Source organism: Magnetococcales bacterium, assembly GCA_015231175.1.
Classification (GTDB): domain Bacteria; phylum Pseudomonadota; class Magnetococcia; order Magnetococcales; family DC0425bin3; genus HA3dbin3.
In genome coordinates, this window is record JADGBZ010000025.1 from 1 (window position 1) to 41,746 (window position 41,746).

The window sequence follows — 41,746 nt, forward strand, 5'->3', positions numbered from 1 at the left end:
CGATTCGAGTTTGGTAGGGCTGTGTGACCGCGATCAACCAAGAAGGGACACTACCCCTTTTTCCCGCGTCGGTTGGTTCATCAACAATGACCCGGATCGTTTTCTGCTGGCCGGCATACCGGCGGGAGAGCCCCGTGATGTGGTACGCATGGCCTTGCAAAGGCTTCTCCCGATAGCTGCCTGAAGATAACCCTGCCCCCTGGCCCCCGATGCAGTGAACTCCTTTGCCCATGGGTGCTGAATGGTTACCACGCCTGCATCCTTTCCGATTTGGAATGCCTTCTGCATGGATAGGCACCCTACCCGGGACCGATCCCGGCCCCAGACCCGTTGGCATGGGTGGACATCACCGACCGATTGCAGAGGTTTTGGCACGTCATGAACACAACGTCGGATCCGTTTGGCCATTTTTTGATCAACCGCTTCGGGGAGCATTATCTCCCTTCGGTCAACCAGGAAATCTTTTCCCTGGTGGGGTCAGAAAATTTTTACCGCAAACACTATGAAGAGATATTATGGAATGAAGATAAATTTTATGTGATCACCGGCACCGACTCGGGATTGCTGGTCAAGTATATCGTCAAGAAGGGGGCGCCCGGCGGTACCCGCTATTTGTTCGTGGATTTTCCGGAAGTTTTGGAACGTCTCGCCAAAAATAATATTTTGCCTGAGTTGCCATCTTCGGTCCGGCTGACCACAGTGGACGACATGTTGACGACGGCGGCAGAGATGTCGCTGGCCGATTACCTCTATCTGGATGCCCTGGAGCACGTCAAATCGCTGGCTGCCACGGACGCCGCCTATTCGCCCTATCTGGATCTGTTGGATGTGGTCAACAACCACCTGACCCAAAAGCGGTTGCAGGTGACGATGGAGACCGGATCCCGTATTTTCAACATGCGGATCGTGGAGAATCTGCCGGAAAATCGTTGCCCGGCCACACTGTTGAAAGGGTGTTTTGCCGGCAAGACAGCCGTGTTGATGTCCGGCGGTCCCTCCTTGCTGGAAAATTTGCCCTGGGTGGTGGCCAACCGGGAGCGCCTGGTCGTTCTGGCAGTGTCGCGCCTGGCCGGTCTGATGCACCGCGAGGGCATTGTCCCGGATGTCATTTTTTCCATCGACCCGCATGACATCCACTTCCACGCCAGCAAGGAGATGCTTCAGCATTTCGGTCCCCAGACCGTTTTTGTCCACATGAATCACGCGCACCCGGGTCTTGTCGGGCAGTGGCGTGGCCGCAACGCCTTCATGTGGACCCTGTTTCCCTGGAAAACGGATCTCAACGTCACCAACTATCTGTTTCCGGGCATCACCGTTTCGCATCAGGCCCTGGGCATGGCCATCGAGATGGGGTTCAAGGATGTCATTTTGCTGGGTTTCGACCTCTGTTTCGACAAGGAGGGTTACACCCACACCAAAGGAAGCCTCGAAGCGGCCATGGGGCCGTTCGTCGAATTGACCCAGTACATGGTAGAGACCAACGGGGGTTGGCAGGCCGAGACGCGGCGGGATTTTTACGCTTCCATTCCCAGCCTGGGTTTGCTGGCCGAAAAGGGGATGGAGCTGGGGTGCCGCATCGTCAATCCATCAGCGGCCTCGGCCAAAATTCCCTTTGTGGAACACCTCCCCCTGGAGGAGATCACCCCGGTCCCCCTGGAGAGCCCACCCCATGCAACCCTGGTGGCCTGTCTGCCGGAGGAAAATCGGGAAAATCGGGAAAAACATTACCGCCTGCTGCTGACCGAGCTGGACCGGGTCCGACACATCATCAATCAGATCAAAAAGTTATCCATCGAAGCCTTGGAGTGCAACAAACGCCTGTTCGGTCGCAAGGGCAAACCGGGAGATTACAAATACAAACTGCGCATGGATGCCATCGAGAAGACCCTCGACACAGAACTCTCCGAGGTCTCCATGATGGTGCGCCGCTGGCAACTGCCGGAATTTTTAAAGCTGATTCGACCCGACAAAGAAAAAGAGTGGAGCGATGAGGAGATCGAAACCGTCGGGCGCCGGTACTATGAAATCTATCGGGATGGCGCCGTGGGGGTCATGAAATGGATGGATGCCACCCGGCAACGTATTCGCTCCCGCATGGATGAGGAGTTGGCCACTCCCGATTTCAGAAACATGTTGCGGCAGTGGGAACAGGACAGGCAATACGGGCGGCTCATGCTTTGTCTGGAGCGGCATGGCCTGGCCCTGGATCGTCCGCCGCAGGCCAAACTTCTCCCCAAATTCCAAAAGATGGCCGAGGCGTTCCAGGAGCAGTTCAAGCAGGAGAGAAACTCCTACACCCTGTTTGCCCATAACCTGATCAACCCTTTTTCCGTCCGTTCCAAGGTTCAGTCGCTGTTTCGGGCGCAAAATGTGGAAAAGTTGCGTACATTCCGCGATGCCCTGGCCCTGAGCGAAATGGTGTTCAAGGATGAATTCGTCCTCCTGATCGATGGATACATGGGAGAGTTGGAGGAACAGGCCGAGGCCAGCATCGCCGCCTATGAAAAAATCAAGCTCGAATTCCTGTTGGAAGAGGCCATGTCCCGGATCGTTGCCTGGCGCCTGCGGCAGCAGGATCACACGGCAGCCCGGGATGCCCTGCAACGTCTCGCGGAGTATTTCCCGCCCCGCCGGCCCCAGTACGCCCAGATATTGGCCCTGCTGGGCGACCTGTCTCAGGCCGCCAGCCAGTACGAAGAGCACCTTCGACATACGCAGCAGGATTTTATCACCATGCTCAAACTCGCCCAGGTCTACCTCAAGATGGGCCAGCTTGCGGCTGCCAAAGACCAGGTTGACAAAGTATTGGCCGAAGATCCGGACAACCAGGGCGCCATCCACTTTCTCCACACCCTGCAAGAGACTGCATCATCCACAAACGAAAGGGTATCACCATGAAATCCATCCTGGTCACCGGCGGAGCCGGCTATGTGGGTTCCATCCTGGTCAGGCGTCTCCTGCAACAGGGTTATCGCGTGGTGTGCCTCGACTCCCTGCGCTTCGGCGGCGAGGCCCTGTTGGATATTTGGGGCACCCCCGGACTGACTTTCCACAAGGTGGATATCACCGACTTTGCCGCGGTCGATCAGGTGATGCAGCAGGAGCAGGGTCTCCATGCCGTCGTCCATCTTGCCGCGATCGTCGGCGACCCGGCCTGCCGCCTGGAACCGGAGCTGACCCAACGCACCAACTGGGAAGCCGCCGTCCATCTGTTGGAGCGGGCCAAGGCGCAACACATACCCCGGTTTATCTTTGCATCGACTTGCAGCAACTACGGCAAGATGGACTCCGCCGAAACCCACGTCAGGGAAACGTCCCCTCTGGCGCCGGTTTCGCTCTATGCCGAACTGAAAGTCAAATTTGAAAACCATCTCCTGCACGGAGAGCGGTTGCCCGGTTTTGCCCCCACCTCTCTGCGCTTTGCCACTGTTTATGGCATCTCCCACCGCATGCGCTTCGACCTGACCGTCAATGAATTTACCAAGGAGCTGGCCCTGGGCAAACCCCTGGTGGTCTTTGGCGAACAATTCTGGCGTCCGTATTGCCATGTGGCCGATTTTTCCCGGGCCATGCTGACCGTTCTGGAGGCCCCCATGGACCGGGTCGCCTACGACGTTTTCAACGTGGGCGATACGAGCGAAAATTATACCAAGGGGATGCTGCTGGACCTCCTCCTGAAGGTCTTTCCACAGGCCCAGATCAAGCGTGTCGAGACCAAGGAGGATCCACGCGACTATCGCGTCGACTTCACCAAAATCACCCAATCCCTCGGCTTTCGCATCTCCCGCACCGTGCCCCAGGGGATTCAGGAGATCAAGGACGTGGTCGAGCTGGGGGTCATTCCCGATCCGGAACATCCGAAGTATTACAATACACCACAAAAAAAATAAGGATGTCGGCGCATGAACATCCTGTTGCTGGGCAAGCCCTATTTCCTCCTGCCCTTTCGGCAGTTAGGCCATACCGTCAAGTTGGCATGCCGCGTAGGCTTTGGTCTGCAACCGGAAGAGATCGACCTGCCGCTGTACAAACTGCCGGTGAGTATCCACGCTATTTTGCAACAATTGCAACCCTGGCAACCCGATGTGATCTTTCTGGGTGATGAGAGCACCTATCCCCTGTACATCGGGCTGGAGTTTTTGGATCTGCCCTTGCTCTGGTATGCCGTGGACAGCCACATCCATCACCCCTGGCACCGGGCATACAGCGTCGTTTTCGATCTGATCTTTGTGGCGCAAAAACCCTTCCTCGCCACCTACATGCAGGATCCGGCCCGGCAACAGGTGGTGTGGCTGCCCCTCTTCAGCAAACCGGAGGAGGACCAGTGGCGCCGTCTGCCTCCCAGCCATGATCTCTCCTTTGTCGGCACGCTGAATCCGCAACTCAATCCGGAACGATTTCAATTCGTGCAACAAATTCGGGAACGGATCCCCATCCACCTGGCCACCGGGGCGTATGCGGAGGTGTACAACCGTTCCCGCATGGTGCTCAACCAATGCGTCAATGGTGACCTGAATTTTCGCACCTTCGAGGTCATGGCGTGTGGTTCCCTCCTGTTCATGGAGGATATCGGACCAGAGGCGTTGGGGGGGTTGTTTCAGCCGGGGCACCACATGGTCACCTACCGCAAGGGGGATGTTGACCAGGTCGTTGAACTCTACCACTATTATCTGGCCCACGAAGAAGAGCGCCGCACCATCGCCCAACGCGGCTGGCAGGCGGTCCATGACGGCCATACCAGCCTGCATCGGGCGCAGCAAATCCTGACCTCCCTGGCCTCGGATTCCCTCCAGGAGGGTATCAGGCGGCGCAGCATGGCCATCATGGAGATCGAACGTTGCCAGGCCGATGTCTTTGCCGAAGCCGGCACACTTTACCACCACTCGGCCACGGTTCAGACCCATCCCGCCCAGTCCGAGCTTTTTCGATCTATGGGTGATCAGTATACGTTGCTGGCCAACTCGCTGCGGCAACGGTTTGGAATAAAGGCCTGACTGCCGGGATCCAGGAAAAATGGCTCCCCAAACTCCGATGCTCTACCGGATGCCGAACAGTTGCGGTAACTATTTACCACCCGGCAACAAATCGGGGTCCAGGGGGCTGGCTCCCTGGCAGGGCCTAAGACGGAGTCCAGGTGGGGTTCGCGAAGCCCTGACATAGGCTTTCATGTCCAAGCTTTTCTTACAAGGGTGGTGAATAGTGACGCAATTGGAAGGATGATCATGATCCCATGCACCCTTGGCGTCATCGTCTGTCCTTTGGGGCAAAAGGTCCGCTACGATGGCAAACGGAAGAATGACCATGCTCCCATACACTCTTGGCGTCAGCGCCTGTCTTTTGGGGCAAAAGGTTCGCTACGATGGCCGGCATAAATTTGACCCGACTCTGGAACAGTTGCTGGGTCGGCAATGTGTTTTTATGCCGATCTGTCCCGAAGTGGAGGTCGGGTTGGGCACGCCGCGTGAACCCATGCGTCTGGAGGGGGATCCGGCCAATCCCAGAGCGATCACCCTGCACTCGCGCCGAGACCTGACCGATCTTCTGGCCGCTCACGCCCGGAAACGTCTGGACGCCTTGCTCTGCATGCCTGTGCAAGGCTTCATCCTGACGTGTCGTTCGCCCTCCTGTGGCTTGAGGTCGGTACCGGTGTATGGGGAAGGGGACCGGACAGCCATCGGAAGCGGTATTTTTGCCCGGGCCTGTGCGGACCGTCTGCCCCAGTTGCCCATGGTGGAGGCTATCCAGTTGCAGCAACCGGAGGTGCGGCATCTGTTTTTGGCAAGCCTGTCAGGAGGTCACTCTTCGCCCTAGTGGCTCAACCGTGTTGATTTGATGTGCAGGCAAGCCATGAATCGTGGTCCAGGGGGCTGGCTCCCTGGCTTAGTCCAGGGCAGCGCCCTGGTGGGGTTCGGGGCGAAGCCCTGACAAAGGCTTTCATTTCCAAGCTTTTCTTGAAAGAGTGCGGAATAGTCACGAAAAGTGAACACTTCAAATCATGTCGGTTGGTCCACTAGTTACATGCCTCTTTCGTACCACCCCTTGGAACTGTTCACCACCTTGACCACCCCAAGCATCACAGGCACCTCGATGAGCACGCCGACGACCGTAGCCAGCGCCGCGCCGGAGGAAAAACCGAACAGGCTGATGGCTGTGGCGACAGCCAACTCAAAAAAATTGGAGGCGCCGATGAGGGCGGATGGACCGGCAACGTTGTGGGTTTCGCCGACCACCCGGTTGAGCCCATAGGCCAGGGCCGAATTGAAAAAAACCTGGATCAGGATGGGCACCGCCAACAAACCGATCACCAGGGGATGGTGCAGGATGGCGTCGCCCTGAAAGGCGAAAAGAAGCACCAGAGTGACCAGCAGGGCGGACGTTGACCAGGGGCCTATTCTGGTCATCATGCTCTCCCAGGCCTCAGCCCCCTTGGCCAGGAGATGTCGTCGCCAGACCTGGGCAAGAATGACTGGAATGACGATGTAGAGGCCGACGGAGACGACCAGTGTATCCCATGGCACGGTGATGGCGGAGAGACCGAGGAGCAGACTGACGAGGGGTGCAAAAGCGAAGATCATGATGGTGTCGTTGAGCGCCACCTGGGAAAGGGTGAACAAAGGATCGCCGTTCGACAGCCGGCTCCAGACGAAAACCATGGCCGTGCAGGGGGCCGCCGCCAGCAGGATGAGCCCGGCAATATAGCTGTCGAGTTGGTCGGCAGGCAGCCACGCGGCGAAAAGATGACGCACGAACAACCAGCCGAGAAAGGCCATGGAAAAGGGCTTGACCAGCCAGTTCACGAAGAGCGTGACACCGATGCCCCGAATATGCCGCCTGACCTCGTGCAAGGTGCCGAAATCGATCTTGATCAGCATGGGAATAATCATGACCCAGATCAAAACGCCGACAGGCAGATTCACCCGGGCCACCTCGATGCCGCCGATGAAACGGAAGACACCCGGGGCGAGTTGCCCCAGGGCAATGCCCGTCCCGATGCAGAGCGTGACCCAGAGTGTCAGGTAACGGGCAAAGAGATCCAACGGCGGTTCGGCCTGCTTTGGGTCGCTGCATTCGCCTGGCGTTTTCATGGAGTGTCCCTCAGCCCGAATGCTGCCCGGACGGCAGGGACCAGACGGGCGCGAATTTCGTTGCGGACGCGGATGAAACTTTCCAGCGGTTCGCCATGGGGGTCGTGAAAGGGGAGATGGATGCGGGGCACGGGACGGGGAAAGAGGGGGCAGCTCTCCCGGGCGTTGTCGCAGACGGTGATGACGAGATCGACAGGTTCATCCATGACGGCCTGAACATCCTTGGGGTGAAGACCTTCCGTAGGCAGCCCGGCCAACTTGAGGGCCTCGATGGCGCCGTCGGCCACTTTTGGTTGGGGTTTCGTTCCCGCCGAGAGGGCGCGAACTTCGCCCGCCAATTCATGGTTGACGAGAACCTCGGCCATCTGGGAACGACAGGAGTTGCCGGTGCAAAGGATTAAAACCGTTTTATTGGCCATCACATTTCCTTCCTTGCGAAAGTTCGTTGTCTGAGCCCTGCCACGGTATTGGGTCACGCCGCCTGATGCGGTGATCACGGGCAGGCAGGCCTTGCCCTGGCAGCAGTTGTGCGTGAGAAAGGCGAGAAGATCATCCATCACGCCATAGTCGGCTGAATAGAAGATGAAGCGGCTCTCCTGCCTCCCCTTAATCAAACCCACCCGGCTCAGGTGGGCCAGGTGAAAAGAGAGGGTCGCCGGAGTCAGGGCCACTTGACCGGCGATGGCGCCGGCATTCATACCCACCGGCCCAGCCTCGACAAGCAGCCGGAAGACCGAAAGACGGGTTTCATGCCCAAGAGCGGCGAGGAGTTCAGCGGCGTTTAACATTTCCATATTTAATTAATTATCAAAATATCGGAGGAAGTCAAGGGGTGACTGTTCATCACCCGGTAACGAATCGGGGTCCAGAGGGCTGGCTCCCTGGCAGGGCCTAAGACAGCGTCCTGGTGGGGTTCGGGGCGAAGCCCTGACAAAGGCTTTCATGTCTAAGCTTTTCCTGAGGGTGCTGGATGGTTACGTCGGGGGGAGCCAGGGGTCTGAGCTGGACAGTGATCAAAAACGCTTGCAAATCGTCACGAATCGGGCAAGATGGTGCCCCGTCAAGAGGGGGGTGATCGACGTGGCTGGGATGGTTGGCATGGATGCACGGAAGAGGCGGGTTGAGGGACGACAAGGAGAGGAGACACTCTCAGGTAGCTGGAAACAGTTTCTGCTGCTGTTTCTGCTGGCAGCCCTGGCCTGGTTCGCTCTTCTTGGCTACCGGGATCTGCGTGACCCGGATGAGGGGCGCTATGCGGAAATTCCCCGGGAGATGGTCGCGACCGGCGACTGGGTGACACCCCGCCTGAATGGGTTTAAATATTTTGAAAAACCGCCCCTGGATTATTGGGGTACAGCGGTTTTTTATACGCTTTTCGGCACGGGCCAGGGTGTTTCCCGCCTCTGGTGCGCCACGACGGGGTTTTTGGGCATTCTCTGGACCTTTTGGTTGGGCCGGCGTCTTTTTGGCCCCCGGGAAGGGTTCTACGCGGCGCTCTTTCTGTCAAGTTCCCTGCTCTACTTTGCTATGGGGCATATGCACACTGTGGATATGGGAACCGCCGTCTTCATGACTTTTGGTCTCGGATCCCTCCTTCTGGCTCAATCGCGCCGGGAGGATCCGGGTTTTGTGCGCACCTGGATGTTGCTCGCCTGGGCCGGTCTGGCGGCGGGCACCCTCAGCAAAGGCCCAATGGCTTTGATCCTCCCCGGCGCGGCGGTGGTCTTGTACACCCTGTGGCAACGGGATTTTGCCCTGTGGCGGCACATGCACCTTGGCAAAGGGTTGCTGCTCTATCTGCTGCTGACGGCTCCCTGGTTTGTGCTGGTCTCGCTGCGCAATCCGGAATTTCCTGAGTTTTTTTTCATCCGTGAGCATCTGCTGCGTTACACCACCACCATGCACAGCCGCAACGCGACATCCCTCTATTTTATTCCGGTATTTTTGGCTGGTTCTCTGCCTTTCATGGCGCGGGCCGCAGCTGTTCTGGTCAAGCCGGCCTTTGCCTGGCGCAGCACCGATGCGGGCGCATTTTCGCCGTTGCGGCTGCTGTGGGTCTATTGTGCGTTCATCTTTCTCTTTTTTTCTCTCTCCCACTCCAAATTGATTCCCTACATTCTGCCGATTTTTCCGGCCCTGGCGCTGCTGGTTGGGCACCACCTGGTCAGGAGGGATCCGGAAAATGTCCGCGCCGATGCCCGGATTTTGATGGGTGTTCTGGTCCTGTTGGGGGTGGTGGTCCTGATTCCGGGCTATGTCATGGCCAATTCACGCCTCTCCCCGGAGATTGTCGCCCGGTTTCGCTGGTGGCTCCTGGCCGGAGGGGTCGTCCTGGGAGTGGGTGTGGCCCTGGTGGCCTACTGGCGTTATCAGGGCAGCCGGTGCGTGGTCGCATTGGCCGTGGCGGCCCTGGTGGCCTTCCAGGTGATTCACGCCGGGTATCAGACCACGAGTCAGGTCTACTCCGCCCGCATGATGGCCGCCGCCATGACTCCGTTTGTGCGGCCCGGCGTTCCGGTGTACAGCATTGAATGTTTTCACCACTCGCTCCCCTATTACCTGGGACGCCCCGTTGACCTGGTTGGCTACCGGGGGGAGTTGGAGTTTGGCATCGATCAGGAGCCGCAGCGTTGGATCGCCGACAAGGAGACCTTTTTTCAACGTTGGCGCGAAACACCGGGCGCTTTGGCTGTGTTCCATCGCCATGATTTTCCCTACCAGCAGGCGCGCCGGGACTTACCCATGCGCGTCCTTTATGAAGATCCCTACCGCGTTGCCGTGGTACGCCCATGAGTGCATCCGCCGCTGCGCCGGACATTTCCGTCGTGATCCCCGTTTACAACGAAGAGTTGGTGTTGCCACGGCTGTTCGAGCGCCTTTACCCGGCTCTTGAGGCCCTGCGGCGCTCCTACGAGGTGGTGTTCATCGATGATGGCAGCCGGGATGCTTCGGTTGCCTTGTTGCACCGGCAGTTTTTGCATCGCCCGGAGGTGACGCGGGTGGTGGTGCTGAAGAGCAATTTTGGTCAGCACGCCGCCATCCTGGCCGGATTTGCCCACACCCGAGGCCATTTCGTCATCACCCTGGATGCAGATCTGCAAAATCCCCCCGAAGAGATCCACAAGCTGGTGGCCAAGCTGGACGAAGGGTACGATTATGTGGGGAGCATCCGGCGGCAGCGGCGGGATCGCCTTTGGCGGCATGTCCTGTCACGGCTCATGAACCGGTTGCGGGAGAAGATCACCCGCATCCACATGACCGATCAGGGGTGCATGTTGCGGGGGTATGACCGGGCTATCATTGACGTTTTGCGAGCCTCGCAGGAGGTCACCACCTACATTCCCGCACTGGCCTTCCTCTACGCTGGCAGGCCGACCGAGGTGATGGTGGAGCACGAAGAGCGGGAGTTGGGTCAATCCAAATACTCCCTGTTTCGGCTGATCCAACTCAATTTTGACCTCATGACCGGTTTTTCCACCGCTCCGCTGCGCATTTTTTCCCTGGGGGGCATCGTCATCTCCTGTGGATCCCTCTTCTTTGTCCTTTATCTGGCCATCCGGCGGCTGATGATTGGACCCGAAGCGGAGGGGGTTTTCACCTTGTTTGCCATCGCCTATTTTTTGATCGGCATCACATTGTTTGGCATTGGCTTGATGGGGGAGTATATGGGGCGGATCTACCACCAGACCCTGGCGCGCCCCCGCTACCTGGTGCGCACGGTTTTGGAACACCCTTCGGCAGCCACGGGCCTCACCCCTGCTGGCGTGAATCCTGACCGGGAGCCAGCGCCTCGATGACGGTACTTACTGCCAAAGCCGTTGTTTTTGCCTATCACAATGTGGGGGTACGCGGCCTGGCGACCTTGCTGGCGCATGGGTTCACCGTTCCCCTCGTGGTGACGCATCGGGACGATCCGGGGGAGAATCTTTGGTTTGACAGCGTGGCGGCATGGGCCGCACGGGAGGGAATCCCGACGATTGCCCCCGACTCGCCCAACACGTGCGAGGTGCTCGCTCAGTGCATCGCCTGCGCACCAGATTTTTTCTTCTCCTTCTATTATCGTCATCTGCTGGGCGCCGAGCTGTTGTCGATCCCGACCCGGGGCGCGTACAACCTGCACGGATCCTTGTTGCCCCACTATCGTGGGCGGGTTCCGATCAACTGGGCCGTGTTGCACGGGGAGCGGGAGACCGGAGCATCGTTGCATCGGATGGTGCTCAAGGCCGACGCCGGCGATCTGGTCGATCAGGAGCCGGTCGCCATCCTCGACAACGACACGGCGCACATGGTTTTTCAAAAGGTGGTGTGTGCCGGGGAGCGGGTTTTGCATCGTGCATTGCCACGCCTGCTGGCAGGCAACGCCATGCACACTCCGCTTGATCTTTCCCGGGGGAGTTGCTTCGGGCGCCGGCGTCCCGAGAATGGCCGGATCGATTGGCGTTGTTCCGCCTGGACGATACACAATCTGATTCGTGCCGTGGCGCCGCCTTATCCCGGAGCCTTTTTCGACCATGGCCAGGTGCGGATCCAGGTCTTGGGGAGTCATTACCGGCGGGAGCCCGCCCGCAGACCGGCGACGACCTTGCCATGCCTGTACTGGGAGCATGGCCGTTGTTACGTGGATTGCGTGGATGGGGTGCGGTTGCTGCTGACGCAGATGATGGTGGGGGATGCGTTGCTGGATGAGACGGGTTTTTGCACCTTGTTCGGGGAGGCTGACAGCGTGCTGAAAAACGGTTAAAAAAACCGGGATGGTCCAGGAAAGGCCATGCCCTTCCTGGCGAGGTTCTGGGCGAAATCCTGACAAAGGCTTTCATGTCCGGACATTTCTGGCGAGGGTACCGAATCGTTACAAATTTTCCTGCTCATGGGGAGTTTTCCACGCGAGGTCATCCCCATGTCGCCTCACCGACCGCCTGTCTTCACCTTCCGGTTTGGGTACGCCGTGTTTCTCCTGTTGGTAGATCGTCACTCCCACCCGTCGGATATGTTCCAGCAAGGGTGGATAACGGATGCCGTCGTAAGCTTTGACATCGAATGTATAGGGCATGGGAAGCTGATCCAGCGCCCCGGCCACAGCCTCGGCCTTGAGTTCATTCGCCACGCCTACCAAGGCCAAATCCACATCCGATTGGGGCCTGAAGTTGCCCTTGGCCCGGGAACCGAACACGATCACTGCGCGAATCTCCGGCACCCGCCGAAAAACGGCGTGCAGCAAGGCTATTTCCTGTTGGCTCAAGCCTGTGTCATTCATTTTTTACCAAGCGGATCAGGAAAAACTCGTGCAGCCGATCAAAAGCTGCAAAATACTGAGTGGTTATCTTTTTCAGTGCCTCGTCGAAGGTTCTGAAGTCGTATCGGTGAGACAGCAGATTCCTGTGATCCAACATGTCTATCCAAAGCTGTGCATCATTTAAAATGCCTGCGGAGAAGGCCGCCTTGATCACCTTGCGGGGCGTTGCCTCCCTGATGACCACTCCCTGTTCTTCCAGGTAATCTTTGAGGGTTTTCCATGCCAACTCAAAGGCAAACTCGAATCGTTGGACGGCGCCCTCCTTTTCCAGTTGCGAGAGTTGGGCCAGACCCTGTTCTTGTACTTCCCGCAACAGGATGAAAGTTCGGTCGAAGTTGTCAAAACGTTGTTTCCAACGGATATCGTCCTTCATCGCCGCTCCTCTGGTATCACCGAATTCCCCAGATTTTCCCGAATCGCCCTTTCCCGCGGTAACTGTTCACCACCCGGCCACGAATCGGGGTCCAGGGGGCTGGCTCCCTGGCTTAGTCCAGGGCAGAGCCCTGGTGGGGTTCGGGGCGAAGCCCTGACAAAGGCTTTCATGTCCAGGCTTTTCTTGCAAGGGTGGTGAATAGTTACTTCCCGCGAAAGCGTTCTTTGCGAGCCACTGCGAATCGCCCATGGTTCAACGGTTTTCCCGGAAACTGACACTCTACATGGCGCGGATCTTCCTTTCGAGGGGAAACCCCACCCTCCCCAGGGCCAGTGCATGTGTCATGGGCATACCCAAGGCCATGTTCGCTTTCCGGCATCGGGATCCAGGGGGCTGGTTTGTGGAACGCCGCTTCCCAATCAGATGATTCAGGGTTACCGTACAAAGGTTGCGTGACCATTGGGCGCCCGGCAACGAATGGGGGGCTGGGTGGGTGTACTGACAGCTTTTTCCGAGAGATCGGCATGGCAGCTACAATACCTGTTTTTTCCAACCAACAGAACCGGTCCCGATTCTGGTTGGTGTTGCTGCCCATGTTGTCCGGTTATTGCGGACTCGGTTACGAGGTGTTGTTTGGCCGCGTCCTGGGCAACCACGCAGGAGATCAATTTGTCGTCAGCGCCGCCATCCTGATCACCTTTTTATGCGGTATCGGCATTGGAGCGGCCTACGCGCATCGTCTTTGGCGTTGGCTTTGGGCGATCGAGTTGGCGATTGGTTTGAGCGGGGTCGCCTTTGCGTTGGGCGGCGGCTGGATCCATGCTGCTCTCTACGCCCCCCCCCTGGTGCTGGGAAAGTCGCTCGAAGGGTCAATCCTGTTTCTGATCGCCCTGCTTTCCGGGCCTGCCCTGCTGATCGGGTGTACGCTCCCCCTGATGGCGGGCTATCTGGAACATCGCCTGGTTGGTCGCCACCCATTTGCCCAGACGTATACGCTCTACAATCTTGGATCCACGATCACGATTTTTTTTGTGGAGTTTTTTCTGGTGACGCAGTTCGGACTGCGGGCCGCCCTGCTGTTCCTGGCCTGTGTCAATGTCCTTACGGCCACACTGTTATGGTTTTTCTTCGCCTGGGAGCGGTGCAATCCCCCTGTCACCCAGACGCGGTTGCCTGTGCCTCGTTACCTGGCGGGCAGTCTGATCCTGGCCAGCATGGCGTCGGCCATTTTTCAACTGGTCGTGGTGAAACTGACCGAGTTTGTTTTCGGTCCCTTCCGTGAAAGCTTCGCTCTCGTCTTGATCGTCGTTTTGCTGGGGCTGACGTTGGGCTCCTGGGGGGTGCAACGCCTGCGCTGGAGTTATGGCGTTGCCCTGTTCGTGGCCATTGTCGGCGTTGCCTGGGTGCTGTTTTCCTTCTCCGAGATAGCCGCTCTTTACGCCGATCACCACGCCCTGTTCGCCGCGTGGGGCCAACCGGGCGCGGTTTTCTGGAAGTTTGTGGTTCTCATGTTGCTTGCCGGGGCCGGAGCGACGGGGTTCGGCGCCCTGATTCCCGCCATGGTGACCACCCATCGCCATCTGGCGCGCGAAGCCGGGGAGTGGCTTTTCATCTCCTCCCTGGCCAATACGGCTGGTTTTCTCCTCATGGTGTTTGTCCTGCACGCCCATTTGCGCTACGGGGAGATGTTGGTCGTCGTCGGTCTGCTGACCATCATCGCCTGGGGGGTGGATCGCACCACTCCGCCGGATGGAAGATCCCTGTTGCTTCCCCTTTCCAGCGTCCTTGTCCTGAGTGCTGTGCTGACGGGCGCTCTTCAATTTTTTTGGCAGGAAAACAACCTTTTTGTCGGGCATCGTCACTATAACAGCCTTAAAAAACTGGTTCATGCCCGAAAAAATCTTCGTCACGTGGAGAGCTATACCCATGGCCGGGATCTTTTGGCCATCATTTGGCTGGAGTGGAAACCTTATTTTTTGATCAATGGTTATATCAGTATCCCACTGGATCTGGCCACCGAAACCCTGGTCGGGGCCTATGCCGCCATGCACGCGCCACGCCTTGAAAATGCCCTGGTTCTGGGCGTGGGATCCGGAAAAAGCGCTGGCGCCGTGGCCCGATTGTTTCACCACACCGATGCCGTCGAGATCAACCCGGCTGTCCTGGAGCAGTTGCCACGCATGGATCCTTTCAACCAGAATCTGAGCCAGGTGACCCATATCCGCTATATTCTGGATGACGCCATCCATTTTACCCAGAGTTGTTCCCAGGCCTATGATCTGGTGGTCAATACGGTCACTTCGCCGCTCTACTTCAGCTCCTCCCGGCTCTATACCGTTGATTTTTTGGATGCCATGCTCCGCTGCCTTGCCAAGGATGGCGTCTACATGACCTGGGTGGACAGCCGCGTGGGTGAACAGGGTATACGCATCATGTTGAAAACATTGGAATCAAGGTTCAAGTATGCCGGCCTTGCCTTTGTTCGCTCGGGTTATTTCCTGATTTTGGCGTCGCAAGAGCCTGTTCGTGTTCACCACCCTGATCAGGTTGCACGGGAACCTGTTTTGGCAAATTATTTCGTGCAAAAGCTGACTACACGAGCGGAGTGGCTGCCCTATGGCCTGTTGACGACAAGCCCGTTCGATTATGTCGCAAAACAGGATATCCCCCTGAATACCCTGGATCGACCTGTGCTGGAATTTGCCATGGCCCGACAAGCAGAACGGGGATATGACCATTTCCAGGCATGGCTCAAATCCCGGATGCGCCTGGAAGAGGTGCAAGCGGTTTGGAACAATCCCAAGACCTGGAATCCAGCGCACCTGGTGTTGCATGCACGCGCCCTTGGGAGAGAATCCATGTTTGCCGAACGTTGGGCAGAGTTGGCGGTAGAGAAGGATGACCGTTTTAAGCAACATCTTGCAGCCGGCCAAGCCCTGCTGGAAGAGCAGCGGCGATAAGTCAAAATGCGGGCATTTGGCCGGGTCATCGTGTGAGCGCCGTAACGATTCGACACTCTTGCGCCCTGGGTGTTTTTTTGGAGAGCCTGGATCCATGTACAAACCATTGTGCATCTTCTTTCTGGTTTTGCTCGTTGGCTGTAGTGGTGGCCAGGTGTTGGTTCAGCCTGTTGTTCTTTTTGCCATAGGCGATACGGGTCATTGCCAGGTGGAGGGGACGGCACGGGTCTCCGCCGCCGTACATGCCCAACCCGACGTTGCCCGGGTGGTATTGGTGGAGGTGGGTGATCTGGCCTACCCGGTGGCGACGCAGGAACGGCTCCTGGCGTGTCATGAACCCTACTGGGGCGATTTCAAGAGGCGTCTGGCTGTGCCCGGCAACCATGAGTGGCATGACCCGGACGCCGCCGGGTTTTTCTCCGTTTTTCCCGATCCTGTGCCCCGCAAGGTGGGATTGGGTGGTCCGTGGCATGTGTTGTTGCTGGATAGCAACTTGAAAAAGGAGGCCTGGGATGCCCAGATCAAGTGGCTCGATGCAACCTTGGCGGCGAGCTCCGGGGAGTGCCTGATCGCGGCGTGGCATCATCCGCGTTGGTCCTCCGGTCGGCACGGCGACAACCCCGCGACTCAGCCCCTGTGGGAACGTTTGCAGGGTAAGGCGGTTTTGACGCTCCATGGTCACGACCACCATTTCGAGGCTTTGTCGTCACTGGACAGCCATGGGGAGCCCCATGCCCAGGGGACGCCTTCATTCATTGTCGGCAACGGTGGGGCGCCCTTGTACAAGGCTGGCCCAAGGATCCGGTCCAAACGTGTTGTCTTTGGTCAGTGGGGTTTTTTGCGCATGGAGCTGGATGGGATGGCGTATCGTTGGCAGGAGATCGACACCGACGGCACGGTCAGGGAGAGTGGCGAAGGTGTGTGCAGACCGAACCCGACGTGACAATGCGCCCGATCAGAAGCCATAAGGCTTGTCGGGTTGTTTTGCAGAATCTTCCAGCAACTCTTTGTAAAATTCACATCCCACGCACTCGGAAAACTTTCCCTCTTGTGTTCTGACCGCATAATCCCGGCTCAATGTTCCAGGGACAAAAGCACAGAACCTGCCCCCGTTTTTTCCTCCCAGGATGCCATCATAATCTTCATTCCGGCCAGCCGGGCAGTGCTTCTCCCTCCCGCACGCCTTGAACTCCCAGCAGTTCATTTTGGGTTTTTGGATGGCTTTCCTCTGTTCGACCACGGCTCTGAATTTTCTGGTTGAAACAATTCTATCGATAGTCGATCTTGCTGATAGGGCATGGATTCTTGAAATGATTTCAAACAGGACGAGGCCACGCTCCAGGAGAAAGACCGCGCCCCGATCATGCCGTAGATGAAGGGTTGCCCGTGACCTGATCGTCTCGTCGTTGTCCAGGATAAATTTGATATAAAAGATTCCGTTGTCGATATCTGTTTTGGATGTGTCGTCCATGCTGATGCTGGCAGCCCCGACATTCAGATCCAGCAAGGTACCGTCGCACACAGGCAACGCCAACCCCCGGTTGATCGTGACTTTGCAACAGTACGGAACGCGAATGTACGCTCTTTTCTCGTATCCACTCATGCGACCGGATTCCTTCAGGAAAAAACCCTCTCCCGTTTCAGGGTAGACTCGGTATCATTTCCAAATCAAGAGTGGCAAACCGGAATGCCGAAAATATGTGCTTGGCCGTTTGTTTTTCACACTCCGGTCCGACGGGAATATCGGGTGTCTTGCGACTGCCGCAAAAATTTGGCCTGGAAAATGTATGGCCTGGGGCAGCCCGTGTTCGTGGGGCATTGGGATGGGTTTCGGGTTGCCAAGCGGGTGGACTTCCGCCATGATTTCCAGCGTGATGAGTGCTCAACAAAGAAATTTTTTTCGCATGCCCTGTTGGTTGTCGGTGCGCTGGCGTCATCTGGATGGCCAGGCGGAGCAGACGGCGCGGGCGTTTTTTTCCCGCACGGGCATGTTGCCTTTCCAGCAGGAGATGGGTCTGGGGGAGGGGGTTGCTTCTCCGTCCGCTGCATCGGGGAGGGTGCAGACCGAGTCCGCCGGGGTTGTGAAAGGGATGGTGGAGGATGTCCGGGGCGATGTCAGTGGTGGGGGGCTCTCCTTTTTGCTCCATCACGGCGGCTTCAGCCAGGGTGCCGTGTTGGTTTTGCAGTTCATGATATTGGGTGCGGAGTTGCCGACACTCACAAGCGTGGCGCGGGTGGTGCGGGTCCGTGCGACGAAGGGCATCGACCGGCGTGGTGACAGGCAGCAGGTTTTTTGTGAATTCATGATGATCGCTGCCCAGGATCAGGATGCCCTTGTGCAGTACATCACCCAGGCGCAACACGCTTTGCTGCGCTCGCAAAGTGACAAGCGGGTCTCCTGGGGCGGTTTGACGCAGACACCCCGGGCGGATGCCCGCGATCAGGCGGGGAGCGTCACCGATCCAACACCGGTGACCCGTGAGGCATTCAGAAGGGCGCCCACGGCGTTGGAAGAGAGGGGTGGGCAGGTCACGCAAAGAATTGTCGGCGTTTTACAGCGCATGGCGCGGATCAGGAATGTTCTCCCCAGGCCTGGCCAGTTTTTCGGCAAGAAGAGAGCCATTCAACGGGTGTGGCTGCCGGATTGGCGGGAAGAGCACGAGAATGCCGTGACAGAGGCGAAAAAATTTCCCGACCCCCCCGCCTGGGACGAAGAGAATATTTTCGAGGAGTCCTACACGCCAGGTACCCAGACCGTCGAGGTGACGTTGCCGTTCCATTGGGAGAGCATTGCGCCGGGGCTTTTGGCATGGATCAAAGAGTGCATGGTGCGCGATGGAAAATTTCCCGACGATCGCGCCTTGCCGACACGGGTCCAGGCGCGGGAAAAATTTGTTGCTGATATCAAAGATCTCAATAAGACCGATTCCCGCCTGGCACGCCTCATCGTGGGCTTGCGTTCCCTGCTGGAGGCTGTCAGCTCCCGTAGCGTCGTGAGTGATGAAGAGGATCCGTTCCAGGCCATCATCAAGCGGATTGACCTGCTGGTGGTGGCCATGGCGGGGCAGGATGTCGAATCGACCACGGCCTGTTGCAGGGTGTTCCAGAGTTATCTGAAGGTGCTGCAACAGATTCTGGACCCACGCCGCCAGGCCAGGGTCCAGGATGTCGAACAGCACATGCGCATGGTGCGCAAGGAGTTGGGGACGTGCCTGGCTTTGCAGCGACGCAAGGAGAAAGCCCGGGCGCGCAAGCAGATGCAAAAATTGGGAGACGACCTGGAAGCCCTGGTCAAATGGGTCATTCGCCAGGATATGGTGACGCTGCTGGGTTACGCCATGACGCCGGTGACGGTCCAAATGGGACCGGGTGAGGGACCGGTCGTCCATTTTTTGGTTCCAGCGCCTCCCCCGGTCGTCGATGAAATTCTGCGGTTGCGCTTTGCGGTTCCTGAAGACCCCTGGTATTGGCTCGCCTGTGTCGGCATCGTCGCTGCGGTCGGAGTGGAGAAGGAAGAGGGCACATGGTACTCGATCTGGTGCCGGGTCACCGTGATTCAGGCCGAAGATCAGGAGCGGTTGTGGCACCTGGTGTCTGATTGTCTGCCGAGCATATGACCAGTCAGGAAGAACTCCCTGTCCCAGGGGATGTGGTCAAGGTGTGTCGAATGGGTTAGGATGCCGACTCTGGTCACAGGCGATAATCGAACCGCAGTGAGGCGTTGCTTTTCATGAAAATCCTGATCCTCAACCCTCCCGATGAAAACACCGTGGTCGAATACCCGAACGAAGAGGGGGAGGGGTATCTTGAGGCCGATGATTTTGGGGCATTTCCACCCCTTGGTGCGTTGTATGTCCTGACCTATCTACAGGAACACACCACCGGGCATGCGCTTTACTTCAAGGATTGCGTCGGTGAACGGATTTCCCATGCGGAGCTGCCAGGGGTGGTGCGTGCCATTCAGCCCGATGTGGTGGGTATTTCGAGTTTTACCATCTCTCTGCTCGATGTGATCCAGGTTGCGCGCACGGTGCGTGCCGTGGTTCCCGGCGCTCACCTGTGCATGGGAGGGCATCACCCCATCGCCTTTCCCTTCGAGGCGGCGCAATTGCCGGAGTTTGACTCCATCATCGTCGGAGAAGGAGAGGTGGCTTTTACGGAACTGGTCAAGGCCCTGGAGGAGGGCAGGGATTTTACCGGCATTCAGGGGGTCTATACCCGGGATTCCATCCAGGGCTGGCGGGAGCGGGACTTCCACGACAAGCGCTTTCTGGGCAGCCTGGGCGTGATGCCCGGGTACATCGAGGAGATCGACTCCCTGCCTTTTCCGGATCGTCGTTTCATCAGCCATATCGACTATCACAGCGTCCTGGGTATCAGCGCCCGTTTGGCGACCATCATCACCAGCCGGGGATGTCCCTATCAGTGTACCTTCTGTGATGTTCCCTACAAGCGATATCGCCGCCGCTCCACGGTCAGCGTCATGGATGAGGTGGAAGCCTGCCTGGCCATGGGGTACGAGGAGATCCACTTCTATGACGATCTGTTCAACGTTTCACCGCGCAAGGTAATCGAGTTTTGTGATGAGGTGGAGCGGCGTGGGCTGACATTTCACTGGGATTTTCGTGGCCGGGTCAATACGGTCACCCGGGAGTCGCTGCAACGCGCCCGCAGGGCCGGTTGTCGCATGATCTCCTTCGGGGTCGAAACCTCCACGGATGCGGGGCTTGCAGCCCTGAAAAAAGGCACGGATGTCTCCCAGATTCAAAAGGTTTTTCAATGGTGTCATGAGTTGGGCATCAAGACCGTGGCCGATTTCATGATCGGGCTTCCCTTTGAACGCACCGAGGCGGATATCCAAAACAATCTGGCTTTTGCCCACAGCCTGAATCCCGACTACTGCCAAATCTCCGTCCTGAATCTTTATCCCAATACCGCCTTGTATGATCAGGCCAGCCAAAAAGGCTTGATCGATGGTGCACGCTGGCAACGCTGGGCGCTGGATCCAAAACCCGGTTTCCATGTGGACCATTGGGAAGAGCATATCCCGGTGCAGCGGCAAATGTATTTGCAACGTCAGGCGTATCGCCGCTTTTACATGCGCCCGCAATACATACTGCGCAGCCTTCTGGGCATTCGCTCCTGGTTTGAGTTCAAGATTAAATTCAATGGTTTTTTAAAACTCTTCAGGTAGCGGGTTGTCTGGACGCAGCGCCGAAAACAGCACGCATGATTGACAAGGAAAATGGCCATGTCCTGGTTGCGCAAAGCCTTGCCGGTGATCCTCAGCCTCGCGTTGTTCTACTGGGTTTTTCGTCATGTCGAGACCGATTCGCTGTGGAGCGTCCTGCGATCGACCCGCTTTGAGTGGGTGGCGCTGGTGCCGCTGCTCGTCGGTTTGGGGCTCTTCTTCAAGGCCTGGCGCTGGCGGGCCTTGTTGACGGCCCTGGACGGTCAGGTCACTTTGTGGACCGTCTTCTCCGGCATGTCCCTGGGCACCCTGGTGGATCAGGTGATTCCGGGGAAGGTGGGCGAGCTGGTCCGCTCCCATCGGGTGGGACGGAAGATCGGCATCAGCCGGGCGGCTGTCTTTGGCACGGTGGTGGTGGAACGTCTTTTCGACATGTTTTCGGTCATGACCATTTCAGCCGTGGCCATCCTCGGGCTTGGGTTGCATCACCACTTGTTGGACAAATCGCTGATTCTGGGCGGTGCGTTGTTGATGGTTCTGGTGGTGGGATTGTTGGTTTTTTTGCAAAGCCGGTCACTCTTGTTGCGGATGGTTGGGGTGATTTTGCCACGCACCATGGCCGACAAGGTGAGTGCGTTGCTGGAACGTATCACGCAGGGGTTTCAAACACTGGGCCATTGGCGCCATTCGGGGCGGGCTTTGTTGGGGACATTGCTCATGTGGGGCTGCCTGGTGATCGCCTTCATGCCCCTGCTGTATGCCATGGGCTTTACACCGGCTCCTCCCCTGCACACCGCCTTTGTGTTGATCTTTTTGACGGCTGTCGGCATTGCCATACCGACGGCGCCGGGGGGTATGGGCATCTATGAATTTGTCGCCTACCTCTCCCTGAGCATCACGTTGCCGGCAGGGGCGCTGGAGACGCCGGAGATGGCGGCCCGTACGGCGGTGTTTGGGGTGCTCTACCACATCACATCCCTGGTTCCTGAGCTGTTGGCCGGTTTTTATTGCCTCAATCGGGAGTTTCCCGGCCTGGGTCTGGAACGCGCCCTGGCCAAACTGCGTCCGGAGGCGCAGGGCAGTGCATGAACAGGCCCTTCGCTGGGGTAACCATGAATCGGGATCCAGGGGGCTGGCTCCCTGGCTTTGTCCAGGGCAGCGCCCTGGTGGGGTTCGGGGCGAAGCCCAGACAAAGGCTTTCATATCCAGGCTTTTCTGAAGGGTCCAAGGCGAAGTCCCGACAAAGGCTTTTATGTCCAGGCCTTTCTGGAAGGAGTGCCGAGCGGTTACTCTCCGGGGGTGGAGGGTGAGTGTGTCCGAGGTGGAGCTCACCATCCAGCGGCTGGTTGCCGGTGGTGATGGTCTGGGATTTCAGGCTGGCAGTGCAGTTTTTGTCCCCTATGCCGCTCCCGGGGAGCGGCTGCGGGTGCGTCTGACCCATGTGGGCCGGCACTACCAGCGGGGAGAGGTGATCGCGGTTTTGGATCCCGGTCCCGACAGGATCGACCCACTCTGTCCACTTTATGGTCGCTGCGGTGGCTGTCAGTTGCAGCACATCAACCCGCAAGCGCGCCAGCAGGCCAAGCACGGCTTTGTGCTGGAGGCGCTGCAACGACTCGGTCGTGTGACAAACGCGGCGGAGTTGACGGGCGCTTTGCGCCCTTCGCCTTGCGAGACGGGTTATCGGCATCGCGCCAGCTTCAAGGTGCGGTGCATCCAGGGGAACACCCTGTTGGGTTTTTTTGCCCCTGGCTCACACCGTCTGGTGGATGTGCCCCACTGCCCGATCCTGCATCCCGCTCTGGATGCGTTGCTGACGCCTCTGCGGCAGGTTTTGCAGCAACTTACCGCGCCGGATCGTTTGCCTCAGGTGGATGGGGTGCAGGGCGAAAACGGTACGGCGTTGACGCTGCATCACCTGGCCCCCCTCGCCAAAGCTGATCGGGACCGGTTGCGGGGGTTTGCCCGGGAGCAGGGTTTGTTGCAATTTTGGTTGCAGAGTGGCCGGAAGCACACCCTCTCCCCTCTGCTGCCTGGACCCGACCCACTGTATGCCTTGGCAGGGATGACGCTGCGCTTCCGTCCCGGGGAGTTTACCCAGGCCAATCTGGTGCAAAACCGGCACCTGGTGGCACAGGCCTTGGCGTGGGCCGGTTCAGGTCATCGGGCGGTGGATCTGTTTTGTGGCATAGGCAACTTCACCCTTCCCCTGGGACGTTGTTACGCAAGCGTCACAGGTGTGGAGGGGTACGGGCCAGCCAGCGCACGAGGCCAAGAGAATGCACGAGCCAACCAGATGGATACACTCAACTTCCGGCAATTGAGTCTCGACGGTCACCACCCCCTCGACATTCCCGAATTGGCGGGGGCGGATTTGTGCCTAGTCAACCCACCCCGCACCGGCGCCAGGGCGGTTATGGCCTCGCTCGGTCATGTTCAGGTTGATCGCGTGATCTACGTCTCCTGTGACCCGGCCACCTTCGCCCGCGATGCAGCCCACCTCATACACAACGGCTACCGGTTGGAGCACATCCAGCCGTTCGATATGCTCCCCCTGACCCATCACGTCGAAACGGTGGCGCTTTTCAGGAGGTGAAAGCGCAAGCCGGACTGAAGACCAAACCATTTGGGACACTGCCGATGCGTCAGTGACCGGATTGGGCCAACGGGTCGGGGTGTGGCCGGTGCGTCAGTGATCGGATTGGGCCAACAGGGAGCGGTAGGCTTCAGCCGAAAGCAGTTGGTCCATCTGTCCGGGGTCGGCGGGGCGGATACGGACCATCCAGCCGGCGCCGTAGGGATCCTCGTTGACCTTTTCCGGCGCGGCCAGCAAATCTTCGTTGATGGCGGTGACCGTGCCAGAGACGGGGGCGAAAAGGTCCGAGACGGATTTGACAGACTCCACCACCCCGAAGGGGGCCTGAGCGGTGAGTACGGCCCCGATCTTGGGAAGTTCGACAAAGACGACATCGCCAAGTTGCTGGGCGGCGTATTGGGTGATGCCCACGACCACATCTCCCCCTTCGGCGCGGCCCCACTCGTGTTCCTTGGTGTATTTGAGATCAGGGGGGGTGATTGTCATGCAAGGCATCCTATTCAGTTGGTGTGGTGAGAAGGCAACGGAGGCTATTTGACCTGTTTTTGCGTACAATTGCAAGCGATACTCAAATTTTCAGGAAGCGGGAGAGAGAGAGGATGGCGCCGATGAGGCCCAGGCCGATGCCTGTGACCAGGATCAGCCCCAGTTGTGTCAGCGGAAGAAAGTGGAACTCCAGGTACACCCCAAAGGAGGCTCCCAGATCCTTGATCACCTCCACGGCGCCCAGATGGAGCAGACCCGTCAGGGCGATGGCTGCGGTGGCTCCCAAAACCCCCTGCAACACCCCCTCGTAGATGAACGGCGCCTTGATGAAGCCGCTTGTGGCTCCCATGAAGCGCATGACCTCGATTTCATCCTTGCGGGCAATGATGGTCAGTTTGATCGTGTTGGAGACAATCAATGCCACGGCTGAAAGCAGCAGCAGAGAGAGAATATGCCCCAGATAACGGACCATGCGGATGACGGCGGCCATGCGATCGGCCCATTGCCTGTCATAGGAGACCGATTCGACTCCGGGCCAAGTGAGGATCTCCCGCGCAACCAAGCCGGTGCGTTGGGCGTTGTTGCGGGTCAATTTGAATTCGATGGTGTGGGGCAGGGGGTTGTCTTCCAACTGGTCCAGCAGACCCGCTTCGGTGTCCAGCATTTTTTTCAGGCGGGTGATGGCCATGTCCGGGGTGACGATGCGCAAGGTGACCGGATCCACCAGATTGTTGCCGGCGAGGCGATCATACATCTGGGTTACCTGGGAGACGTTGACGCCGGACTTGGTGAAAACGGTGACCAGGTTGTCACCCTGCCAACGGTTGAGAAGGGTATCGGCATTGGTCAGCAACAAGGTTAGGGCGCCAAAGATGGTCAGGGAAATGGCGATGATCGTGGCCGTTGTCCAGTGGGAAAGAGAGCCGGCATGAAAAAGACGCCAGGCACGGCGTATGGCACGCAAGTGAAATCCCCCGGTGACGGGTGGAAGAACGGGAGCTGAGGTGGTCATGCTGCGTCCTGGATTGCTGGAGCTTTCGGTTGAGGTGGTGCGGCGGCTGACATCGTCACTCAAGAGGCCACCTCGGGTTGTGAGGAAGGGGGAAGATGTGTGATGCGGCCATTTTCCATCTCGATGCGCGGATGGCCCAACTCATCGGCCAGATCAACGTCGTGGGTCACCACCAGGATGGTGGTGCCCTGCTGATGCAGGGCCTGGAACAAGGCCAGAATGCGGCGTCCCATGCCCTTGTCAAGATTGCCGGTGGGTTCGTCGGCAATGACCAGGGGCGGACGATTGACGATGGCACGGGCGATGGAGACACGTTGCTGCTCACCCCCCGAAAGGGAGATGGGGTTTTGATGCATGCGCTCCTTCAGGCCGACATACTCCAGGGTTCGGGTCACCTGCCCGGGAATCTTGGCCGGATCCCGTCCTGCCACCTCCATGGCCAGGGCAATGTTTTCGTAGACGGAACGGTCATACAACAGCTTGTAATCCTGAAAGATGACCCCCACACTGCGGCGCAGGGCCGGAATCTGCTTTTGTGTCAACCGTTCAACGTTGCGTCCACCCACCACCACCGTACCCTGCGAGGGGAGTTCCGCCCGATAGATCAGCTTGAGGATCGATGTTTTTCCGGCGCCGGAATGACCGACGAGAAAGTGGAACGATCCCTTGGCCAGGGCGAAGGAGACATCCTTTAACGCTTCATACCCAGTGGGATAGCGCATCGTGACGTTGTGAAACTGAATCATGTCCAGGACGATCCATGTTGTCATGAGCAGGCCGGGGGCAGGGTGTCCAGGCCCATGGTAACTCGCCTCGGGACCGATCTCAAGCCGCCATCCTCTTCGGCGGGTATGCCCATGTCAAATGCGATGGCCCTGCTCTCCCGTTGGCACGGCTTTTGATTACGTTATGGCGGACCAGGGGATAGTCCATCTCACCAGGGGAGAGTCAGGGATTGACGAGATCGGGAGTCACCAGTGATCGTTCAGTGTGAGAACTGTAGCAGCCGGTTTGATGTCGATGACAGGGTGTTGCTGCCGCTCGGGCGCAAGTTGAGGTGCTCGATGTGCAAGCACGTCTTTTTCCAGATGCCACCGACTCCTGAAGCCCAACAGTCTGCGGGAGAGATTGATACCAAATCACCTGCGGGCTCCCCTTCGGGGAAAACGCCATCCCCTGCTGCGGCCAGTGCATCGGCAGCCAAGGCGCCCAAACAATCCGATCCGAAACAAGTTCCCGCCCCCCCCCAGGTGACGACAGCGCCCGCCCCCCCGGCGGAGCCCGCATCAGATGGTGATGTGTCCGACGTCTCCATCCCTTCCGAGGTGAGTGGAGAGCCTGCTCCAGAGGAGGCCGCTGCCGCAGAGGCTGCCGTTCAGGAAGGTGCCGGGTTGACGGATGAGGATCTGGATCTGGATTTGGATCTGGAGCAGGCTGACGATCCAGAGCGAACTCCGCAGGAAGCGGAGGATGCATCCCCTGAATCCGGGCCGGAACCTGGGTCCGATCCAGATCGCGAGCCTGACATGGAAACGGATCTGGAAGGAAAACCGGATCTGGATGCCAGTGATTTTGATCTGGATAATGTGGATGACCTGCTCCTGGACGAGGAGGATCAGGCCAGCAACAATAAAAGGGATGGCAGTGAAAAAAGCCTGGAATCCCTGCTCGATGAGATGAACTCCGGGGAGTTGCTGCATGAGGAGGGGGAGGAAGATGTCGCGACGGTTTTGAGTCAACTCTCCGGCGATCTCCATAAGGGCAAGAGTGGCGCCCCAAGCGAGGAGGAGGACCAGGAACCAGTCTTCGATGATTTGTCGACCCCGGCAGACTCGGGGGAGGATCTCAAAGAGATCGTGCTGGACGACTTTCCGGACGAAAAGTTTCTGGAAAATGACGGAGTCGCGAAGGGTTCCATGCTGGATGAGGAGGATCTGTCCCGGTACGAAGAGGTTGACCTGGATGATGACACCCGGGTTTCCGCACGGGCGGAGCGTGATGAAGCGGAACAGGATGGGGATGCGGATCTGGCTGCACTGGCGCTGCAAGGAAAGCCGTCTGGTGGTCAACCCAACTTTGTTGCCGATGTGGAACCGGAACCGCAACCTGACGAAAATTTGGCGGAAGAGGAGGAGGAAGCGCCCCGTTTTCCTTTTGAAACGCCAAAAGTTCGTAAAATTCTTCTCTGGACCTCCCTGTTTCTCGCCGGGCTTTGGGTTTTTGGTTTGGTGTCAAGCACCGAGTGGTTTGAATACCGCATCTACTCCATGAGCCATGATATTCATTTGGCTGCCGTGGAGAGTCACTGGCGCACCACCCGGGATGGAGAGCCCATGCTGCTCCTGGAGGGGAAGTTGCGCAATGCGACCAAAATGGGCCAAAAAGCCCGCAAGGTTCGGGTCTCCCTGCTCGACAAGGAGAATAAACCTCTCCAGTCGGTCCAGATTGTTCCTGGACGGGTTTTGAAAGAGAGTGATTTTGACATCAGCGACGAGTCGTTGCATGTCCTGGTGGGCTTGCAGGCGGACACCCGGCAAGTCAAGACCATACCCACCATCAAGGCTGACAGCGACATCGGTTTCCAGGCCATCTTTCTGAATCCTTCCGGAAATGCGGTCCGTTTCAAGGTGGACCTCGATGATGCCAAAGAGAGCTCCGACAAGCCCGACAAGAAGGACGCCAAGGACAAGGCTGTGACCGGGGAGCCGGAGAAAAAGGCAGAAAAAAGTGCGGAGGGCGCGATCCAGGAGAAACAGTCCGGGAAAGCTCGCGATTAGTCATTTAAAGCCTTTCCTTGCCGCCCCCATTCGGGTTGTCCCGTACCAGGCGGGGGATGGCGTATCCGGGAAGACGCTCTCGCAGCGAGGCGAGCAGCTCCACGCCACGCTCGGGTGTCACCTGAAAATGGGCCGCGCCGGCCACCGGGTCGAGCAGGTGCAGATAGTAGGGGATGATCCCCAGGTCGATCAGAGCGGCGTAGAGTTCCAACAGGGTCGTGGCCGAATCATTGACCCCTTGCAGCAGGACGGCCTGTTGGAGGAGTGGAATGCCGTGGTTCGCGAGAGATCTCAATGCGGTGCGGGCGCTTGCTCCCAATTCAGCCGGATGGTTGACATGGAGAACGACGACCGGTTGCAGACGACTGCCGGTCAACCAGGCTAGCAGGTCGCTGGTGATGCGCTCCGGTAGCGCGACCGGGACACGGGTGTGAATCCGTAAACGGCGCAAATGGGGTATGTCGGCCAGATGGCGGGTCAGAGCGGCCAACTCCGCGTCGCTGGCCATCAAAGGGTCGCCGCCCGAGTAGATGACTTCACGAATGCGGGTATCCTGTCGGATGGCCGTGAGAATCGGGCGCCAGTCAGGGGGGATCTTCTCTTCCCGGCGATGGCGGCGGAAACAGAAGCGGCAATGGATGGCGCAACGGTTGGAGACCAGGAGCAGAACCCGGTCCGGATACTTTTGAATCATGCCCGGCAGGGGGGTGTGTTGCCCCTCCAGGAGGGGATCGGCGCTGAATCCGGGCACCTCCAGCAACTCCTCGGCGGATGGGTACCCTTGCCGCCACAGGGGGTCCGCAGGATCATGTTGGGCGACATGGGCAAGAAAGGCACGGGGAAAACGCATGGGGTAGCGTTGGTGGGCTTCCATGACGGCTGTGTCCGGCATGGCTCCATCCCAACTGGCCGGCTCGGCCAAAAATCCATCGGTCGAGGCGGCATCGGGCATGGAAGGATGCCCTGCATGCGGAAGTGGGTTATACTGCCCCGCCTGATTTGTCGTCATGCCGCTTATAACCTGTTTTGAAAGAGGATGTCATGCTGACCCACAACCAGTTGCGCATTGGAACCCGCGTGGAGATCGACGGTCAGCCGTGGATCATCGTTTCCGCCCAGTTCGTCAAACCCGGCAAAGGGCAGGCCTTCACCAAGATTCGGATTAAAAATCTCATGGATGGCCGGGTGATCGACCGCACCTACAAATCCAGCGAAACCGTCTCCAAGGCCGATGTGGTTGACAAGGATATGCAGTATCTCTACAAGGACGGCGATCATTGGCACTTCATGGATCCGGCGACTTATGAACAGGTCGCCCTGGGCGCGACCGAGGTCTCCGATACGGTCAACTGGCTCAAGGAGCAGGAAACCTACGCCGTCACCCTGTGGCAGGGCAAGGCCATTGCCGTGCAGGCCCCACCTTTTTTGAATCTGACCATCGTTCATTGCGAACCCGGCATCAAGGGGGACACCGTCTCCGGGGCCACCAAACCGGCTACCTTGGAAACAGGGGTCATTGTCAAGGTGCCACTCTTTATCAACCAGGAAGAGCGGATCAAGGTCGATACACGGACGGCGGAGTATGTCGAACGGGCGAAGGGTTGATCGACCCCGTGCATCCATGGCTTGGTGAGGGGTGTTGGTGACGTTTGTTCCAGAAGCGGGTGGGGACGGCTTGGCTTGGCGTCCAGTGGCGACCCGGGAAATCCTGGCGGGTCGGGCGCGTATTTTGGCGGAGGTGCGGCGTTTTTTTGCCAAGCGGGGGGTTTTGGAGGTGGAGACTCCGCTGCTCTCTCCGGAAGTGGTGCCCGAGGCTCATCTGGAGCCTCTCCCCTGTGCGGGAGGATTTTTGCACACCTCCCCGGAGGCCACCATGAAACGCCTGGTTGCGGCGGGTTATGGCGCCATCTTCCAGATTTGCCGGGTTTTTCGTGCGGATGAGGCGGGCCGTTGGCACAATCCGGAGTTTACCATGTTGGAATGGTACAGGCCGGGTTGGCGGCTGGAACAGCTGATGGGGGAGGTGACGGAGCTTGTCGGGCACTTCGTGGCACGGTCGGCGCCCCGCACTCTGACGTGGCGGGAGTTGTATCGGCGCCATGCTCTGGTGGATCCCGACGCCGCTACCTGGGAAGAGCTTGCTGCCCGGACCACTTCGCCAACGGAGGGGCTGGACAGAGATGGCGTGCTGGATTTGTTGTTCGTCGAGTGGATCGAACCGGCTCTGGCCCTGGAAAAAGGCATGGTTTTGGTGACCGGATTTCCTGCCAGCAGGGCGGCCATGGCCCAGGTGGATCCCGGACCCCCGCCGGTGGCACGGCGGTGTGAACTCTATGTCGATGGCGTGGAGTTGGCCAATGGCTACCAGGAGTTGACCGACCCTGCGGAACAGCGGCAAAGATTGGCACGGGTCAACATGCGACGCCAAGCCCAAGGCCTGTCTCCCCTGCCGGTGGATGCCAAATTTTTGGCCGCCTTGGGGCACGGTTTGCCGGAGTGCGCCGGCGTTGCCCTGGGGGTGGATCGGTTGGTCATGTTGGCCTTGGGATGTGCGCGCATTCAGGATGTGTTGGCCTTTCCTGCCGATGCACAAGGGTCATGAACAGTGACGTGTCTTTGCAACCATTCAGCGCCCTTTTACGGAGGTGCTGGTAACGATTCGGCACCTTTTTGGCGCCTTTTCAAGAAAAGCACGGACATGAAATCCTTGGTATGGATACGTGTCTTTAAAAATTTTCAAGGAGTGGAAGCCGTGGCACTATTACAGACACCGCCGGGAAACTTGGGCTCAGAGGCGCCAGATTTTTTGCTGCCAGGCGTGGATGGAAGGGATCACTCCCTGCGCGAGTATGGGGGCGCCCCGGCGCTGGTGATCATGTTCATCTGCAACCACTGTCCCTATGTGCAGGCCGTCGAGGATCGTTTGTTCCGTCTGGCGCGGGAGCTTCAGCCGAGGGGCGTTCAGTTTGTGGCCATCAGCAGCAACGATCCGACCAGCTATCCTCAGGACGATTTTCAGCACATGCGGCAGCGGGCCACAGAGAAGGCCTATCCGTTTCCCTACCTGTTTGATGAGACGCAACAGGTTGCCATGGCCTATGGCGCTGTCTGCACCCCTGATTTTTTTGTGTACGACGCCAATCGGCATCTTGCCTATCGTGGTCGCCTGGATGACAGCCCGCGTGATCCCTCTGCCGTGAGTCGCGAGGAGTTGAAGGATGCCATCTTGCAGATTCTGGATGGGCGCCCTCCAGCCGCAGTCCAAAACCCCTCCATAGGATGCAGCATCAAGTGGAGGGGGGTGGCGCCAAATTGACACGGGGGGGCGAAGCCCTGGCAAAGTCCGTCTCAAAAAGAACGATTGCAAGACTGGGATGGAGGTCCAGGAGGAAGGGCTGTGCCCTTCCTCCTGGTGGGGTTCGGGGCGAAGCCCTGATAAAAGCTTTCAAATCCAAGTTTTTTTTGCAAGGGTGGCGAAGCCCTGACAAGGGCTTTCAAATCCAGGTTTTTCTTGCAGGGGCGCAAAGCCTGTCAGATCAATGTGGGAACGGGAAACCCGACCTCGCGCAGGGCCACCAGGATGATCCGTACCACCCGTTCGGGCTCCAGGAAATCGGTGTTGATGGTCAGATCGTAATAGGCGCGGGGCGAGGGGTATTTGCGGGCGATTTTTTCCACAAACTTGTCCCGTTCGCGGTTTTTTTCAATGATCATTTTTTCTGCCTTGCTCTCCTTGATATCCAGGCGCTTGGCGATCCGTTGGGTACATTTTTCCAATGACCCCTCGATGCGAACGCGCAGGGCAGGGCGGTCGACCGGAATGATCAGGTGCGCTCCACGACCGACAATCACCCCTCCGGAAGAGCAGATACCGAGAATCACCTTGGCCATATAGCGGAAAAAGTCGCTGTTGGCGCCGGCCTGGTTGATGAAAAATCCGCGAATGATCTCATCCATGGCCGAGTTTGCCCGCTCGTCCAATTGCTCCATGATGTGGGCGTCACCTTTAGCCTCCTTGATCACGGCCTTGAGCAACTCCCTGTCATAGAGCTGGACGCCCATGGTTTTGGCCAAAAGCTCGGCGATGACGCTGCCATTGGCGCCAAACATGCGCGACATGGTCACCAGAGGCTTGGCCAGAGTGCTGGTCTCGCTCTTGACCGGGGGGTGATACTGGTTGGCGGTGAGAATGGATTGGATCACATCCAAGGTGAATTTGGCCACGGGGCGGTCTCCTCAGAAAGGGCTGGCTGGTTCGGTTGGCGGCGCGTGGGCATGGATCAATCCACACCCGTCTCTTCCTTGACGGTGCGCACGATGCGTCGGTCGTAGTTCAGGAGCGAGCGAATTTTTCCCGGATAGTCCAGTTGACTCAGAAAATAACGGATACTGTTGATCCTGGCCCTTTTTTTATCATCCGACTTGATGATGATCCAGGGAGCCTCCGCTGTTGAAGAGTAGAAAAACATATCTTCCTTGGCCTTGGTATAGGCCTGCCATTTATCCTGGGATTCCCGATCTACCGGGCTGAGTTTCCATTGTTTGAGGGGGTCCGTCATGCGGCGGTTGAAACGGCGCAACTGCTCCTCTTTGCTGACGGAAAAATAAAATTTGAACAGAACGATGCCGGAGGCCACCAGCATGCGTTCAAATTCCGGGACGGAGCGGAGGAACTCCCGAACTTCATCCTTGCTGCAAAATCCCATGACCCGTTCGACCCCTGAACGGTTATACCAACTCCGATCGAAAAAGCAGATCTCCCCGGCTGAGGGGAGGTGGGCGACGTAGCGTTGGAAATACCACTGCGAGCGCTCCTTGTCCGTTGGTTTGTCCAGGGCGACCACACGGTAGCCGCGTGGGTTCAAATGTTCGATGAAGCGTTTGATGGTCCCACCCTTGCCTGAGGCGTCTCGTCCCTCGAAAAGCGCCACCACGCGCAGACCTTTTTCCTTGGCCCAGTTTTGCATCTTGAGCAGCTCGATGTGCAGAGGAGCCATGGTTTCTTGGTAATCCTGCACGCCCATCTTCCGAAGTTTGGGGTGTGGAGCTTCCCGGGAGGCGCGTGGCTTCTCTCCATCCAGCAGGATATCCGGAAGGATGTCGAACTTTTGGGGATCATCGTCTTTGTGCATGGCAATTGATTCCTCAGGTGCCGTGGAGTTTGCATCTTAACCCCACATGTGTTCCAGGTACCAGCCAACTTTACAGGTGGGGAGGGCCTCCTCGCACACGCCGCCTGGCTATCGTTGCGACCGGGTACAAGGTTGGGAAGCTGGGTTTTGACATTTGGCCCGAAGTGTTCCATCGTGCGGGCGCTCGTACCTCTAGCGAAAAATGGACCAGACAGGTCATGATTCACCACCCGGCAACGCATTGGGGTCCAGGGGGCTGGGCTCCCTGGCAGGGCCTCGAACAGCATGAAAGGTTTGTCAGGCCGGGATTTGGCGCTGCATCGATCCGACTCCACCCAGGAGGCTTTCCAACGCATTTTGCGCCATCACTGGTCCAGTGTGCTTTTTTGGGAGGGCGCTGCCCACGAAGGGGGGGGATCCGGAAGGGGTGCATCAGATGCGCGTTGCCTTGCGGCGGTTGCGTTCGGCCTTGGTGGTGTTCCGCAGAGCAGTTCCCCGCGAGATCACGGCGTGGCATGGCGAAGAGATGCGTTGGCTGGCCAGTGCGATGGCCCCGGCCCGGGATTGGGATGTCCTATTGACCATCGAACCCTTTGCCATCGCGGCATTGACGCGGCGTTATGGCAAACTGTTGCGCCAGGGAGAGTCGATCGGGCGCATGTCTTCCGAGGAGTCCCACCAACTGCGTATCGCGTGCAAAAAATTTCGTTACGCCCTGGAATTTTTTGACACCCTGCCAGGCTGCAAAGGAGTCGGCCACCTTCTCGGCCACCTGAAAAATTTTCAGGAGTGTCTCGGCATCATCAATGACGCGTCCCTGATCACCCCCTTGTTGACCCGTCTTCTGGTCGGGGTCGAGGACCGGGATACACTCCTCTGCGCCGGCGCCGTCATGAGATGACGTGCCTGTCAGGGAGCCTTCTTTTGCCTCCAGAAAAGGATCCGGCCACAAACATCACACTTCTTGACGGTCGAGAGAAAATAGATCAAGCCAAGCGTTGCAAAAAGCGGGATCAGGACGCGACTCGCCGCAATGATCGGCCCCAGACTGACATCTTCTCGAATCACTTCTCCAGGATTATTGGACACCCCAAAAAGGGTAAACAACATAATGGCAATCGCCCCGACGAAAATAAGAACCATCGGATTTTTGATCAGGGGTTTCTCGTCATGTTTCATGTTTGCCCTCCCGTAAAGCTGATGAACCCGGTCAACTCTCCATCGAACATGTCTTCATTATAGAGGGGAGGCGTAGGTGCGCAAGGAAATTGTTTTCCTTAAAATACAATATGTTGCAATAATATTAACCATCATGATCTGCCCATAGAATTTATGAAACATGAGACGAAAACCCTCTGCAAGAGCCTGTTTTTTTGAAAATTTATGAACGATAAAATAATATTATCCGTATGTGCCAACGGAAAATTCCTTTTTTCTTCCAGCGGATGGAAAGATGGCCTGGAAAGGGGTCCACAGTGGATCGCCCACAAACTGGCTTGATCGGCATTCAGTGATCGGGCAATAAACAATTTTATGGCTTGAGCGTAGATGATGGATGGAAGGGAAAAAACGATGGGGGGCAGGGTGTGTAGAATCTTACGCATGGCATGGCGAGATATGCCTAGGAATCATGCTGAATTTCAAGGATATTGGCAGAAAGGAGAGGAGGCAAAAGGTCACAGGTAACAATGCGCCGACAAGGTTCGTAAGGTTCTACGGTTTATGTAGCAAAATAGAAACAGATGACTCCGTCGCGTAGATCTTCGCAAGAAAGGTGACGTTTTTTGTAACGATTCAGCACCCTTTCAAGAAAAGCCAGGACATGAAAGCCTTTGCCAGGGCTTCGCCCCGAACCCCACCAGGACACCGTCATAGGCCCCGCCAGGGGGCGGGCTCCCTGGCAGGTGGTGTGTTTTCCCTGGAAAATTTATATTTCAGTATATAAATTATGCAATGCGGGGGCGATTCAGCCTCCGGTTTGCGCAAGTTTGAGGGAGTATCGCCCATGCACATGCGTTTGGATCTGGCCATAGCACGCAATGTCCACCTGAATTGGGAACTGAAGCTGGAAAGTCTGGAGCAATCCGGGCAGGGCGACATCGCCTTGCAGACTCATGAAAATTGCGAGCTGGGCCTCTGGTTGCACAACGTCGGCGTGGAAAAATATGGTTCCGATGACACCATCCACGAGTTGATTCGCACCCACAAGCGGTTTCATAAAAGTGCAGAGTCGGTGATTGCCAACCTGAAATCGCCACACCCGGGGCCAAAACTGGCCATGGCAGAGGTGCGCAACATGAGCCGGGATATCATCCTTCTGCTCACCCGCATGGAGCTGCGCGCCCTGGAAAACAATCGCTCTTCGGAAGCGTTACCCCCGCCCCCTCCTCTGCGCAGATTGCTGTCACGACTGTTTGACGGACCTCAGTTCGCCACGCCGGAAGATTATAAAATTCTTGAGATCAGCCATGCCCGCCTGCAACATTTGCGGTGGACGCTGGCCATGCCGGATGCCTTTCGCAACTGGGGGCACAACGCCATCCTCGAACCGGCTGAAACCTGCGCCCTCGGCGTCTGGATCCATGCCGTTGGCATGCGGCGCCACCAGGATGTCCCGGCCATCGCCACCCTGGATGAGATGCACAAGGCGTTTCACGACAAGGCAACGGCCACCATATTGGCGTTGCGCAAACACAACGGCCCCATGGCCGACCAAGCCTACCGCGAGATGTTGGAACTCAGTCGTGAAACCATCTACCTTCTGGCCATGCTCGAATTCCAGCTCCTGGATACCGACTCCATAGCCAGGACGGCCAGCATTCTCGATGATGCGAAGCCCTGACAAAGGCTTTCACGGCCAGCATTCTCGATGATGCGAAGCCCTGACAAAGGCTTTCCCGGTTGAAAAACCTGCAATACGCCCCACACTGGGCGCTGAAAAGCGCGCCCAGTGTGGGGCCATGGCCCGCCCCCTGGGCCTTTTTTGCAAACAGCGCAAAAAAGGCCTGGGAGAAGGGGGGGCGTACAACAACAAAACGGGGCGCTGCCCCGGTCCCCGCAAGGGCGCTGCCCTTGACCTGCAAGGGCGCTGCCCTTGACCCGCAAGGGAGCCAGCCCCCTGGACCCCGATTCGTTGACGATGATCAACGAAAACCACCCCCGCCCACGCCACGCCTGACCCGTACCCGCAGAGTGCGGTCCTGCACCACCTCGGCTGGAATCTCCGTCAAAAACCGGGAGGGACGCCCCAAAACCAGCCGGTTGAACAGCCAGCGCCGCCTGGCATAGGTCAGGTAGAGCTTTTCTCTGGCTCGCGTCATGCCCACATAAGCCAGGCGACGCTCCTCTTCCAACCCGCCGGCACCTTCCTGGGCCAGCTTGTGGGGCAGGAGATCCTCCTCCACCCCGGCCAGAAAAACCACAGCAAACTCCAGCCCCTTGGCGGCATGCAAGGTTGAGATCAGCACCTTCTCGCCCGTGCCTGGCAGGTCGGCCTGTTCCATCATGTCGGCTACCAGGGCCGCATCTTCCAAAAATTCGGTCAGGTTTTGGCGGCGTCCCAACTCATTTTTCAACTCCTGGAGATTTTCCAATTTGTCGGCCCGACGCTCGTCGTTCTCCAGGGCGTCAACATAGCCCGATTGGAGCAGCACATGTTCCAGCATTTTGCTTGGATGGTCGTGTACAAGGCGTTGGCGGGCAGTCAGGATCAAATCCACGAATGCCTGGAGAGGCTTTTTGGTTCGCGTCGTCAGCGTGCCGCCTTGCTCCAGCAGGTGGATGGCCGCGTCCAAACAGGATCCCCCCTGCTCCCTGGCCGCAGCTTGAATGGTCTCCAGGGCAACGCTCCCCAGACCCCGGGGGGGCACATTGAGAATCCGCTCGAAGGCCAGATTGTCCCTGCTGGAGTGGACCAGCCGTAAATAGGCCATGGCATCCTTCACCTCGGCCCGATCCATGAAACGCAGCCCCCCGACAATGTGATAGGGGATCGTGCGCCGCAGCAACGCCTCCTCCATGGCCCGGGTCTGGTGGCTGGTGCGCACCAGAATGGCGTACTGGTTGTACGCCCCGTCCTGTGCCTGACCATGAATTTCGTCAGCAACGAAACGTGCTTCGTCTTCGCCATCTTCGGCCACATACTTGACCACTTTGGCGCCATCAGCACCGGCTGTCCAAAGGCTTTTGACCATGCGCCCGCGATTGTTGCCGATCAGGGAAGCGGCAGCCTGCAAGATAAATCCGGTGGAACGATAATTTTGTTCCAGTCGGATGACGCGGGTTTCAGGATAATCCTCACTGAAGCGCAAAATGTTATCCAGGCGCGCTCCCCGCCAGCTATAGATGGATTGGTCGTCATCACCCACCACGCATAAATTGCGATGTTGGGCGGACAACTGCATCAGCCAACGATACTGCACCAGGTTGGTATCCTGGTATTCATCGACCAAAACCTGGCGGAAGCGGGTCTGGTAGGTTTCGAGGATGGTCGGTTCCCGTTGCCACAACACCAGACAGTTACGCAGCAAATCCCCAAAGTCCATGCAGTTGGTGTTGCGCAGCGCATCCTGGTAGCCCTGAAAAAAAGAACGCACCGCATCCCGATCACGCGGATTGCGCACATGTTCTTCGCCGATTTCATCGGGCCCCAGGGCGTCGTCCTTCCAGCGTGAGAATGCATTGGCGAGCCGGTCATGGGTCCAATAGCTGCTTTTGTAATCCATCTGTTCCGCCAACGTCTTGATCAGACGTTTCTGGTCCGCCAGGTCCAGGATGGTAAAGTCGCTATTGAACCCGAGAATTTCAGCATGTTTGCGCAGAATCCGCGCCGACAGGGCATGAAAGGTTCCGATCCACAATCGTCCGCCGTGCAACGGACCCCATTCGGCCAGTAGTTGCCCCACCCGGTCCCGCATCTGACGGGCCGCTTTGTTGGTAAAGGTGACTGCCAAAATCTCCTCGGGGCGACACGCCCCATCCAGCACCAGCCAGGCAAGGCGGCGGGTCAACACCCGGGTCTTGCCCGAACCGGCGCCGGCCAAGATCATCAGAGGGCCTTCCCGAACCAGGACCGCCTCGCGTTGGGGTGGGTTGAGATCGGTCAAGAGAGGGGATTCGGCGAGGGAGTCATTCATGCAAGCATCCTCTGAAAGCAAAAATTTTCAGGAACTATTCACCACCTGGCAACGAATCGGGGTCCAGGGGGCTGGCTCCCTGGCTTGGTCCAGGGCAGCGCCCTGGTGGGGTTCGGGGCGAAGCCCTGATAAAGGCTTCCCTATCCAGGCTTTTCTTGAAAGGGTACTGAAAAGGGTGCTGAAAAGGGTGCTGAATGGTTACCCCAATCCGGGCTTTTCTTGCAAGGGTGCTGAATGGTTACAATTTTCGGTCATTGTTCGGCTTGAAAACCGGGATGGAGGTTCGCTGTGGCGTGGGTCCAGGAACATTTTCTTGCGCGTCAGGTGCAGTAAGGCTGGCCAGCCACCGGGTGGCGAATTCTTGGAGGGGAGGGGGAGCGACTCCGAACTTTGAACGTGGGACAGTGACACAACAGGCCGCAGGTCGCAAGGTTGAAGGGATTGAGCCAGGGCAAGCGCATGTGAAATGGGCATATCCAAAGCCATGATTGTTTTTTGGAATTGGGGTCCAGAGGGTTGGCTCCCTTGCGGGTCAAGGGCAGCGCCCTTACGGGGTCCGGGGCGGAGCCCCGTTTTGTTTTTGTACGCCCCCCTTCTCCCAGGCCTTTTTTGCGCTGTTTGCAAAAAAGGCCCAAGATGCGAACACATTGCAGATTTTGCGAAAATAATCGTAAAAGATAATGGTCCGTACTTTCCGCTGGCTTTTTTTGGGGCGCTGCCCCAAACCCCGCCAGGAGGAAGGGCGCAGCCCTTCCTCCTGGACCTCCATCCCAGTCTTTTAAACGATTTTTTTTGGGGCGCTGCCCCAAACCCCGCCAGGAGGAAGGGCGCAGCCCTTCCTCCTGGACCTCCATCCCAGTTTTTTGGACGTTTTTTTGGGGCTCCGCCCCAAACCCCGCCAGGAGGAAGGGCGCAGCCCTTCCTCCTGGACCTCCATCCCAGTTTTTTGGACGTTTTTTTGGGGCTCCGCCCCAAACCCCGCCAGGAGGAAGGGCGCAGCCCTTCCTCCTGGACCTCCATCCCAGTTTTTTGGACGTTTTTTCGGGGCTCTGCCCCGGACCCCGCCAGGAGGAAGGGCGCAGCCCTTCCTCCTGGACCTCCATCCCAGTTTTTTAATCGTTTTTTCGGGGCTCTGCCCTTCCTCCTGAACCTCCATCCCGACGAGGATCACATGGGGCTGTTGGTCATGGCAATGATCGGGGGGATCATCCTGTGTACCCACACCCCCCTGGCACAAAATGATCTGCATTGGCTCCAAGTCCTCATCGGCCTGGCCACCTGGCTGACCTGGCTGGGTTCACCGGCAGGCCGCACCCGCTGGTTGAGGCTCCTCGGCGGGCTTTTTCTGGGGGTCGTGGCGGCCAACTGGGAAGACTGGCAGGCCTGCAACCCACCCCTGCTGCTGCCCGAAGGGAAAAAAGGCAAGGAATTTACCGCCATGGTGGTCGATCGCAATGACCGCGACGACTCGATCCAACTGATCCTGGAGGATTTTGTCTGGCAGCCGGAACAAACAGAGTTTGCCGGGCAAATCCAGTTGTCCATTTATGGCCACGACGCCGACGCCGAACCAGGAGATCGGATCGCCGGCAAGGCCGTGCTCCACCCCGTCGAGGATTATCGGGTGCCAGGCGTATTCTCCTACGCCGACATGCTGCGGCGGCAAGGGGTGAAGGCCAACGGCTCCGCCCGGGATCCGCCCCAGGTGGTGGAACAAACGTCCCAGTGGCGCATCAATCGTTTGCGCCAACGGATTTCGGCCTGGGTGCAGCGCCACATCGCGCCCCGGCAGCAGGGCCTGGTTGAAGGGATTCTGGTGGGCAAGCGCGGGCGTATCACGGCGGCCCAAAACGAAAACATGCGTAGCGCCGGCCTGATCCACCTGGTGGCCATCTCGGGTTCCAATCTGGGCCTGGTGGCCGGGTGGGCGTTTTTGTTCTTCCGCCGGCTGTTGGTCATGCTGACGCCGGTTTCACGACGCTGGGATGTGAAACGGTTGGCGGCGTTGGCGGCCATGCTCTTCATGCTGGGCTATGCCTCCCTGGCGGGATGGTCCGTGGCCACGCAAAGGGCAGCCATCATGATCACCCTGTATCTGCTCTCCGTCGCCGTGGAGCGGGGCAACCAGATGTGGCGCGCCCTGGGCATGTCGGCCATATTGATTTTATTTTTTCAACCCAATCAATTGTTTCAGGCTGGATTTCAACTCTCGTTTCTCGCCGTGGCCACCCTGATCGCCCTGGGCGACATGGATTTTGCCCCCGACTGGCGGGGCCGCATGCGGGCCATGTCGCTCTCCACGATCACCATTGGCGTCGTGCTGACCCCGGTGACCGCCTACCATTTTCATCAGGGATCGCCCTACAGCATTCTGGCCAATATTCCTGCCATTCCCTGGGTGGGCATCGTCTCCGTGCCCCTGGGCATGATCGGCCTCATGGTGTTGCCCTGGTCGGAAACATGGGGTGGCGTCGTTCTCTCCCTCATGGGGTGGAGCCTGGAGATTTTTGATCGATGGGCCGCCTGGATCAGCCATCTGCCGGGGGCTTGGACACGTTTTCCCGGTCCCACGTTGCCGGGTTTTGCCCTCATGGTGCTGGCGGGGGTGGGATGGCTCGCCTGGCGGCGCTTTTGGCCCCGGGCGGCTTGCCTTTGTGTGGCCGCCTGTGCCTGGTTCTGGCCCCATCCCGCTCCGCCCCTGGGATATCTGCAACTCTCCGTCCTGGATGTGCGGCAGGGGCAAAGTGTGTTGTTGCACGCGCCGACGGGGGATTGGTCGGTGATCGATGCGGGGGGGCCGGTCTCCCCTCGTTTCAATATTGGCGAGAGCGTGATTTCGGCCAACCTGTGGTATCAGGGGGTGGGCAAATTGGCACGCATCGTGTTGAGTCACCCGGACCTGGACCATATCTCCGGCGCTGCACAACTCCTGCGCAATTTTCCCACCGGGGAACTCTGGTTGGGGTTCTTTCCACAGGAGGAGGAGAGCCATGCCCAGTACAAACAAATCATCGCCATGGCCCAGCGGCAGGGGACGCTCATCCGGCGTTTTCAGGATGGGACAACGATCCATGCCGAGGGGTTGGATTTTCACATTCTGCCCCCGTTTCCGTTGCGGGGAAAAGAGAATGATCGCTCCCTGGTTTTGGAGGTGACCCATGACACCCGGCGTTTTTTATTTCCGGGGGATGTGCAGCGCACCGGGGAGCGTTGGTTGGCCAGGAGCGGTCAATTGGCGCCGGTGACGCTGGTGGTGGCGCCCCACCATGGCAGTGCTGGTTCCAGCAGCCCGATTTTTGTTCAGGCGCTTCATCCCGAGCATGTGGTTTTCAGCGTAGGGGCGAGGAATCGTTATGGCTTTCCCAAGCCGGCCAGTGTGGCGCGGTGGGCGGCCAGTGGGGCCAGGTTGTGGCGGACGGACCAGGATGGAACGGTTATGTTTCGTTCCGATGGTCATCATCTTGAGCGCGTAGGTGACTGAAGCGAAAAAAAACGATTGAAAAACTGGAATGGAGGTCCAGGAGGAAGGGCTGTGCCCTTCCTCCTGGTGGGTTCGGGGCGAAGCCCTGACAAAGGCTTTCATATCCAACAAAGGCTTTCATATCCAACAAAGGCTTTCATATCCAAGATTTTCGCGAAATGGGGTCCAGGGGGCTGGCTCCCTTGCGGGTCAAGGGCAGCGCCCTTGCGGGTCAAGGGCAGCGCC

33 protein-coding genes and 1 pseudogene are annotated in these 41,746 nt (G+C 58.2%); 20 read left to right on the top strand and 14 right to left on the bottom strand.

Going from position 1 to position 41,746, the window contains the following annotated elements:
* Positions 1 to 378 precede the first annotated feature (378 nt).
* From HQL63_07365 to HQL63_07380, 4 genes are all read left to right on the top strand, one after another.
* Positions 379 to 2,898, top strand: coding sequence for a DUF115 domain-containing protein (locus tag HQL63_07365; protein MBF0176649.1), 2,520 nt, complete (start codon positions 379 to 381; stop codon positions 2,896 to 2,898).
* On the top strand, positions 2,895 to 3,890 hold the full coding sequence (locus HQL63_07370; GenBank protein MBF0176650.1) for an NAD(P)-dependent oxidoreductase: 996 nt from the start codon (positions 2,895 to 2,897) through the stop codon (positions 3,888 to 3,890). The genes HQL63_07365 and HQL63_07370 overlap by 4 nt, the downstream gene beginning before the upstream one ends.
* Positions 3,891 to 3,902: 12 nt before the next feature.
* The gene (locus HQL63_07375) at positions 3,903 to 4,994 is read left to right on the top strand and encodes a glycosyltransferase (GenBank protein ID MBF0176651.1); all 1,092 of its coding nucleotides are present in this window, start codon (positions 3,903 to 3,905) and stop codon (positions 4,992 to 4,994) included.
* A gap of 307 nt (positions 4,995 to 5,301) precedes the next feature.
* Complete coding sequence (locus HQL63_07380; protein MBF0176652.1) at positions 5,302 to 5,811, top strand: DUF523 domain-containing protein; 510 nt, start codon at positions 5,302 to 5,304, stop codon at positions 5,809 to 5,811.
* 203 nt (positions 5,812 to 6,014) lie between these two features.
* Here HQL63_07380 and arsB read toward each other — a convergent pair whose 3' ends face one another.
* The 3 genes and pseudogenes from arsB to HQL63_07395 form a co-directional block, all read right to left on the bottom strand.
* Positions 6,015 to 7,085: an ACR3 family arsenite efflux transporter gene (gene arsB / locus HQL63_07385; protein ID MBF0176653.1), complete on the bottom strand. Its 1,071-nt coding sequence runs from the start codon at positions 7,083 to 7,085 to the stop codon at positions 6,015 to 6,017.
* Positions 7,082 to 7,504: an arsenate reductase ArsC gene (locus HQL63_07390; protein MBF0176654.1), complete on the bottom strand. Its 423-nt coding sequence runs from the start codon at positions 7,502 to 7,504 to the stop codon at positions 7,082 to 7,084. Before HQL63_07390 ends, arsB begins: the two co-directional genes overlap by 4 nt.
* Positions 7,505 to 7,582: 78 nt before the next feature.
* Positions 7,583 to 7,879: pseudogene (locus HQL63_07395) on the bottom strand (winged helix-turn-helix transcriptional regulator).
* 304 nt (positions 7,880 to 8,183) lie between these two features.
* Between HQL63_07395 and HQL63_07400 the strand changes: the two are divergent.
* The 3 genes from HQL63_07400 to HQL63_07410 are packed head-to-tail and all read left to right on the top strand — an operon-like array spanning position 8,184 to position 11,826.
* Complete coding sequence (locus HQL63_07400) at positions 8,184 to 9,878, top strand: glycosyltransferase family 39 protein (protein ID MBF0176655.1); 1,695 nt, start codon at positions 8,184 to 8,186, stop codon at positions 9,876 to 9,878.
* Positions 9,875 to 10,882, top strand: a complete 1,008-nt coding sequence (locus HQL63_07405; protein MBF0176656.1) for a glycosyltransferase — start codon at positions 9,875 to 9,877, stop codon at positions 10,880 to 10,882. Before HQL63_07400 ends, HQL63_07405 begins: the two co-directional genes overlap by 4 nt.
* The gene (locus HQL63_07410) at positions 10,879 to 11,826 is read left to right on the top strand and encodes a formyltransferase (GenBank protein ID MBF0176657.1); all 948 of its coding nucleotides are present in this window, start codon (positions 10,879 to 10,881) and stop codon (positions 11,824 to 11,826) included. Before HQL63_07405 ends, HQL63_07410 begins: the two co-directional genes overlap by 4 nt.
* Positions 11,827 to 11,934: 108 nt before the next feature.
* Here HQL63_07410 and HQL63_07415 read toward each other — a convergent pair whose 3' ends face one another.
* Together HQL63_07415 and HQL63_07420 are read right to left on the bottom strand one after the other, a co-directional pair.
* On the bottom strand, positions 11,935 to 12,339 hold the full coding sequence (locus HQL63_07415) for a nucleotidyltransferase domain-containing protein (GenBank protein ID MBF0176658.1): 405 nt from the start codon (positions 12,337 to 12,339) through the stop codon (positions 11,935 to 11,937).
* Entirely contained in the window at positions 12,332 to 12,751 is a 420-nt protein-coding gene (locus HQL63_07420; GenBank protein MBF0176659.1) for a nucleotidyltransferase substrate binding protein, read from the bottom strand. Before HQL63_07420 ends, HQL63_07415 begins: the two co-directional genes overlap by 8 nt.
* A gap of 524 nt (positions 12,752 to 13,275) precedes the next feature.
* Between HQL63_07420 and HQL63_07425 the strand changes: the two genes are divergently transcribed.
* On the top strand, positions 13,276 to 15,711 hold the full coding sequence (locus tag HQL63_07425; GenBank protein MBF0176660.1) for a spermine synthase: 2,436 nt from the start codon (positions 13,276 to 13,278) through the stop codon (positions 15,709 to 15,711).
* 94 nt (positions 15,712 to 15,805) lie between these two features.
* A complete protein-coding gene (locus HQL63_07430; protein ID MBF0176661.1) occupies positions 15,806 to 16,654 on the top strand; it encodes a metallophosphoesterase in 849 nt (282 codons plus the stop codon).
* Positions 16,655 to 16,666: 12 nt separating this feature from the next.
* Here HQL63_07430 and HQL63_07435 read toward each other — a convergent pair whose 3' ends face one another.
* Positions 16,667 to 17,314 carry a hypothetical protein gene (locus tag HQL63_07435; protein ID MBF0176662.1) on the bottom strand — a complete coding sequence of 216 codons (648 nt, stop codon included), beginning with the start codon at positions 17,312 to 17,314 and terminating at the stop codon, positions 16,667 to 16,669.
* A 256-nt stretch (positions 17,315 to 17,570) separates the two neighbouring features.
* Between HQL63_07435 and HQL63_07440 the strand changes: the two genes are divergently transcribed.
* The 4 genes from HQL63_07440 (at position 17,571) to rlmD (ending at position 23,498) form a co-directional block, all read left to right on the top strand.
* Positions 17,571 to 19,328, top strand: a complete 1,758-nt coding sequence (locus tag HQL63_07440) for a PilZ domain-containing protein (protein ID MBF0176663.1) — start codon at positions 17,571 to 17,573, stop codon at positions 19,326 to 19,328.
* 113 nt (positions 19,329 to 19,441) lie between these two features.
* Positions 19,442 to 20,905 (top strand): radical SAM protein, encoded by a 1,464-nt coding sequence (locus HQL63_07445; protein MBF0176664.1) that lies wholly within the window; start codon positions 19,442 to 19,444, stop codon positions 20,903 to 20,905.
* A gap of 57 nt (positions 20,906 to 20,962) precedes the next feature.
* A complete protein-coding gene (locus HQL63_07450) occupies positions 20,963 to 21,991 on the top strand; it encodes a flippase-like domain-containing protein (GenBank protein ID MBF0176665.1) in 1,029 nt (342 codons plus the stop codon).
* A gap of 223 nt (positions 21,992 to 22,214) precedes the next feature.
* Entirely contained in the window at positions 22,215 to 23,498 is a 1,284-nt protein-coding gene (gene rlmD / locus HQL63_07455) for a 23S rRNA (uracil(1939)-C(5))-methyltransferase RlmD (protein MBF0176666.1), read from the top strand.
* 93 nt (positions 23,499 to 23,591) lie between these two features.
* Here the strand turns inward: rlmD and gcvH are convergent, their stop codons facing one another.
* The 3 genes from gcvH to ftsE all read right to left on the bottom strand — a co-directional run bounded on the left by gcvH (position 23,592) and on the right by ftsE (position 25,748).
* Entirely contained in the window at positions 23,592 to 23,984 is a 393-nt protein-coding gene (gene gcvH, locus HQL63_07460) for a glycine cleavage system protein GcvH (protein MBF0176667.1), read from the bottom strand.
* 82 nt (positions 23,985 to 24,066) lie between these two features.
* Entirely contained in the window at positions 24,067 to 25,059 is a 993-nt protein-coding gene (locus tag HQL63_07465) for an ABC transporter permease (protein MBF0176668.1), read from the bottom strand.
* Entirely contained in the window at positions 25,056 to 25,748 is a 693-nt protein-coding gene (gene ftsE, locus HQL63_07470) for a cell division ATP-binding protein FtsE (protein ID MBF0176669.1), read from the bottom strand. Before ftsE ends, HQL63_07465 begins: the two co-directional genes overlap by 4 nt.
* 225 nt (positions 25,749 to 25,973) lie before the next feature.
* Here ftsE and HQL63_07475 point away from each other — a divergent pair, with 225 nt between their 5' ends.
* On the top strand, positions 25,974 to 27,773 hold the full coding sequence (locus HQL63_07475; protein MBF0176670.1) for a zinc-ribbon domain-containing protein: 1,800 nt from the start codon (positions 25,974 to 25,976) through the stop codon (positions 27,771 to 27,773).
* 4 nt (positions 27,774 to 27,777) lie between these two features.
* Here the strand turns inward: HQL63_07475 and HQL63_07480 are convergent, their stop codons facing one another.
* Positions 27,778 to 28,782, bottom strand: a complete 1,005-nt coding sequence (locus HQL63_07480) for a KamA family radical SAM protein (GenBank protein MBF0176671.1) — start codon at positions 28,780 to 28,782, stop codon at positions 27,778 to 27,780.
* Positions 28,783 to 28,814: 32 nt separating this feature from the next.
* Here HQL63_07480 and efp point away from each other — a divergent pair, with 32 nt between their 5' ends.
* The 3 genes from efp (at position 28,815) to HQL63_07495 (ending at position 31,089) form a co-directional block, all read left to right on the top strand.
* Positions 28,815 to 29,378 (top strand): elongation factor P, encoded by a 564-nt coding sequence (gene efp / locus HQL63_07485; protein ID MBF0176672.1) that lies wholly within the window; start codon positions 28,815 to 28,817, stop codon positions 29,376 to 29,378.
* Positions 29,379 to 29,448: 70 nt separating this feature from the next.
* Positions 29,449 to 30,375, top strand: coding sequence for an EF-P lysine aminoacylase GenX (gene genX, locus HQL63_07490; GenBank protein MBF0176673.1), 927 nt, complete (start codon positions 29,449 to 29,451; stop codon positions 30,373 to 30,375).
* Positions 30,376 to 30,471: 96 nt separating this feature from the next.
* On the top strand, positions 30,472 to 31,089 hold the full coding sequence (locus HQL63_07495) for a thioredoxin family protein (protein ID MBF0176674.1): 618 nt from the start codon (positions 30,472 to 30,474) through the stop codon (positions 31,087 to 31,089).
* Between the two features lie 215 nt (positions 31,090 to 31,304).
* Here the strand turns inward: HQL63_07495 and HQL63_07500 are convergent, their stop codons facing one another.
* Together HQL63_07500 and ppk2 are read right to left on the bottom strand one after the other, a co-directional pair.
* Entirely contained in the window at positions 31,305 to 31,997 is a 693-nt protein-coding gene (locus HQL63_07500; protein ID MBF0176675.1) for a cytidylate kinase-like family protein, read from the bottom strand.
* Positions 31,998 to 32,053: 56 nt separating this feature from the next.
* Positions 32,054 to 32,905 carry a polyphosphate kinase 2 gene (ppk2, locus tag HQL63_07505; protein ID MBF0176676.1) on the bottom strand — a complete coding sequence of 284 codons (852 nt, stop codon included), beginning with the start codon at positions 32,903 to 32,905 and terminating at the stop codon, positions 32,054 to 32,056.
* Between the two features lie 436 nt (positions 32,906 to 33,341).
* On the opposite strand from ppk2, the gene HQL63_07510 reads away from it, so the two are divergent.
* On the top strand, positions 33,342 to 33,806 hold the full coding sequence (locus HQL63_07510) for a CHAD domain-containing protein (protein ID MBF0176677.1): 465 nt from the start codon (positions 33,342 to 33,344) through the stop codon (positions 33,804 to 33,806).
* 8 nt (positions 33,807 to 33,814) lie between these two features.
* Here the strand turns inward: HQL63_07510 and HQL63_07515 are convergent, their stop codons facing one another.
* Positions 33,815 to 34,084 carry a hypothetical protein gene (locus tag HQL63_07515; protein ID MBF0176678.1) on the bottom strand — a complete coding sequence of 90 codons (270 nt, stop codon included), beginning with the start codon at positions 34,082 to 34,084 and terminating at the stop codon, positions 33,815 to 33,817.
* Between the two features lie 826 nt (positions 34,085 to 34,910).
* Between HQL63_07515 and HQL63_07520 the strand changes: the two genes are divergently transcribed.
* Positions 34,911 to 35,747 (top strand): CZB domain-containing protein, encoded by an 837-nt coding sequence (locus HQL63_07520; protein MBF0176679.1) that lies wholly within the window; start codon positions 34,911 to 34,913, stop codon positions 35,745 to 35,747.
* Positions 35,748 to 36,048: 301 nt separating this feature from the next.
* On the opposite strand, the gene HQL63_07525 is transcribed toward HQL63_07520, so the two are convergent.
* Positions 36,049 to 38,040, bottom strand: a complete 1,992-nt coding sequence (locus tag HQL63_07525; protein ID MBF0176680.1) for a UvrD-helicase domain-containing protein — start codon at positions 38,038 to 38,040, stop codon at positions 36,049 to 36,051.
* A gap of 1,186 nt (positions 38,041 to 39,226) precedes the next feature.
* On the opposite strand from HQL63_07525, the gene HQL63_07530 reads away from it, so the two are divergent.
* On the top strand, positions 39,227 to 41,521 hold the full coding sequence (locus tag HQL63_07530; GenBank protein ID MBF0176681.1) for a DNA internalization-related competence protein ComEC/Rec2: 2,295 nt from the start codon (positions 39,227 to 39,229) through the stop codon (positions 41,519 to 41,521).
* The last annotated feature ends 225 nt before the right edge of the window (positions 41,522 to 41,746 follow it).

What these genes read in the sequence shown, in the direction of transcription:
- HQL63_07365 (MBF0176649.1), top strand. Translation starts at nt 379, where the DNA reads ATGAACACAACGTCGGATCCGTTTGGCCATTTTTTGATCAACCGCTTC.
- HQL63_07370 (MBF0176650.1), top strand. Translation starts at nt 2,895, where the DNA reads ATGAAATCCATCCTGGTCACCGGCGGAGCCGGCTATGTGGGTTCCATC.
- HQL63_07375 (MBF0176651.1), top strand. Translation starts at nt 3,903, where the DNA reads ATGAACATCCTGTTGCTGGGCAAGCCCTATTTCCTCCTGCCCTTTCGG.
- HQL63_07380 (MBF0176652.1), top strand. Translation starts at nt 5,302, where the DNA reads ATGCTCCCATACACTCTTGGCGTCAGCGCCTGTCTTTTGGGGCAAAAG.
- arsB (MBF0176653.1), bottom strand. Translation starts at nt 7,085, where the DNA reads ATGAAAACGCCAGGCGAATGCAGCGACCCAAAGCAGGCCGAACCGCCG.
- HQL63_07390 (MBF0176654.1), bottom strand. Translation starts at nt 7,504, where the DNA reads ATGGCCAATAAAACGGTTTTAATCCTTTGCACCGGCAACTCCTGTCGT.
- HQL63_07400 (MBF0176655.1), top strand. Translation starts at nt 8,184, where the DNA reads ATGGATGCACGGAAGAGGCGGGTTGAGGGACGACAAGGAGAGGAGACA.
- HQL63_07405 (MBF0176656.1), top strand. Translation starts at nt 9,875, where the DNA reads ATGAGTGCATCCGCCGCTGCGCCGGACATTTCCGTCGTGATCCCCGTT.
- HQL63_07410 (MBF0176657.1), top strand. Translation starts at nt 10,879, where the DNA reads ATGACGGTACTTACTGCCAAAGCCGTTGTTTTTGCCTATCACAATGTG.
- HQL63_07415 (MBF0176658.1), bottom strand. Translation starts at nt 12,339, where the DNA reads ATGAATGACACAGGCTTGAGCCAACAGGAAATAGCCTTGCTGCACGCC.
- HQL63_07420 (MBF0176659.1), bottom strand. Translation starts at nt 12,751, where the DNA reads ATGAAGGACGATATCCGTTGGAAACAACGTTTTGACAACTTCGACCGA.
- HQL63_07425 (MBF0176660.1), top strand. Translation starts at nt 13,276, where the DNA reads ATGGCAGCTACAATACCTGTTTTTTCCAACCAACAGAACCGGTCCCGA.
- HQL63_07430 (MBF0176661.1), top strand. Translation starts at nt 15,806, where the DNA reads ATGTACAAACCATTGTGCATCTTCTTTCTGGTTTTGCTCGTTGGCTGT.
- HQL63_07435 (MBF0176662.1), bottom strand. Translation starts at nt 17,314, where the DNA reads ATGAGTGGATACGAGAAAAGAGCGTACATTCGCGTTCCGTACTGTTGC.
- HQL63_07440 (MBF0176663.1), top strand. Translation starts at nt 17,571, where the DNA reads ATGATTTCCAGCGTGATGAGTGCTCAACAAAGAAATTTTTTTCGCATG.
- HQL63_07445 (MBF0176664.1), top strand. Translation starts at nt 19,442, where the DNA reads ATGAAAATCCTGATCCTCAACCCTCCCGATGAAAACACCGTGGTCGAA.
- HQL63_07450 (MBF0176665.1), top strand. Translation starts at nt 20,963, where the DNA reads ATGTCCTGGTTGCGCAAAGCCTTGCCGGTGATCCTCAGCCTCGCGTTG.
- gcvH (MBF0176667.1), bottom strand. Translation starts at nt 23,984, where the DNA reads ATGACAATCACCCCCCCTGATCTCAAATACACCAAGGAACACGAGTGG.
- HQL63_07480 (MBF0176671.1), bottom strand. Translation starts at nt 28,782, where the DNA reads ATGACGACAAATCAGGCGGGGCAGTATAACCCACTTCCGCATGCAGGG.
- efp (MBF0176672.1), top strand. Translation starts at nt 28,815, where the DNA reads ATGCTGACCCACAACCAGTTGCGCATTGGAACCCGCGTGGAGATCGAC.
- HQL63_07495 (MBF0176674.1), top strand. Translation starts at nt 30,472, where the DNA reads ATGAAATCCTTGGTATGGATACGTGTCTTTAAAAATTTTCAAGGAGTG.
- ppk2 (MBF0176676.1), bottom strand. Translation starts at nt 32,905, where the DNA reads ATGCACAAAGACGATGATCCCCAAAAGTTCGACATCCTTCCGGATATC.
- HQL63_07510 (MBF0176677.1), top strand. Translation starts at nt 33,342, where the DNA reads ATGCGCGTTGCCTTGCGGCGGTTGCGTTCGGCCTTGGTGGTGTTCCGC.
- HQL63_07515 (MBF0176678.1), bottom strand. Translation starts at nt 34,084, where the DNA reads ATGAAACATGACGAGAAACCCCTGATCAAAAATCCGATGGTTCTTATT.
- HQL63_07520 (MBF0176679.1), top strand. Translation starts at nt 34,911, where the DNA reads ATGCACATGCGTTTGGATCTGGCCATAGCACGCAATGTCCACCTGAAT.
- HQL63_07525 (MBF0176680.1), bottom strand. Translation starts at nt 38,040, where the DNA reads ATGAATGACTCCCTCGCCGAATCCCCTCTCTTGACCGATCTCAACCCA.
- HQL63_07530 (MBF0176681.1), top strand. Translation starts at nt 39,227, where the DNA reads ATGGCAATGATCGGGGGGATCATCCTGTGTACCCACACCCCCCTGGCA.